This window comes from Stutzerimonas tianxiuensis (assembly GCF_053470365.1).
Genome location: NZ_JBPVWS010000001.1, coordinates 285,475 through 342,989, shown reverse-complemented (window position 1 = coordinate 342,989; position 57,515 = coordinate 285,475). Strand labels below are relative to the sequence as shown.

The window sequence follows — 57,515 nt, the reverse complement described above, 5'->3', positions numbered from 1 at the left end:
CCAGACCACCAGGCTCCAAGTTATCAGGCGAACATTCGCCTTCCAGTACGCAGCAGCATTTGTTTTGTCGCTGTCGGCCATGACGTTCTCCGTCTTATTTTTATTACGGGTGAAGGGAACCACATCGTGAATTTAGCAAGGATGTGTCGTGGAATGATAGCCCCGACTTTAGTCTGACGCGCTCTAGAACGAGCGATTAAACGAGGCATCGACCGTTGCCAGGCTTGCGATTATCGAGATTGCTGGCCGCAAGCCAGCGCACCGGCAGCGCGCAAAATGCACGCTGCCCTTAAGCCGCAGGAGGCGCGCTTCTGGCTGCACCCTCAAACGAATGACGATCAAACATTCAAGACACTTGCTGCTTTGAGGGCGAGCCTTCAAGCTGACTCATCAGTCACGACGCTAAACAGAATTGACCTACATGGGTTTTATCAATCGCCAACCGCCACTTATTAGGTTGATATAAGTAGCGCCCAAATATAATCGAACAACCGTAATTAACCTCTCTTCCGGCTAATAATTAAGATTATGGCAGCCAACCTAAATACCTTAGTTAATTAGCACCGCAAGATTATATTTGCGTTACACAACACGAGATTCAGTTTGCCTCGGAGTTTCAATACGCACCGACAGAGCGAATGCGCTCCCGCAAACCACAGAGGGAATCGATGTGTGTGCGTGCGCTGGGCGCGGACAGCGATTAGCGTTCGCGCCCGTTCGGATCGCACTAGGCGAACTAGCAGGTGGGACGGCCTGCCGTGTACTTCTGAGCAGGATCGATAGCAGCCTCAAGATCCCGGATTGCCGTAGCCCCAATCAACAGCGGATAGCGGAAGTGGCTACGGTCGGTGAGGTTGACCTCGGTTTCGCGCATCTGGTCGCCGATGCACAACTGCATCTCCACCACTGGCCGCTCGGCGACATCCGGCCCACGCTCCGCATCCGTATCGTCGTCCGGGTCGACGGCTTCTTCTTTGCGGGTCTTGATCTCGGCGATGCGCGCCAGGCGGTGCTCATAGAGCGTGTCGTCAGCGCCTTCGACAGCCAGGCGGAATCTCACCCAGTCTTCCCCGTCTCGCTCGAAACGCTCGATATCGCGCGCCGACAGCGAGGCAGTCATCGCGCCAGTATCCATCTTGGCTTTGAGGGTCTTGCCGAGGTCTTCGATCTTGATCTGCTCATAGCGGCCGAACAAGGTTGGCTCGGCGGCCACGGCGGGAAGGGTTAACGCGCTCAACAGCAACAACAAACGGGACAAAGCGGCCTCCTGAATCAGTATTGACCTGAGTGGGACCGACCGTCGCCGCGATCCGTTCCGCCCTATGCAGCGGGCCACGGGCGTCACGCGTGAAAGTCAGCCGCCTGCTAGACTGCGCCTCACTTTTTCCAGCAGATCACTACCGTGCCCAGTTCAGCCTTCGCCACCCTGCCCCTCAGCCCTGCAACGCTGGCCAACCTCGACGCGCTCGGCTATGTCGAGATGACGCCGATCCAGGCGCAAAGCCTGCCGGTCATGCTCAAGGGTATGGACCTCATCGCGCAGGCCAAGACCGGCAGCGGCAAGACTGCCGCCTTCGGTATCGCACTGCTGGAGCCGATCAACCCGCGCTATTTCGGCTGTCAGGCGCTGGTACTTTGCCCCACCCGTGAACTGGCCGATCAGGTGGCCAAGGAGCTGCGGCGGTTGGCCCGCTCTGCCGAGAACATCAAGATCCTGACGCTCTGCGGCGGCGTATCCATAGGCCCGCAGATCGGCTCGCTGGAACATGGCGCGCATGTGATCGTTGGCACGCCTGGGCGCGTTCAGGAGCATTTGAAAAAGGGCTCACTGAAACTCGACGGCCTGAACAAGCTGATTCTCGACGAAGCCGACCGCATGCTCGACATGGGCTTCTACGACGCGATTGCCGAAATCATCGGGCAGACCCCGAGCAAGCGGCAGACCCTGCTGTTCTCCGCGACCTACCCCAGCGGCATCAAGCAACTCGCGTCGACCTTCATGCGCGACCCGCAGCAGGTAAAGGTTGAAGCCCTGCATGACGACACCCAGATCGAGCAGCGCTTCTACGAAATCGACCCCGAAGAGCGCATGCAGGCCGTGATTCAGGTCCTGGCCAGCTTCCGTCCGGAGACCTGCGTTGCCTTCTGCTTTACCAAGCAGCAGTGCCAGCAACTGGTCGACGCTCTCACCGCGAAAGGCATCTCTGCCATGGCGCTGAACGGCGACCTGGAACAGCGCGACCGTGATCAGGTACTGGCCATGTTCAGCAACCGCAGCCTGTCCGTGCTGGTCGCCACCGATGTTGCGGCTCGCGGGCTGGATATCGACGCCCTGGACATGGTGATCAACGTCGAGCTGGCGCGCGATTCCGAAATCCACATTCATCGGGTTGGACGTACCGGTCGTGCTGGCAAGAAAGGCATTGCCATCAGCCTTGTCGCACCCGCCGAAGGCCACCGCGCCCAAGCCATCGAGGACCGGCAGAAGGCGCCGCTCAACTGGCAGCCGCTGAGCGAGCTAAAAGCGCAGCCGGGCGGCCCGCTGCAGCCGCCGATGGTGACGCTGTGCATCGGCGCCGGGCGCAAGGACAAGCTGCGACCAGGCGACATCCTTGGCGCGCTGACGGGCGATGCGGGTATTCCCGGCAAGCAGGTTGGCAAGATTGCGATCTTCGACTTCCAGGCGTTCGTTGCCGTGGAGCGCGACGTGGCCAAGCAGGCCTTGAATAGACTCAACTCCGGCAAGATCAAAGGCCGCTCGCTGAAAGTCCGCACGCTTTAGTTGCTGGAAGAAACGAGCCTGGCGCATCCTCGCGTACAGGCTCGTGCCGAAACGGATTGCCCGTCTCGAAGAAGCAGCGACAGCTCATTCGACCGATCAAACGAACGGCGCTGCTGGCGAGCCGAGAAGTCCTTTCGCTCGACTCGCCGATGGCGCGGGTTACAGCGAACCGCGAGCCCAAGGACCCCAGATGGCAAAGGTGATGCCGGGGGTCTGGATGTTGACGAACAGGAAGTGTCCGGTCGGATCGAAGCAGGCGCCGCAGAACTCACGGTTGCGGTAGTCGCCGCCCGAAACATTCTTCCCGGCCGCAGCGGCCTGGACGTCATCGAACACCACGTTGTTCTTGGCGAAGATGTACGCCTCCCCCGCGGTGGTCAGGCCCAGCAGGCGTTCGCCAAAGCCGAACGCGTCCTGCACACCACCACCGTCTTCGCACAGAAGCACACCGCCGCGCGGGCTGACCGTAATGTTGTCCGGGTTGTTGGCGATTTCGGCGTCGGTGGAAGCGAAGATGCAGGTCAAGCGGTCATTCGCCAGATCGTGCATCCACACCGCCCCACGGCCGTAGCCGGGGCGGCCCTGACTGTCGGTACCGGCACTGGTGTCGACAATGTAGAGCTTGCCCTCGCTGTACCAGATGCCTTCGCCGCGGCTCATGCTCAGGCCGCCGGCCTGACGCGCCTGAACATAAGGGCCGCTGCCTTCGGGCTGAGGCTCGAGGTCCGGATTCGATATTTCCACCCATTCCAGCTGATAGCTGTCGCCCTGCTTCGGCGCATGCAGGTCGATCAACGCTCGATTACGCACCCGAGCGGCTTGCAGTATTCCACCCGAGACAAGTGAACCTGGCTGCTGGCTCGCGTCCGTGGGGATATAGCGGTAATAGCCGGATTGGTTGCGGGCATCTTCCGTCAAATAGACATAGCTGTTACGCGGGTCCACTGCGACCGCTTCGTGCCGAAAGCGACCCATCTGCACGATAGGCTGGCCAGTGGTCAGCGCCGGGTCGGCCGTCACCTCAAACACATAGCCGTGGGCACGACCACCCACACTGCGGTAGTCAGACGTGTTCTCTTCACAGGTTAACCAGGTGCCCCACGGCGTGACACCGCCGGCACAGTTGGTACGGGTTCCACCGAGGCTCGGCAGGGTGCGTACCGGCTGCATGATGTCGCGGGAAACGTAGAGATTGGTAGTTCCGCCGGCCGGACGCTGGCCGTTGGAAAGCGTCACGTAATCATAGATGCCGGTAGCGTCGATCAGCGGACCGGTGCTGGCTTCATGGTTACGCACCAGCACGATTTCCGGACCATGTTGGCCGCGACGCACCTCGATGACGCCCATACCGTCATGCGACGTGGGTACAGGCTGGCCGTTTTCCATCAGGTCGCCGGTCCAGGAAAAGCTCTTGTACTGGAAGCCGTCGGGTAGCTGTAGCAATTCCAAGCCGGTGCTCAGGTCCCTGGTCGGACGCAACGGACCATAGCTGCTGCGAACCAGGCCGGCGCCGCGCCCCTGTGCATTTCGCGCTGCGAAGGCTTCCAGCGTGCCGAGAAACGGCGTGCTGGCGACAACGGCGGCGGTGATAGCGCCACCTTTGAGCAGGCTGCGGCGGCTGGCATCGTGTTCACGGTTCATGCGGTGTCCTCTTTATAGGAATGGGAGGGAGCGGCATGAATGAAGCCAGACGAATACGGCTAAACGATGACCGTGCGGTTTCGTTCCGGTGATGCGAGACGGATGGACGGTATAAGCTTTGCTTCGCTTGCCGTGACGTCCGCGTACGGCCGGCGTCCAACCTTCTTCTTATCGCCGACAGGTCCGACTCGTTCATATGCGCTCACCCTCGCTCAACCATTCCTTGCGCCAGCTCTGGGCGCTGGACAAGTTCGGCTACAGCCTTCGCGTGCTGATAGCGCTGGCCGGCAGCATGGGTTTGAGCTGGTACCTCGCACAGCCCGCGATGGCGATTCCACTGTTCCTCGGCGTCATTGCCAGCGCCCTGGCAGAGACCGACGACAGCTGGCTGGGGCGCCTATCAGCACTCCTGGTCACACTGCTGTGCTTCAGCATCGCCGCGGTATCGGTGCAGCTGCTGTTCCCCTTCCCTTTGCTCTTCGCGTTTGGCATGGCGGCCGCGGCGTTCAGCCTGGTCATGCTCGGAGCTTTGGGCGAGCGCTACGCGACCATCGCCCAGGCGACGTTGATTCTTTCGATCTACAGCATGATTGCGGCCGACCAGCGAGGTGGCGAAGCGCTGCACCCCTGGCGCGACCCGCTGCTGCTGTTGGCTGGCGCCACCTGGTACGGCTTGCTCTCGGTCCTCTGGAATGCGCTGTTCGCGCACCAACCTGTGCAGCAAAGTTTGGCCCGCCTGTACCGTGAGCTGGGGCGGTACTACAAACTCAAGGCCGCTCTCTTCGAGCCGGTGCGCCAGCTGGATGTGGAAGAGCGTCGCCTGCAACTGGCGCAGCAGAATGGCCGCGTGGTGAGCGCCCTGAACGCAACCAAGGAAACCCTTTTGCATCGCCTGGGCAATGGTCGCCCTGGGGTGAAGATCAGTCACTACCTCAAGCTCTATTTCCTCGCACAGGACTTGCACGAGCGCGTCAGTTCCTCGCACTACCCTTACCAGGAGCTGGCCGAGGCGTTCTTTCATAGCGACGTGCTGTTTCGTTGCGGCAGGCTGCTGCGCTTGCAAGGCGTTGCCTGCGTGGACCTCGCTAATGCCGTTCAGCTGCGCCAGCCGTTTCGTTACAGCGAAGCCAACGCACAGGCGCTGGCGGATCTGGAGTCATCGCTCGAACATCTGCGGATGCAGAGCAATCCGGCATGGCGCGGACTGTTACGCTCATTACGGGCCTTGTCCGGCAATCTGGCGACCATGCAGCGCCAGCTGTCCACGGCGAGCAACCCTGATGCACTGGAAGGTGAGCAGGACAGCAGCCTGCTGGATCGACAGCCGCAATCGCTGCGCGATGCGTTCAACCGTATCCGCCTGCAGCTGACGCCCACCTCATTGCTGTTCCGCCATGCCCTGCGCATGAGCCTGGCGCTGCTCTGCGGCTATGCCGTGCTTCACACCATCCATCCCGAACAGGGCTATTGGGTGCTGCTGACCACCGTGTTCGTCTGCCAGCCCAACTACGGCGCAACGCGCATCAAGCTGGTCCAGCGTGTGACGGGTACGGCGCTTGGCCTGGCGGTTGGCTGGGCGCTGTTCGACCTGTTTCCCAGTCAGCAGGTACAGGCGCTGTTCGCCGTGATCGCAGGCGTGGTGTTCTTCGCTACCCGCAGCAGTCGCTACACACTGGCAACTGCCGCAATCACACTGCTCGTGCTGTTCTGCTTCAATCAGGTCGGTGACGGTTACGGGCTGTTCTGGCCGCGCTTGGTCGATACCCTGCTGGGCAGCCTGATTGCGGCAGCCGCCGTATTCTTTGTGTTGCCGGACTGGCAGGGCCGGCGCCTCAACCAGGTCGTGGCCAATACCCTGGCGCGCAGTGCCGATTATCTGCGGCAGATCATGGCGCAGTATGAGAGTGGCAAGCGTGATGATCTGGCGTATCGACTGGCACGGCGCAACGCACACAACGCGGACGCGGCGCTCTCCACCACCTTGTCGAACATGCTTCTGGAGCCTGGGCATTTCCGCAAGGACGCCGAAACCGGCTTTCGCTTCCTGATCCTTTCGCACACGCTGCTCAATTACCTGTCGGGCTTGGGCGCACACCGCGAAAGCCTGCCGGCCGATGCCCGGGATGACATGCTGGAAAGTGCGGCCCAGCAACTGGCGCGCAGCCTCGACGAATTGGCCGACGGGCTGCAACACGATCATCCGGTTGCCGTTTACAGCGAAGCCGAGGAAGCGCTGGCGCAACAGTTGGAGCAAACCTCGGAAGACATCGACGATAGCCATCGTCTGCTGCAGACCCAGCTGGGGCTGATCTGCCGACAGCTGGCACCACTACGCAGCATGGCAGCGCACCTGCTGCGGCAACATCCGCAGCCTCAAGGCTGAGGCAGCGAATTCGGCGAAGGCAGACCATGACGCGCGAAGATTTCCGCGTAGGTGCCATCTTCGAACATCGCCTCGATCTCGCGGTTGAAGGCCGCAATGATTGCAGCCTGCTGCGGATGATCATTACGCACCACCAGCGACAGATCGCGAATGCTGAATTCGCCCGGTACGAAACTCAGCCCATCACTCACCTCTTTGAGCGAGCCGTTGAGGTGAAACAGCACTGTACGCTCGTCTTCGAGGGCCAGATCAGCGCGATCGGCCAGCAGCATTCGAGCCGCCTGCACGAAGTTATTGGCGTAGCCTTTGTTGAGTGTTGAGTCGTCTGCCAGCTCATCGCTATAGGCATAACCATTGGTCAGCACGATGTCATAAGTGCGCAGGCTGTCAGGTCCCTCATAGCGGATGCCGTCACCCTGCCGCTGCACCCAACGCACCCGATTGTTCAGAAAGGGACGGCTGTACGTTGCGTAGTCCGCATGCCTAACCGTGAACCAGTCGTTGATAATGTCGTACTTACCTTGTTGTAACCCCAGCACCGCCCGTTCCCAAGGCACCTCGGTGTAGGAAACGTCATAACCCGCCCGACCAAGCGCCGCGCGGATAAGCTCGACCGACAACCCGTCGCCGGGCAAGGTTTGGTCTGTGTATGGCGGCCAGGCATCACCTGCCAGTCTCAACACTTCGGCAGGAACCGACGCACTGGTCGAGAGCAGCATTCCAACCATAACTATTTTTATTCTTGTCAAAGCTCTCTCCCGCACACCCATGGCGAAGCGCCACCAGCACTAGCTAATCACAACCAGCTGCGTTTGGGATGTCCGGCTCGTCGGATGTGGGGAGACCGAGCTGCAGCCAGCGGGCCGCAGGAGTACCATCGCGCATTTTTCAGGCGAGGTAGCTGGCAGTGCAGACGGACGTGGTAGTAATCGGCGCAGGGGCTGCCGGGCTGATGTGTGCCTTCACAGCCGCCGCCCGAGGCAGACAGGTCCTGCTCATAGACCACGCTAACAAGGCCGGTAAAAAGATCCTCATGTCCGGCGGGGGTCGCTGCAACTTCACCAATCTCTATACCGAGCCGGCCAACTTCCTTTCCGGCAACCCGCATTTCTGCAAATCCGCGCTCGCCCGCTATACCCAGTGGGACTTCATCGAGATGGTCAGCCGTCACGGCGTGCCCTATCACGAAAAAAAACTGGGCCAGTTGTTCTGCGATAACAAGGCAAGCGACATCCTCGGCATGCTGCTCGATGAGTGTGAGCAGGCCGGCGTCGACCTGCGGCTCGATACGGCCGTACAACAGATCGACAAAGCAGAGGCTGGCTACCAACTGCAGACCGATGCCGGACCGGTCGCCTGTCAGTCGCTGGTGATCGCCACAGGCGGCTTGTCGATTCCGACTCTCGGCGCGAGCGGATTCGGCTATCAGGTGGCGCGGCAGTTCGGCCACACCCTGCTGCCGACCCGCGCAGGGCTGGTGCCCTTCACCATCACCGAGCCGCAATTGAAGGCGATGTGTGAGGCCTTGTCTGGGACTTCAGTCGAGGATTGTCTAGTCAGCTGCAACGGCCAGAGCTTCCGCGAAAACATCCTGTTCACCCATCGCGGGCTGTCCGGTCCGGCGATTCTGCAGGTCTCCTCGTACTGGGAGCCGGGCGATGCCATCGAGATCAACCTGTTGCCGCATCTGAACCTGAGCGAGTGGCTGGACGAGCAACGCCGCGAGCGCCCGAATATCGAACTGAAGACCCTGCTCGGCGAATTGTTCACGCGCAAGATGGCCGGGCTCTTGGCGGAACACTGGTTCACCTCTAAACCGCTGAAGCAGTGTTCAGCCAACGAACTGACCGAGATCGCCGAGCGACTGGGCTGCTGGCGGCTGGTGCCGGCGGGCACCGAAGGCTATCGCACCGCCGAGGTGACCCTCGGCGGCGTCGATACCCGGGAAGTCTCATCCAAGACGATGGAATCGCAGAAGTCGCCGGGGCTGTATTTCGTCGGCGAGGTACTGGACGTCACCGGCCACCTCGGCGGCTTCAACTTCCAGTGGGCCTGGGCCTCGGGGTACGCCGCGGCGCAGTACGTCTGACCCACTACTGGTTGGTCATGTTGGAAGGCGGTGAGATTTCACGCGGGCCGGCCGGGTCGGTCGCCGTGTTCTGGTACTCCTGCTGGTTCCGTTCGACATTGCGCAGCGCCGACGGCTCGTCGTCGGGGGAGCAGCCGGCCAGTGTCAATGCGAGCGGAAGTGCCGCAGTCATGGCAATCAGTCTGGATTTCATATCAGTTCTCCTGCCGTGCAGTGCGCCAACCTCATGTCGGGCGGCTTCAGCACATGCAATCAGATAATTCGGAATTTTACTGAGCAGCGCCTGACGCGCCGGGTGTGGTGTGAGGCGCGGTTCCAGCCCCGGACGCGGTGCCCAGACCGCTGCCGTTGTCCGCTGGCGCTGTGTCCATGCTGCCCTCAGCACCGGTCGCCAACGGCGCACCGGCTTCAGGACCGGCACCCGCTCCATCGTTGGACGGTGGCGCCCCGGTGAACGGCGGTTCAGGCTTTTCGATCGCAGGCTCGGGCGTCACCACCTCCCGTTCAGCATCATCCTGCCCGCAGCCTACAAGGACCAGGCCAAGCACAGGGGCAAACAGATAGGCCAATCGCATCAGTACCTCCAAGCGTCGAGCCCGCGAATAGCCTGCGGGCATGAGTCAATCCTTAAGAAAATTGACCCTGCAGACAGCCTGGAGTGCCCCGCCTGAGTGCCCAGGCCGCCCGACGGTTGCGAATGACTGTCCTCAGTCCTCGATAGGCAATCCGGCTAGGCCGACGCGGCCAGCTGCCAAAGGCCGTCGACACAGTGGTCATTACGGAAGCTCCGGCGCAGATCGATGGCTGACAAAGGTCGACTGAATAGATAGCCCTGAGCGTACTCGCAGTGTTCGGCCTCGAGAAATGCCAACTGTTTCGGCTCTTCGACGCCCTCGGCAACCACCGTCAGATCCAGGCTCTGGCCCAGACCGATGATGGCCCGGCTGATCACGGCGGAATCCGCATCTTCTCCCACCCCTGCAATGAAACTGCGGTCGACCTTGAGAATGTGCAGAGGAAACTGCTTCAGATAGCCGAGCGAGCAGTAGCCGGTGCCGAAGTCATCCAGCGCCAGCCGTACACCGAGGTTGGCGATCTCCTGCAGGGTCGCCAGCACCGCATCACTGTGCTGCATCAACAGGGTCTCGGTGATCTCCAGTACCAGGCTCGAAGCAGGCAGCTGCGTCTCGCCAAGTATCGCGATCAGACGATGGATGAAGTCCGCCTGCTGCAGCTGCCTGATCGACAGATTCACCGAGCAGTAGAGCTGCGCCTGACCGGCCTGCTGCCAGCGACGGACTTGCGCGCAGGCCTCGCGCAACACCCACTCGCCGACCCGGACGATCTCGCGGGACTCCTCGAGGATCGGGATGAACTCCTGGGGGCCGACCGAGCGACCGTCATGCTGCCAGCGCAGCAGTGCCTCGACCCCGGCCAGATGGGGCTGACCATCAACCAGGCGACATATCGGCTGGTAACAGAGCGTGAACTCGTTGCGCTCGAGCGCCTGCGCCAGATTGCTCTGCAGCTCCAGCTGACGCTGGGCCGTGCTTTGCAGCCCCTCGCAGTACAGGGCGAACTGGTTCTTGCCAGCGTCCTTGGCGCGGTACAGCGCCAGATCGGCGGCTTGCAATGCATCCAGCGGTTTGCCATCACGCTGCAGCGGAGCGATACCAATGCTGGCCGTGAGTGTCAGCGTCCGCTCAGCCAGTTGCAACGGCGCACGCAGTGCATTGAGCATGCGCTGCGCCACCCGCTCGGCGTCGCTGGCGCAGGCAAGGTCGCCGAGCAAGGCCACGAACTCGTCGCCGCCGAAACGGGCGAGATGATCACCAGGACGCAGGCAGCCGGAGAGACGCCGGGCAACTTCCACCAGGACCTGATCGCCGACACGGTGACCAAGGCTGTCGTTGATCAGTTTGAAGCGATCAACGTCGACGAACAGTAGCGCTGACTCACGCACCCCACTGCGCTGCTGCGCGGCGCTGAGAAGCTCATCCATGTGCAGACGATTCGCCAACCCGGTCAGCGGGTCGTGACGGGCCGCGTGATGAAGGCAGCTTTCAGCGATCTTGCGCGCACTGATATTGGTCTGCGAACCGGCCATGCGCCGCCCGCTGCGTTCGCAATGCTCGACTACGCCGCGCACCTGCACCCAGATGTACTCGCCGTAGTGAGTTTGAATGCGGTACTCGTGGTTCAGCGCTGCCGTACGGCCACCCAGGTGCGCGGAAATGGCTTCGCGCAGGCCCGCCAGGTCATCCGGATGGACCCGTTTGAACCAGCTGTCGCTGGTGTATCCGGGCTCGGCGGAAAGGCCGAGCATGGCCATCCAGCGCTCGGAGAGATACAGCTGATCGGCATCGATGTGCCAGTCCCAGATGCCATCCTCGGTGCCTCTCAAGGCACGGGCAAGGCGTGCTTCGCTGTCCTCCAGCGCCTGCCGCTGCGCCACCGTGTAGGTGTCGATGGCGAGGATCATGTCAAAGAACACTGCCTTGAGCAGGCTGTTGAACACCGCGTAACCCGGAGCATCTCCCAGTAGCTCGGCCAGCATGTCACCGAGATACAGCCGGTAGGCACCCAGATACCACTCCAGATCGACGCCCACGCGCTGATGCACCAGCCCGACCAACAGACGGTCCTTCACATAGTCGCGGTCGTACGGGCCGTTCCATAACCGTTCGTAGTAGCTTTGCTGACTGTGCTTGAGCCGCACCAGCCGCTGGGGATCGGCCAACATGGCGGTCGGTGTATCGAACGCAGCCATGTGGGTATAAAGGCGCTCGATGAACCGGGCTTGCGCATCGTCCAGGTCGGCAGCTGCACTGTTCAGCCTCGCGCCATCGCTGGGCTGCCACTCCAGAAAGCGCATGCGCGTACGGATCGCCTCAGGTCCAAGACCGATCCGCTGCAGCAATTCCTTCAGCTCGTCTTCCATCCGCCACCTACTCTGGCGCCGCAAAGCGCAGCTCCTTTCGCTTGAGCAACTACATGCAGGCAAACTCGCCAGCTAGTAGCAGTAAGCCATCAAGCCTGCCAGTAGCGTCGTGGGGGAATATTGATGCAGATCAGCGGGACAATAGGCGGGGCTTGCTGCTTTGAGCGACCAGGCAGACCGGGGCGTTGCGCCCCGGTGGCGATCAGTTAGGCGGCCTGTTTCGCAGCGAATTCTTTCTTCAGGCGGCTCTTTAGCTCTTCCATTTGCTGTCCCATCTCGCTCAGCTGGTCATCGCTGAACAACTCACGCGCCGTGGGAAACATTTCGGACTCTTCTTCCTCGATATGGTGCTCGAGCAGTTCCTTGCAGACTTTCACGCGCCCGGAGAACTCAAGCGTCGAGGGGTCAGTAGCCTTGAGGTCTGGAAGCACCAGCGAATCGACTGCACGATGCTCTTCCTTGGCCTCGTGGTACATGGTCTTCTCCTCTTTCCCACCCGCTTCCTTGAAGGCTGGATAGAGAATCTGTTCCTCCAGCTGGGTATGGATCGACACTTCCATTTCCAGCTTCTGTAACAGTTCGGTGCGGGTCTTGACGGCACGCTCGGAGGTATCGGTCAGGCGCGTCAGAATGTCTTTGACTTTCTCGTGGTCGTCGATCAACAGGTCGATGGCGTTCATTGGGTTTTCCTCTCATCAGGTTTGCACTGCATTCAGGCTCTTCGGTCTGATCGTCAGCGCTAGGCAGGCACGTCCGAGTACGGCAGGCCTGTGGCAATACAGGCCTGCCGCCCGACTCAGGCGTACTCGTAGGTGGGCAGCCCGGTACGACTCTGGCTTTGCAAACGGGCGATGGCGGGCGACATTCCCGCTTCCAGCGCCAGGTCACGGCGGACCGAACTGATGACCCACTCAAGCTGGATATTCGTCTGGGTCTGTCCTTTGGACAGGGCCCGCTTGATGACGTCCCGATCATCGTTACGAAGCGTTAGCAGGAGCCCGCCATCAGGACGAGGTGCGGTGACGACTTCAAACTCGGGAAACGCGGCAGAGAGAACTTTTTCAGCGGCAATCATTATTGTGTACTCCGGTTATGTTCCAGCGTACGTAGCTGGAGCATCGATCATGCCAACCGGGCGAACATAAAAAATCACATTATTTCAGCGACTTGCGTCACATAATGGCGCTTTGTACGCATGCAAAACGCATGACGGTTACGCTTACGGCATGCATTCTGCTGTGCGGAAGAACAAATATTGAAGTTCGCTGTCGAGCGCTCAGGCCTTGCGCCAGACGCTTGCAAGCCAGGGTTGTTGCTCGCGCGGCAGCCCTGGCGGGCGATAGTAGTGCTCCAATTCAATGAATCCGACGGAATGCAGCAAGCGCTGCCACGTAGGCCAGTCGTACCAGGTGCCGTAGCGGGCGCCACTCCAGCCTTCTTGGTTGTCGCCGCGTGGATTGGAACAGAACAACACCCCCGCGGGCCGAAGCGCCGCGTGGAGCCTCGATAAGACGTCAGCGATTTCGCGACTGGGCAGATGAAACAACACAGCATTGGCAAAAATGCCGTCGAACGACTCGGCCGGAAGATCCAGCTCGAGCAAGTTTTGATGCAGGACTTCACACCCCGTTTCGGCACGTGCCATTGTCACGAAGGGCTCGGCGCCATCGAGGCCGACCGCAATATGCCCGCGCGCTGTGAACGCTTTGAGATCCCGCCCTGGCCCACAGCCAAGGTCAAGAATACGCAGCGGCGCCTTGCCCTCGATGTGCCGGAGTAACGCATCAATGTTCTGGCTGACGTCGTGGTCTCGAGTCCCATCGCGAAAGGCCTCGGCGTTGGTGCGATAGTCGTCCAGCGTCAGTTCCGAAATAGCGCGATGATTTTCGTCAGGCATGAGGGAACTCCAGCGATGAAAAGGCGAGCCTAACTACTCGACTGCCGGTTGCCAATGCATGTGGCATCGCGAAAAGATCGCCAAATCGCAGCAAACGATTGACGAGCAGCTGCACATCGCTGAACTTGCGCAGCGGCACTCGCTCCAACGCTGATCCGCGTGGATTAATGCCCCTACCGCACTATGTTCATGAAACACATCGAGAATCGCTCCGATGAGCCAAGCACTCAAGAAAGTCGTTTTACTCGTCGAAGACGAACCTCACATCCTTTCCCTGCTGTCTGATTACCTCGCCGGCGAAGGCTATAAGGTGTTGGAGGCCGCCGATGCACCGCGCGCCTTCGAGATCCTGGCGACAAAGCCGCAACTCGATCTGCTGGTGACTGATTTTCGTCTACCTGGCGGCGTGTCCGGAGTGATGATTGCGGAGCCCGCATTGAAGCTGCGCCCCGACCTTAAGATCATCTTCATCAGCGGTTACCCCATCGAGATCCAGGAATCAGGCAGCGAGATTGCGCGCTCCGCGCCGATCCTGGCCAAGCCGTTCTCACTGGACTCTTTGCGAAGCCAGATTCAGCAGCTGCTAGCCTGACCCAAAGAACTACGCCCCAAACGCAACGAGCCCGCACTAGGCGGGCTCGTTGTTCAACGCATCGACTCAGTTGACCTTGGGGTCGAGCTCGCCGCGCGCATAACGCTCAAACATGCCTTCCAAGGAAATCGGCTTGATCTTCGAGCCATTGCCGGCGGTGCCGAACGCCTCGTAACGCGCAATGCAGATGTCGCGCATGGCGGTCACGGTCTTGGCCAGGTACTTGCGCGGGTCGAATTCGCTGGGGTTCTTCGCCATGAACTCGCGGATTGCACCGGTAGAGGCCAGACGCAGGTCCGTATCGATATTCACCTTGCGCACGCCGTACTTGATGCCTTCGACGATTTCCTCGACCGGCACACCGTAGGTTTCCTTAATGTCACCACCGTACTCGTTGATGATTTTCAACCATTCCTGCGGGACCGAAGAGGAGCCGTGCATCACCAGATGAGTATCCGGGATGCGCTGGTGAATTTCCTTGATGCGCTGGATCGACAGGGTGTCACCGGTTGGCGGCTTGGTGAACTTGTACGCGCCGTGGCTGGTGCCGATGGCGATGGCCAGGGCGTCGACCTTGGTCTTGGCGACGAAGTCAGCAGCCTCTTCCGGATCGGTCAGCAGCTGGCTGTGATCCAGCGTGCCTTCGGCGCCGACGCCGTCTTCTTCACCGGCCATGCCGGTTTCCAGAGAGCCCAGGCAACCCAGCTCGCCTTCCACCGACACACCGCAGGCGTGGGCGAAAGCAACGGTCTGCTGAGTGACGCGGACGTTGTATTCGTAGTCGGACGGCGTCTTGCCGTCTTCGCGCAGCGAGCCGTCCATCATGACCGAGCTGAAGCCCAGCTGGATCGAGCGCTGGCAGATGTCAGGGCTGGTGCCGTGATCCTGGTGCATGACCACCGGGATATGCGGGAATTCTTCCACCGCGGCGAGAATCAGGTGGCGCAGAAACGGCGCGCCGGCGTATTTGCGAGCACCGGCCGAAGCCTGGACGATCACCGGGGAGTCGGTCTTGTCGGCCGCTTCCATGATGGCTCGCATCTGCTCGAGGTTGTTTACGTTGAAGGCCGGCACGCCGTAGCCGAATTCGGCGGCGTGGTCGAGCATCTGGCGCATGCTGATGAGTGCCATGTTTTCCTTTCTCCCGGTTAGGGTCGATTAATCGTGTAAAGCCTGCCGCAAGGGCTGACGGTGTTCAAGCACCGCGCGGTATGGCGCGGCATTGTAGTGGTGGACGGCTCAAAAGCCATCAGACCCGGTAAAAACGCCTTAAAACAGGGAAGCCAGCCGCTTGTTAGATCAGATATTGATCAACGACGCACTGCAACCATGGGCGAGCAGCTTGTCATCAGCCAGACGATAGACCAGCGCACCAGTCCCCTTGTCGTGGAAGGCCACAACACCATCGCTATAGAAAGCACCACGGGTCACCGGTTCCTTGCGCAACCTGTGAACCTGCTGGCTGTCGCCAATTTTCAGCTCCACCATCTGGTGGCTGTCATCAGCATAGCGCCAGGCGATGTTTTGCTCGCTCTGACACTTCCAAACTACAAAGGGTGCATCCGGACCAGATTGCCAGTGCCCGCACCCGCCGAGCAGTGCTGCAGCAATCGGAATGAGCAGACCTTTCATTGGTCCTCCTTGCTGGCTCAGGGACAATCCTGCATATCCGCTGCGGTTCCTGCAGTCGGGTCGCCCGTGCTTTGCATCTCAATGCGTTGATCATTCTGCGCAGTCGGGCTCTGTGCCGGTGGCGGGTCGACTACTTCGCAGAGCGAGTCTGGCGAACCTCCGGCACAACCGGCCAGGCCAATACAGCAAACAGCTATTGCGGCGAAACGCATGGTGAGTCTCCATTCCTCATCTGGACAGAACAGAGACAGCAACCCGTCGCAGGGGTTGCCTTTCGCCGTTACGTTTGTAACGACAAAAGGCCATCAGCGGCTTCAGTTCGCGCGTTGCTCCAGCACTTCAACAGCGGGCAGAACCTTGCCTTCGACGAACTCGAGGAAGGCGCCACCGCCAGTGGAGATATAGGAGATCTGCTCCGCGACACCGTACTTGTCGATCGCAGCCAGGGTGTCACCGCCACCAGCGATGGAGAACGCCGGGCTTTGGGCAATCGCCTGGGCCAGAACCTTGGTGCCGTTACCAAACTGATCAAACTCGAACACGCCGACCGGGCCGTTCCAAAGGATAGTCTTGGAAGACTTCAGCAGTTCGGCAAAATTGGCCGCCGTTTGCGGACCGATGTCCAGAATCATGTCGTCTTCGGCCACGTCGGCGACTGCCTTGACGGTGGCTTCGGCGTCTTCGGCGAAGGCTTTGGCGACGACTACGTCAACCGGCAGCGGTACGCTGACCTTTGCAGCAATAGCCTTAGCAGTGTCGACCAGATCCGCTTCATACAGCGACTTGCCCACCGGGTAGCCGGCCGCCGCCAGGAAGGTATTGGCGATGCCGCCGCCGACGATCAGCTGATTGCAGACCTGGCTGAGGCTGTTGAGCACGTCCAGCTTGGTCGAGACCTTGGAGCCAGCGACGATGGCCGCCATCGGCTGTGCCGGGCTTTTCAATGCCTTGCCCAGTGCATCCAGCTCAGCCGCGAGCAGCGGACCGGCGCAGGCGACCTTGGCAAACTTGGCGACGCCGTGGGTCGACCCCTGGGCACGGTGGGCAGTGCCGAAGGCGTCCATGACGAACACATCGCACAGAGCGGCGTACTTCTGCGCCAGCTCGTCGGTGTTCTTCTTTTCACCCTTGTTAAAGCGCACGTTTTCCAGCAGCACCAACTCACCGGCCTGCACCTCGACGCCGTCGAGGTAGTCCTTGACCAGCGCCACTTCGCGACCGAGCGCCTTGCTCAGGTAATCGGCGACCGGCTTGAGGCTGTCTTCTTCGCTGTACACACCTTCTTCCGGACGGCCGAGGTGCGAGCAGACCAGCACCGCCGCGCCCTTCTCCAGCGCCAGCTTGATGGTCGGCAGCGAGGCCAGGATGCGCGCGTCGCTTTTCACTGCGCCATCCTTGACCGGCACGTTGAGGTCCTCGCGGATCAGCACGCGCTTACCCTGGAGGTCGAGGTCGGTCATCTTCAAAACGGTCATGTGATCTTCCTTAAGTTCAAGAACGGCGATGTTTTCAAGCCGCGGACGCCCGGTGCGGCGGCTAAGTGCGGTGGGCGGCGCGCAGATAATGATCGGCCACGTCGAGCATGCGATTGGCGAAACCCCATTCGTTGTCGAACCACGCCAACAGGTTCACCAGCCGCGGCCCAGAGGCGCGCGTCAGGCTGCCATCGACGATCGCCGAATGCGGGTCATGATTGAAATCGCAACTGGCATGGGGCAACTCGGTATACGCGAGCAGGCCTTTCAACGGCCCGGATTCAGCGGCCTCCCGCAAGATCTGGTTGATCGTCGACGCATCGGTATCACGCGTCATCTGCAGCGTGATATCCAGACAGGACACGTTCACCGTTGGCACCCGCACGGCTTTGGCCTGAATCCGCCCCGAGAGTTCCGGCAGCAGGCGTTCAATGCCTTTTGCCAGGCCAGTGGAGACCGGAATCACCGACTGGAAGGCCGAGCGCGTGCGCCGCAGGTCATCGTGGTGATAGGCGTCGATCACTGGCTGATCGTTCATCGCCGAGTGAATGGTGGTGATCGAAACGTAATCCAGACCAATCGCGTCGTTGAGCAGTTTGAGCAGCGGCACGCCGCAATTGGTCGTGCAGGACGCATTGGACACCAGTCGCTCGGCGCCCGTCAGCCGCTGGTGATTGATACCCATGACCACTGTTGCATCGACATCCGCGGCGCCGCTCATGGGCTGCGAAAACAGCACCCGCGGAACGCCTGCAGCGAGAAAGCGCTCCCCACCGGCCCGAGTGTTGTAGGCACCGGAACACTCCAACACCAGGTCCGCTCCCAGAGCGCGCCAATCGACCGCTTCAGGCGTCGACTCACGCAACACTTTCACGCAATGACCGTTCAGGTGCAGACAATCGCCGTCCACGCTCACCTCGCCGGGAAAACGGCCGTGAGTAGAGTCGAAGCGGGTGAGGTATTCCAGACTGGCCATATCGGCAAGGTCGTTGAGGGCAACGATCTCGAAATCAAACGCGGCATCGCGCTCGTAAAAAGCACGCAGCACGCAGCGACCGATGCGGCCGTAACCGTTGAGGGCGATGCGGTAAGGGGAAGTTTGGGGCATTCGCGGCTCGTCTTGTGCGAGCTGGAAGCGGGAAGCCAAGACCGGAAGTGGTTCGTACCGCCGCCACCGACAATCCTGAGCCGCCCCTTCTCAGCTGCTGTGATGTCGCAAAACCTGAGCTGGAAGGCTTAAAGCAAGCCTCCAGCGTTCAGCTTACCTATCAGTCTTCCAGCAGCTCTTCGGCAACCGCGAGGATGTTCTCGACGGTGAAGCCGAACTCCTCGAACAACTGCCCAGCCGGAGCCGATTCGCCGTAGGTGGTCATGCCAATGATGCGGCCGTCGAGCCCGACATACTTGTACCAGTAGTCCGCATGGGCCGCTTCGATGGCGATGCGCGCGCCGACTTCGACCGGCAGCACGTGCTGCTTCCAGGCGGCGTCCTGCGCGTCGAAGACGCTGGTGCACGGCATCGAGACCACACGCACCTTACGGCCCTGCTCAGTCAGCTTGTCGTAGGCCTGGACGGCCAGACCGACTTCCGAACCGGTGGAGATGAGGATCAGCTCCGGCTCGCCTTCGCAGTTTTTGAGGATGTAGCCACCCTTGGCAATGGACGACTCGGTTTCGTTGTCGCGAATGTGATACGGCAGGTTCTGACGCGAGAAGATCAACGCGCTCGGGCCGTCCTTGCGCTCGACGGCGTGCTTCCACGCCACGGCTGATTCGACCGTGTCGGCCGGGCGCCAGGTGTCCAGGTTCGGCGTGGTACGCAGGCTGGTCAGCTGCTCGATCGGTTGGTGAGTCGGGCCGTCTTCCCCGAGACCGATGGAATCGTGGGTGAAAACATAGAGCACACGCTGCTTCATCAGCGCCGACATGCGCACAGCGTTGCGTGCGTATTCCATGAACATCAGGAAGGTCGCGCCGTAGGGAATCAGGCCGCCGTGCAGGGCCACGCCATTCATGATCGCGGCCATGCCGAACTCGCGCACGCCGTAGTACATGTAGTTGCCCGACGCGTCCTCAGCGACTACCGGCTTGCAACCCTTCCACAGGGTCAGGTTGGAGCCGGCGAGGTCCGCCGAGCCGCCGAGCAGCTCCGGCAGCAGCGGGCCGAAGGCATTCAGGCAGTTCTGGCTAGCCTTGCGGCTGGCGATGGTTTCGCCCTTGGTAGCAACTTCGCGAATGAATTCTGAAGCCTTCTCGGCGAAGTCTTCCGGCAGCTCACCGGCCATGCGCCGCTTGAACTCGGATGCCAGGCCCGGGAATTCGGTTTCGTACGCGGCGAAGCGCTTGTTCCACTCGTTCTCCGCGTCAGCACCCTTCTGCTTGGCGTCCCACTCGGCGTAGATATCGGCCGGAATCTCGAACGGGCCATGCGTCCAGCCCAGCGCCTCACGGGTCAGGGCAATCTCGGCATCACCGAGCGCGGCACCGTGGCACTCTTCCTTGCCCTGCTTGTTCGGCGAACCAAAACCGATGATGGTTTTGCAGCAGATGAGCGTCGGCCGGTCGCTCTTGCGCGCCGTCTCGAGTGCCATCTGGATTTCGTCGGCGTCATGGCCGTCGACGTTGCGAATCACCTGCCAGCCGTAGGCCTCGAAGCGGCGCGGGGTGTCATCGGTAAACCAGCCATGGACTTCGCCGTCGATGGAGATGCCATTGTCATCGTAGAAAGCGACCAGCTTGTTCAGCGCCAGGGTGCCCGCGAGCGAGCACACTTCATGGCTGATGCCTTCCATCAGGCAGCCATCACCCATGAATACATAGGTGTGGTGGTCGACGATCTTGTGCCCGTCGCGGTTGAACTGCGCCGCCATGACTTTCTCGGCCAGGGCGAAGCCCACGGCATTCGCCAGTCCCTGACCCAGCGGCCCGGTGGTGGTCTCGACGCCCGCGGTGTAGCCGAACTCCGGGTGACCGGGGGTCTTGCTGTGCAGCTGGCGGAAGTTCTTGAGGTCGTCGATGGACAGGTCATAGCCGGTCAGATGCAGCAACGAGTAGATCAGCATCGAGCCGTGGCCGTTGGACAGCACGAAGCGGTCGCGGTCGGCCCAGAGCGGGTTGGTCGGGCTGTGCTTCAGATGATCACGCCAGAGCACCTCGGCGATGTCCGCCATGCCCATGGGGGCACCCGGGTGGCCGCTGTTGGCTTTCTGCACAGCATCCATGCTGAGGGCGCGGATGGCATTGGCTCGCTCACGACGGCTGGGCATCGCTGAATCTCCTGCGGGGGTGTACGAAGAAAAAGGCGGCCATTTTCCCCTACCGCGGGTGGCGGGGCAATGACTGAATAAGGGCCACGCCGCCGCCAACGCCCGCCTTTAGTCGAGCAGCCTGACGCCACAGCTGCCGATGTCCGGCAAATGCTGCAGAAGGTAGTCCTTCATTCGGCTCAGCGTCGGGGCCGTCTCACCGGCTGCCGGCCATACCAGGTAATAGCTATCGCCGGAGCGCACCGCCTGGTCGAACGGCAGCATCAGCGAGCCTTTGCGTAATTCGGCGCTGACCAACGCCAGGTCGCCGATCGAGATGCCATGCCCTTGCGCCGCCGCGGAAATCCCCAGCTCCAGCGTGTCGAACAGCTTGCCTTGCTGCCAGTTGACTGACTCGACCCAGCCGACGCGCTGCAACCAGCGTCGCCAATCCCGGCAGTCACGCGAGGGGTGAATCAGCGCTGCATCGGCGAGGCGCGCGGCTGTCCAGGGTGATCCACTCTGAAACGCCGGTGAGCAGACCGGCACCAGCCACTCATCGAACAACTTCACCCGGTTCCAGTCCGCCGGAAACCCGCCATGGCCGAGCAGGATGGCGCAATCAAAAGGCTCGTTGTGGAAGTCCACCGAATCGAGGTCCATCCAGGCACTGGTCAGTTGCACGCGGTCCTGCGGTTGGTCGAGCTGGAAACTCTCCAGCGCGCCAAGGAGCCAGCGCATCGTCAGCGTCGACGGCGCTTTCAGCCGGAGTGCATCCTGCTGACGGTTGATGGCGATGCAGGCGTTCTCGATGGTTCGGAAGCCGACCTTGAGTTCCTGCGCCAGCAGCCGTCCGGTGTCGGTCAGTGCCAGCCGTGAACCGCGCCGCTCGAAGAGCGGGCAGCCGAGGCTTTCTTCCAGCGTCTTCACGTGTCGACTGACCGCACTCTGGGTAATGCACAGACTTTCCGCGGCCTGTGTGAACGAGCCGAAGCGTGCCGCGACCTCAAAGGCGCGCAGCGCATAGAGCGGCGGCATGCGCAACGTCATGCCGGCAAACTCCAGCATGAGTAAAACTCATGCCAGATGGTCGTTTTTTCCATTTTGCAACCCTCCAGGCCCCACCAATACTCGCCAGCAATCGGGCCAGCCTCGCGCTGACACCGACTCAAAAAAGAGGCCTCTGCCTGTATAACGCTAGGGAAGGATGACATGCCCACTCGTGAGTTCGATCAACTTTTATCTGCCAGCATTCGTCACGGGGGGCTCAGTCAAACACAGATAGCGGATATCCTCGATTTCAAGCTGATGGGTAACGCCAAGGGTTTTGTCCTCGTGGAGGACACGGACATCGGCGAGATCCCGCCGACGCCCGCCTCACGCACCGAGCTGAACAAGCAAGACGACCGCAGCGAGCGCCTGCTGCTGCAAGCTACCGCCCTGCTGGGCGAACCCATCGGCTACGTGCAGGAGTCGGGCGGCTGCATCGTCAACAATTTTTTCCCGCAGCAGACGCAGTCACGCGCCGCGACTTCGGACAGCTTCGACACCGAACTCGACCTGCACACCGAGAACGCTTTCCACGCGATCCAGCCCGACTACTTGCTGCTGCTCTGCCTGCGCCAGGACCCGGCGGCTGAAGCCGTTACCTACATTGCTTCGGCCGAACGCATTCTCGACCGGCTTTCCTACGAAGATCAGGTGTTCTTTCTCAACGAGCCGTACAACTTTCTCTCCGACTACGGCCCCAGCGAAAAGAACCAGCGCATCGATATCAACAAGCATCAAACCGTGCTCTACGGCGACCCCGACGCGCCCTTTCTGCGCTTCGACCCGCAATTCATGGTCGCCTACAGCGATCGGGCTCAGCGTGCATTGGAGCGACTGCGCGCCATTGCCTGGGAGGTGGTCGAGCCGGTGCGGCTCACCCGTGGCGATCTGCTGATCATCGACAACCGCCGCACAGCACACGCACGCAGCCCCTTCACGGCCCGTTTCGATGGCAGCGACCGCTGGATGCAGCGCACCTTCGCCAGCTGCAACCTGCGTTTCTACACCGAAAAGCTGGGCAGGCAATCGCGCATCTTCGAACTGGTAACCGAGCTATGAACGCCACCTATCTCGCCTTTGCTGCCGCGGTCGCCCTGCTGATCGCCTCCCCTGGTCCGGTCGTCGCACTGGTCGTCGCCGATGCGCGGCGCAGCTGGCCGGCCTGGACCATTCTCGGCGGCGTGATTTCCGCGCAACTCCTGTTGATCGCCGCGCTGATGCTGATCTACCTGGCCCTTGACCTGAAACCAGTCATTCTCGAATGGGGCCAGGTGCTCGGCGGGCTCTATCTGATCTGGCTTGGCGCCGACGGCCTGTGTGGCGGCGGTGGCGAAGAAGCCAGGGAGGTGCCCCGCCCGCAGTCACACTACTTCTGGCGGGCCATGGCGGTCGGGCTGTCCAACCCCAAGGACATCCTGTTCTTTCTCGCGTTTCTGCCAGGCTTCATTCTGCCGGCGCAACCCTTCGCGCCGCAGGCGCTGGCGCTAATCGCCATCTGGGCGCTGGTCGATGTTTCGATTCTGATTACCTACAGCCTGGTGTCACGCCAACTGTCGAGCAATGACCGCCTGCAGGGGCTGCTCGATCTGCTGCCCAACTTTTTTCTATTGGCCCTGGGCCTGGTCTCCTGCGGCATGGGCGTCAACAGCCTGATCGGCTAAGGCGCCGCTTGTCCAATATCAAAACTTTTTGATATTGGCATTGCTGGACGAAAATCGACCGACTAGACTGCGCTGCCTATGAGCCTGCGCATTCCCCAGATGTCTTTCGACGACAGCGATCAGCTCGCCGCCCTGTGCAAGGCCGGCGGCGATTCGCTGCGGCTGAATGTGCTGCGTGCGCTGGCCAGCGACTCGTTCGGCGTGCTCGAGCTGGCGCAGATCTTTGCCACCGGACAATCCGGCATCAGCCATCACCTCAAGGTGCTGAACCAGGCCGGCCTGCTGGCGGCGCGCCGTGAAGGCAACGCGATCTTCTATCGCCGCGCCCTGCCCCAGAGCGACAACCTTGGCGGAAAGCTGCATGCCGCACTGCTGGAGGAAGTTGATCAGCTCAGCCTGCCGCTGGATGTGCAGGCGCGCATTGCCGCGGTGCATGCCCAGCGCAGCGCCGCCAGCGAAGACTTCTTCGCAAGAATGGCCGGCAGCTTTCAGGCGCGGCAGGACATGATCGCCGGCTTCCCGCAGTACCGCGACAGCGTGGTCGCGCTGCTCGATGCGCTGAATCTTCCAGCCCAGGCTACAGCGCTGGAGGTAGGCCCCGGCGACGGCGGCTTTCTGCCGGAACTGGCTCATCGGTTCGCCCGAGTGGTCGCGGTGGACAACAGCCCGGCGATGCTCGAGCTGGCTCGCTCACGTTGCGAGCAGGATGCGCTGGAAAATGTCGAGTTGAAACTTGCCGACGCATTGCAGGACGAATGTCCGTCAGCCGATTGCGTTGTGCTGAACATGGTTTTGCATCATCTGGCCGCGCCAGGTGAAGCACTCAAGCAACTGGCGCGGTTGGTGAACGTGGGCGGTAGCCTGCTGATCACCGAGCTGTGCAGCCACAACCAGAGTTGGGCCAAGGAGGCCTGCGGCGATCTCTGGTTGGGCTTCGAACAGGACGATCTGGCCCGTTGGGCCGATGCCGCGGGGCTCACGCCCGGCGAGAGCCTCTACATTGGCTTGAAAAACGGTTTTCAGATCCAGACCCGGTACTTTTCCCGGCTCGCCGCTGACAGCCGACTCACCCACCGGTAATTAGGAACCGATAGATGAGCGAATACTCGATTTTCACCTCCGAGTCCGTGTCCGAAGGGCACCCGGACAAGATTGCCGACCAGATTTCCGATGCGGTGCTGGACGCCATCATCGCCGAGGACAAGCACGCCCGCGTGGCCTGTGAAACGCTGGTCAAAACCGGTGTCGCCATCGTCGCCGGTGAGGTGACCACCAGCGCGTGGGTCGACCTCGAGCAGCTGGTGCGCGACGTTATCGTCGACATCGGCTACAACAGCTCGGAAGTCGGCTTCGACGGCGCGACCTGCGGCATCATCAACATCATCGGCAAGCAGTCAGTGGACATTGCCCAGGGCGTTGACCGCACCAAGCCGGAGGATCAGGGCGCTGGCGACCAAGGCCTGATGTTCGGCTACGCCAGCAACGAAACCGACGTGCTGATGCCCGCCCCGATCCGCTTCTCCCACGCACTGGTCGAACGCCAGGCCGAAGCGCGCAAGAACGGCCTGCTGCCGTGGTTGCGTCCGGATGCAAAGAGCCAGGTCACCTGCCGTTACGAAGGCGGCAAGGTGGTCGGCATCGACGCCATCGTGCTCTCCACTCAGCACAATCCTGAGGTCAAGCATTCCGACCTCAAGGAAGCGGTGATGGAGCTGATCGTCAAGCACGTGATCCCGGCTGAGCTGCTGCACAGGGACACCCAGTTCCACATCAACCCGACCGGCCAGTTCATCATCGGCGGCCCGGTGGGCGACTGCGGCCTGACCGGACGCAAGATCATTGTCGACACCTATGGCGGCATGGCCCGTCATGGCGGCGGCGCATTCTCCGGCAAGGACCCATCCAAGGTCGACCGTTCGGCCGCCTACGCTGGTCGTTACGTGGCGAAGAATATCGTCGCCGCCGGCCTGGCCGAGCGTTGCGAAATTCAGGTCTCCTACGCCATCGGCGTGGCCCAGCCGACGTCGATTTCGATCAACACCTTCGGCACCGGCAAGCTCAGCGACGAGAAGATCGTCGCTCTGGTCCGCGAGCATTTCGATCTGCGTCCGTACGCAATCACCACCATGCTCGACCTGCTGCACCCGATGTACAAAGCCACCGCAGCCTATGGCCACTTCGGGCGTACTCCAGTTGAGATGACGGTCGGTAGCGACACCTTCACCGCCTTCACCTGGGAAAAGACCGACAAAGCCGACGCCCTGCGCGCCGCTGCTGGCCTGTAAAACACAGCCCGCAGGCACAAAAAAAGCCCCGCCAGCAATAGCTGAGCGGGGCTTTTTCATTCAGGCTAGTTCTTCAACCGATAGCCCGTCTTGAAGATCCACCAGATCAACCCGAGGCACAGCGCCAGGAAGCCCAGCGTCATGGCCAGGCTGATGCCGACGTTAACGTCAGAAACGCCGTAGAAGCTCCAGCGAAAGCCGCTGATCAGGTACACCACCGGGTTGAACAGCGTGACCTTCTGCCAGAGCGGCGGAAGCATCTCGATTGAATAGAAGCTGCCGCCCAGAAAAGCCAGCGGCATGACGATCAGTGACGGAACAATCTGCAACTTCTCCCAGCCGTCCGCCCAGATGCCGATGATGAAACCGAACAGGCAGAAGGTCACCGCCGTCAGCACGAGAAACAGCGCCATCACAAAGGGATGAGCGATCTCGTAATCGACGAACAAGCGCGCCGTGAGAAGGATCACCAGGCCGAGAATGATCGACTTGGTTGCTGCAGCGCCCACGTAGCCGATCACGATCTCCAGATACGACACTGGCGCCGACAGCACTTCGTAGATCGTGCCGGAATAGCGCGGCATGTAGATGCCGAACGATGCGTTGGAAATGCTCTCGGTGAGCAGCGCCATCATGATCAGGCCAGGGATGATAAAGGCGCCGTAGGGAATGCCGTGCATCGCCTCCATGCGCGAACCGATGGCCGAACCGAAGACCACGAAATACAGCGATGTGGAAATAACCGGGGTGGCGATGCTTTGCAACAGCGTGCGCCAGGTGCGCGCCAGCTCGAACAGATAGATGGCGCGGATTGCATGGAAATTCATGTGCGGCTGCCTTTCACCAAACTGACGAAGATTTCTTCCAGAGAGCTCTGACTCGACTGCAGGTCCTTGAAGTCGATGCCGTGGGCGGCGAGGCGCCTGAGCAGGTCGGCAATGCCGGTGTCCTCGTGCTGGGCATCAAAGGTGAACACCAGCTGGTTGCCCGAGTCGACCAGTTCGAGCGGATAGTTGGACAGCTCCGCCGGAATCTCTGCCAGCGGCCGTTGCAGATGCAGGGTCAGCTGCTTGGTGCCAAGCTTCTGCATCAGCGCTTTCTTGTCCTCTACCAGGATGATCTCGCCCTTGCTGATCACACCGATGCGGTCGGCCATCTCCTCGGCCTCTTCGATGTAGTGCGTGGTGAGAATGATGGTCACACCGCGCTCGCGCAGGCGGCGGACCATTTCCCACATGTCGCGGCGCAGCTCAACGTCGACGCCAGCTGTAGGCTCGTCGAGAAACAGAATGCTCGGCTCGTGCGACAGCGCCTTGGCGATCATCACCCGGCGCTTCATGCCGCCGGACAATTCGATAATGCGCGCGCTCTTCTTGTCCCATAGCGACAGGTCGCGCAGCAGCTGCTCAAGGTAAGCGTCGTCCGGCGCCTTGCCGAAAAGACCGCGAGAAAACCGCACCGTCGCCCAGACGCTCTCGAATCCTTCGTTGAACAGCTCTTGCGGCACCAGCCCGATCTTCGAACGCGCGGCGCGGTAGTCATTGATGATGTCGAAGCCATCCACCAACACACGTCCGCTACCGGGATTGACGATGCCGCAGATGATACTGATCAGTGTGGTCTTGCCCGCGCCGTTGGGCCCAAGCAGGGCAAAGATCTCGCCTTTGTGGATCTCTAGATCGATCTGCTTGAGCGCCGGATGTCCTGAGGCGTAGGTCTTGGTGAGGTGCTCGATGGTGATCACGGGTTGCACAGATGAATCACTCCGCAAAACATTTGGCTGACGATTGTACGGCGCTGTTGATTAGCTCACTAATCAATGCCGTTGATAACGATCATGCCCACAGCCGTATCGCAAGCGCATGCTGCTCATGCCGTCGGCACAACAGGAGGGGCCTTGTATGCAGCGGATCAGACTGGCCTTCGTCACGCTGTTCACAACCGTAACCGTTCTTTGGCTCACCACAGCTGGCGTCGTCCCAGTCGACTACTCCCGTTTCTGGCCGCTGCGCGCAGACATGGTTCATTACAGTGGCGCTCTTGCCATCACCGCCATGAGCGCGGCGATCTACCTCGCCATCCGCCCACAGTGGCTGGAGCGCCTGCTGGGCGGACTGGACAAGAACTACCGGTTGCATAAATGGCTTGGCCTCGCCGCCTTGGTGGTATCGGCAGTGCATTGGGGGTGGGCGCAAATTCCTAAATGGCTGGTGGATTTAGGCTGGCTCCAACCTCCAGCGCGACGCGGCGCGGGTCAGATCCAGGAAGGGCTGATCGGTTGGCTCCACCAGCAGCGCGGCTTTGCCGAGGATATCGGTGAGTGGGCGTTCTACCTGGCCGCGCTGCTAATCATCCTCGCGCTGCTCAAGCAGTTCCCCTATCGCTGGTTCTTCAAGACGCATCGCTGGCTGGGCCTGGTCTATCTGGTGCTGGTCGCGCACAGCGTGATGCTGATGCCGCCGGTCTACTGGTCTTCAGTGTTGGGCGTCACCATAGCTTTGCTACTTGCCGCCGGCTCGTTCGCGGCGGGCGTCTCGTTGTTGCGTCGGGTAGGTCGCAGACATCAGGTGGTCGGCCACATTGAAGAACTCACCTACCACGCCGACAACCGCGTTTTGCAGGTGCACATAATGTTCGACGGCGCCTGGCCGGGGCACACGCCGGGGCAGTTCGCCTTTGTCACGTTTGACGAGACTGAAGGCCCGCACCCGTTCAGCCTCTCCAGTGCCTGGCAGAACGACGGCCAGCTGTCGTTCTCGATAAAAGGCATCGGTGACTATACTCGCACCCTGCCGCAAACATTGCACAGCGGCGATGCCGTCACGATAGAAGGCCCTTACGGCTGTTTTGATTTTCGCGGACGCGCACCAGCACAGATCTGGATTGCCGGCGGCATTGGCATTGCGCCTTTCCTCGGCCAACTGCAGGCGCTGGCGGCGGATAAAGAGCAACGCCACCAAGTCGATCTTTTCTACTGCACCGGTGCACCGGACCAGGGCTTCATCGCGGGCCTGAGAGCGCTGGCGGAAGCAGCCCGCATACGCCTGCACGTCCTGACGACAGCCGAACAGGGCCGGCTTACGCCTGCACGGGTTCGCCAGCTGGTCCCCGACTGGCAAAACCGCGACGTTTGGTTCTGCGGGCCGGCCCGCTTCGGCAGCGAACTGCGCCATGACCTGACCGAGCACGGCCTGCCGGCCAGCGATTTCCATCAGGAACTGTTCAACATGCGCTAGCGCACGGCCGCAGCTGATCCTGGGGAGCAGAATGGGCCGACCTCAATGAGCAAGGATGCTCTTTTATGCAGCGCTTGATTGCAGCAGCCCTCTGTACCTTCTCCTGCCTGGCAATGGCCGAGTGCCCTGACTGGCCGAACCGCCGAGCCGAAACAGAACTCACAGCCTTGGCCGCCCAGATGGCAGAGTGGGACGACGCCTATCATCGGCGCGGCCTGTCGCTGGTCGATGATGAAATCTATGACCAGGCCCGGCAGCGCCTGGAGCAATGGCAAGAATGCTTTGCTGCAATCAACGCAACCCCTGCGGCGGACCCGCTTGACGGCGCCGAAGGGCCCGTAGCCCATCCGGTCGCCCACACCGGGTTGGCCAAGCTCGCAGATGCCGAGGCGGTCAAGGAGTGGCTCGCGACTCGCTCGGATGTCTGGGTGCAACCGAAAGTGGATGGTGTCGCGGTGACGCTGCACTACCGGAACGGTTCTCTGGTCCGCCTGGTAAGCCGCGGCAACGGCAGTCACGGGCAGGACTGGACCGACCGGGCCCAACTGCTACAGGCCATACCGCTAACGCTGCCTGTTAGCGGAGAGCTGATCCTGCAGGGTGAGCTGTACTGGCGCTTGCAGGACCATGTCCAGGCCGAAGCCGGCAGTGTCGGGGCACGCAGCCGTGTCGCCGGGGCGATGGCGAGGCAGGCGCTGGATCGGGAAACCGCCGCGCAGATCGGCCTGTTCGTCTGGGATTGGCCCAGCGGCCCTAGGGACATGCAGGCACGCCTTGCAGGACTGATTGCGATGGGCTTCGGCGATAGCGCCGCGATGACCCTGCCGCTGAATACCGCTGAACAAGCCGGAGATTGGCGTGAGTACTGGTTTCACCACCGCCTGCCGTTCGCCACCGACGGCATCGTGCTACGTCAAGGCCAACGTCCGGAGGCTGCCCGCTGGCAGGCCCAGCCACCGCGCTGGGCAGTCGCCTGGAAATACCCACTGCGGACAGCCGTCACCCGTGTGCGCGACGTAACGTTCAGCATTGGCCGCAGCGGCCGAATCACGCCGGTGCTGCAGCTGGAGCCGGTACAGCTGGATGACCGCCTTGTCAGCCGCGTCAGCCTCGGCTCCGTGAAGCGTTGGGAACAAGACGACGTGCAGCCCGACGATCAGGTCGCGATCGCCCTGGCCGGCCTGACTGTCCCGCGCTTCGAGCGTGTCGTCTGGCGCATGCAGCAGCGGCAACGGGTCGAGGCGCCCAGACCCGCTGACTACCATTTTCTGAGTTGCTGGAAAGCCAGCCCTGGCTGCGAGCAGCAGTTCGTCGCACGCCTCGTCTGGCTCAGCGGCAAGCACGGTCTCGACCTGCCAGGGTTGGGGCCTGGGACCTGGCAAACCCTGGTGGAATCCGGGCTGGTCGAAGACCTGCTTGACTGGCTGCAGCTCGATCAGCGTCGTCTGCAACAGATTCCGGGCATCGGTGAAGCCAGCGCCGGCAGCCTGTTTAGCAGTTTTCAGCTAGCCCGCGAGCGCCCCCTTGCCAGCTGGTTACGGGCGCTCGGCGCGCCCCCTGGCGCCGATGCAATCCCCGCCGAGAACTGGGAAGCCCTGGCCGATGTCAGCCTGGTGCAATGGCAAGCGGAGCCCGGCATTGGCGCAACACGCGCTCAGCACCTGCGCGCCTTTTTCACGTCGCCGGACGTTCTTCGGCTGCGACAGCGGCTGCATGAGGCCGGAATCGTCGGTTTCTAGTGGCACTTCACCGCTCGCCTCCAGTCATATGACATCACAACAAAAAAAGGACCTGTGCATGACCGGCCGGCACAATCTCCTCGCTTCTATGCTGTTCTGCTTTTGCGTGAATCAGCCAGCGATGGCCGCCGCAGAGACGGATGCCACGTGCAGCGCTCAGCGCGAGCACATCAGCCAGCAGATAAAGGACGCCCGCCTGAAGGGCGACAGCGGTCAACGCGTTTTACTGGAAGCTCAGCTGCAAAACCTGACCGAGCGCTGCAGTGGTGTAGTCCCACTGCAGCCCAACCACGCTGAAATCGAAAGCGCGATGCGCCTGGCGACGACGCGCGAAGCGCAGCTGCGTGAGGCGTTGGGAACGGGTGATCCGCAGGTGATCGAGGTGAGCAAGCGGCGCCTAGATCAGGCGCGCAAGCAACTGGAAGCGGCCAAGCACTGACAGCGTTCGACGCCCACATGATCAATAGGCGCGAAATTCCTTGTGGCAGGCTTCGCAGGCATCTTCAACCTGCTGAAATGCCGGCGCGACACTTTCTGCAGTCACCGCCGTCTGTGTGGTCGCTGCCACGAGCGCGGCAGTGCGGGCCTCAAGTTCACGTGCCATCTGCTTGAACCGCGCCTGCTGTTGCCAGACGTCGTCACGGGCATCGCTCTGCGCTTCCTTCACTTCGGGGTAGTACTGCCAAGGCTGGCGGGACAACTGATCAAGCTTCGCCGCTCCGCTGGTGAAGCCTTCCGGATCGAAAGGCAGGCGACCGCGCAACATGCCGCCCAGGTCTTCCTTGACGTCGAGCATCTGCTGATAGATGGCCTTGCGCTTGCCGAGAGGAGAATTGGGATCGATGCGGTCACAGCCAGCCAACAGCGCCAACACGGTGACCAGCGACACACTCAACGGCAACAACTTCATGGTTCGACTACTCGCAAATACAACGGCCGGCGATTATCGCCCCTGCCAGCCGTATCACCAAACCTCATCCGCCTACTGCGACCATTCACCACCCGCGCTTTCACAGTCGATCTTGGCCTGAGCGTGGTCGGTTGCCTTGTAGTAGTAGGTGATGATGCGCGCTTGCTCGGGCACCGTGGTGGGCGCGGGCGTGCTGGTCGCCTGGCTGCCGGTGGCACGTTCGTTGGCCAAGGTTGCGGGCGTCAACGCAGCCGTACAAACGCCAAAATGACCGGATGGGCAACTGTCGAGGATCTCTCGGCGAGAGTTCTTTACCGCTTCGTTGTTTTGACAGACCCAGTCGATGTTGTTGTCGCCCATGCCCTCGTAGCGAAAGCACTTCTCGGTCACCACCGGCGGCGGCACTGCGCCGGACGTTTCAGCACTGACATAGCAGGAATTGGCGGTAGCCGGCAGGCTCAACCCGGCTGTAATGACTAGCAGAACAGAACGAAACAAGAGGTTCATGTTGGCAGCTCCTGAGGTCACTCGCCCGGCGAGGTTCACCGAACCTTAGCGTTCGACCGCTCAGTCGATGACCGAGTTCGCGATTCACCAAGCGCATAATCCTCCCGGCACCATTTGCGCCCTCATCTAGTCCACTCTTTGCAGCCTATGGACGCTGACCTGAGGACCCCATGCTAGAACTTTCGGCCATTTTCATCAGCCTCACGGCACTGCTCGCCTACCTCAACTACCGTTTCATCGGTTTGCCACCCACCATCGGCGTAATGGCCACAGCGCTGGTGTTCTCGCTGCTGCTGCATGGGTTGACGGTGTTGGGTCTGCCAGAACTGGAAGCGCAGATCGAGGCGTTGGTCGGGCGAATCGACTTCAATCACCTGTTGATGGACGGGATGTTGTCGTTTCTGCTGTTTGCCGGTGCGCTGCACATCAACCTGGCCGATCTGCGCGCCCGCCGCTGGGCGATCGGTCTACTGGCTACGGTTGGGGTACTGTTTTCCACGGCCGTGATCGGCCTGGGCAGCTGGTGGATCCTCGATCTTTTCGGACTCCAGCCGCCGCTGCTCTACTGCCTGCTGTTCGGCGCGCTTATTTCGCCAACCGACCCCATCGCCGTGCTCGGCATCATGCGTTCGGCCGGCGCGCCGAAGGCACTGGAGACCACTATCGTCGGCGAGTCGCTGTTCAACGACGGGGTCGCAGTCGTGGTGTTCACCGTGCTGTTGGGCGTGCTCGCGCGCGGCGAAGCGCCCGGCGCGGGGGAAGCCATATGGTTGTTCGTCGAGGAAGCCGGAGGGGGCATCTTGCTCGGCGCTCTGCTTGGCGCATTGACCTTTGCCCTGCTCAAGAGCATCGACCAATACCAGGTAGAGGTCTTGCTGACCCTCGCGCTGGTGCTGGGCGGCTATACCCTGGCCACGCACCTGCACGTCTCCGGTCCCATCGCCATGGTGGTGGCCGGACTGATCATCGGTAACCAGGGGCGCCGGCATGCCATGTCGGATCATACCCGGGACAACCTCGATAACTTCTGGGAGCTACTCGACGAGATTCTCAACGCAGTGCTCTTCGTGCTGATCGGCATGGAGCTGGTGCTACTGCCATTCAGCGCGCAGTACCTGCTGATTGCGCTGTGCGTCACCCTCCTCATCCTTGGCACCCGCCTGGTGGCAGTCGGCCCGGCAGCCTTTCTGTTGCGCAAAATGGGTCGGGCACTGCCCAACGGCACCGTGCGCATCCTCACCTGGGGCGGGCTGCGAGGCGGCATTTCTGTAGCGTTGGTGCTGGCGCTGCCAGCCAGCGACGAGCGCAATCTGCTGCTGAACATCACCTATCTGGTGGTGCTGTTCTCGATCCTGGTCCAGGGACTGAGCATTGGCAGGCTGGTTCGGCGGATCTGCACGCGCGATACGGACCGCGCTCACTGACCCCTGCACCAGCGCCAGCGCCAGCGCCAGCGCCAGGGTAGGCCCTACCACGATCACGGCTGTAGCCAGCGGGGGGCGTCTTGGCGCCAGCGGCTGCTCATCTGGAGAAAGCCAACCGCGTAGTGTCTTCACGAAGTGCTCGAAGTCCTGAGAGGATCCAGAGCCACACGAGCCTTGCCTCCACTAGCTGCCCGCGGGCTCCAACCCTCCTAATCGTTGACGTAAATCAATCTCCGTCACTGCCGCATCGTTTTCCGGTGCCAACGCGTCGCTTCCAGAACACTCGCCAAGGATGGCATTCGTACCATCGGTTCCGTACTTGACCGCAAACCTTGCGCCCTGTCGCTACGGCTGAACCGTGGAGCCTGACAGACCCCGTGCATCAGGAATAGGCCTTGATGCACCGCGCAATGCGGTCCTGTTTCAAAGCGCTGACAGGCCCCGAAGCTTGATGGTCGGGGCGGAAGGCATGTCGGAGTGGGTCCTGCTGGTTGCGCAGAACCTATTAGACATCGCACAGGCCTGTCGCCTATCTGCGCACTTTTCGATAACCGTTAGGGAGCTAGGGTGAAAAAAATGAGAACAATCCAAGCCACGCTGAAGACGTTGCTCGCTGGTGCGGCAGCATCCGTCTTGATAATGAGCACGCATGCCCAGGCACTGACGTTGAAACTCGCTACAGACTCTGGCACCAAGGGTTCACCGGCGGGCGACGCCTTGAAAAAGTGGGGTGAGCTGATCGAGCAGAAGTCGGACGGCGAGATCAAAGCCAAGGTTTTCTACCAGAACGAGCTTGGCGGCCAGCAGGAAGTGTTTGACCTGCATGTCGCCGGTGACGTCGATCTGATGCTGAACTGGCCGATGACGTCTTACGACAAGCGCATCGGCGTTATCTACACACCCTACATGACCCTGTCCTGGGATGAAGCGCTTAAGGCCTACAGCCCTGGCGGCTGGGTCAATAACATGCTGGGCGGGATTTACAGCGATATCGGCCTGAAGTTTTTCGGCCCCTGGCCGGAAGGGTTCAACGGTGTTGCCTCCAAAGGCAAATATGCACTGAATATTGCCGATGCGAATGGCCTCAAAGTGCGCACGATGACCGTGTTCCCGGCACCACAGACCATGCAGGCGCTGGGTTACCAGACCGCCGCAATCGATTGGGGCGAGGTCTACACCGCGCTGCAGACCGGCGTGGTCGATGGTGAAGCCGGCAACGTCATCTACTGGGACTACGAGTACTTCCGCGATTCCCTGGATTACTACGTGCAGACCAAGCACTTCTTCATGACCGGCATTCTGTCCGCCAACCAGGACACCTGGGAAAACATGAGCGAAGAGGAGCAGAAAATCGTCAGCGACGCGGCTATCGAGATCATGAACGAGCAGTTCAAGGCTGCCAAACAGCAGGACGATTACTACATCGCCAAAGCTCAGGAAGCGGGCATGAAGTACTTCGAGCCTAACGAGGAGCAGATCCGCGAATTCGCCAAAGCCGCGCGCGAGAAGGTCTGGCCACAGATGGACAAGGAAGTGGGCCCAGAGATCATGGACACCATCCGCAAGAACGCCTCTCCGCTGTAATCAGCGAATTTCAGGCTTTAATCCACAACCGGCCCGCTTTGCGGGCCGGCTTGTTCATACGCTGGAAGAAAAATGATCCGAGAATTCTTTTCCGGACTGGATAAAGGCGTGGGCTGGTTGTTAGAGGCCGCAGCCTTCGTTGCCAGTCTGCTGGTGGTTGGTCTGATGTTGTTTCTAGTGTTGGCCCGCTATGTGTTCGGCTGGTCCATGGTGGGATTGCTGGAGCTGATCATGCTGTTCGGCATGTGGCTTTATATGCTCGGGGGCACCATCGCCTGCCGGCGCAACGAGCATCTCAAGGTCGACTTCATCGAGTTGAAGATCACCGACCAGCGATTTCAGCTGATGCACAAGGCTCTGATCTCGCTGATTTCGTTCCTGATCTGCCTGTTCTTCGTGGTACTCGCCTACCGCATGCTGAGCTGGGGGCTTCGCCGTCCGCAATCGACCCCGGGAATGGGCATCCCGCTGTGGTTGCCCCAGGCATCCATCATGCTCGCGGCCATTGGTTGCAGCTGCTATTCGCTGAGGGACGTCATCGGCTCACTGGCCGGCATTAAACAGCTGGGCCAAAAGGAGCTTTGATATGGAAGGTTTTATTGCAATTGGCCTGTTGATCCTGCTGATGATCATCGGTGTACCTGTCGCCTGGTCGTTCGCCGGCGTCTTGGCGTATCTGGTGTACGCCTACGATGCCAATCTGAACACCATGATGCTGCAGGGCTACCGCTCTCTCGACTCGGTAATTCTGATTGCGCTGCCGCTGTTCGTATTAACCGGCTACCTGATGCAGAGCGGAGGAATCGCCCGTCGGCTGGTCGATTTCATCGAAGTCATGATCGGCAAGCGCCGTGGCGGCATGGGCGCCTCGATGGTGATGGCATCCGGCATCTTTGGGGCCATCGCCGGTACGGCTACCGCTGCTGTCGCCTCGATCGGCACGATCATGATCGGCCCACTCGAGCAACGCGGTTACCCACGCAGTTACTCGGCCGCGCTGCTGGGCATTTCATCGCTGCTGGGCATTCTGATTCCACCCTCGATCACGATGATTTTGTTTGCAGTGGTAACCCGTCAGTCAGTGGCAGCCTGTTTTGCCGCCTCGGTTGGACCGGCGGTTCTACTGATCATTGGCTTGATCGCGGCCAACCGTTTCAGTGTCGGTCGCTTCTTCAATGAAGTCACGAGTGCCGCAGGCGACGGTATCGGGCAGCTTCCGGGTAAAGGCAAAGCAACCCTGCGCGCCATTCCGGCGCTGTCACTGCCCGTGATCATTCTCGGCGGGATCTACGGGGGCATATTCACCCCCACCGAAGCCGCAGCGGTGGCTGCGTTCGCGGCCATGTTCATCGGCTTTTTCGTCTACCGCGATCTCAACCTGGGCAGCTTTGCCCGCAGCGTGGTCTCCGCGGCCGAGACTACCGGCACGGTGATTCTCATCCTCCTGTTCAGCTTTATGATCGGGCGAATCCTGGCATCCGAGCGGATTCCGCAGGACCTGACCGAGCTGGTGACCCACCTGATTCAGAATCCATTGTTGATCCTGATCGCAGTGAACATCTTCCTGATCATCGCCGGCATGATCATGGACGATGTATCGGTCACGGTGGTGATTGCGCCTTTGTTCCTGCCTTTGATGGTCGAAAGCGGCGTGCATCCGGTTCATTTCGCCTCGATCGTCGCCTGCTCCGTCGTGATCGGCGCCAACAGCCCACCGGTCGCCCCGATCCTCTATATGGCGTGTCGAATCGGCAAAGTCTCTATCCACAAAACCGTAGCGCCAGCGCTGGCGCTGATGGCCTTCGTGGCGTTGCCCGTGATGATAGTCACGACCTTCGTACCGGAGCTCTCGCTTTTCCTGCCTCGTATACTGGGTTTCATCTGAGACCTTTCGAAGGCCAGTTGAAAAGCAGTCCGACCGCCGGCCAACTGGCCGGCATGTAGGCCGGCGTATTGATCGGTGGAGCTGCGCCCGAGATACCAATCACGCTCGCTGATCAGCATTGCGCGCCGGGCTTGGGATCTTCTGCGGGCGCGGCTATAATCGCCGGGCTTCACACCGCCGGCACCGTTCGGCCGTGCCCGCCACCTGTCCGAGGGGCGCTGCAGCAGGCTTACCATTCAGGGGTCTGTCAGGCTCGGATAGGGCGTTAACCATACGCATCAACGGCGCCCATTCGCACAAAACGAATGGAGAACTCTTCCATGAGCGCTGTCATGACGCCTGCAGGTTTCAACGATTTCAAGGTCGCCGACATTTCCCTGGCCGATTGGGGTCGTCGCGAAATCATCATCGCCGAATCAGAAATGCCTGCCCTGATGGGACTGCGCCACAAGTACGCCGGCGAGCAGCCGCTGAAAGGCGCAAAGATCCTCGGCTGCATCCACATGACTATCCAGACCGCCGTGCTGATCGAGACGCTGACCGCCCTTGGCGCCGAAGTACGCTGGTCCAGCTGTAACATCTTCTCCACTCAGGATCAGGCCGCTGCAGCCATCGCGGCGGCGGGCATCCCGGTGTTCGCCTGGAAAGGCGAAACTGAAGAAGAGTACGAGTGGTGCATCGAGCAGACCATCCTCAAGGACGGCCAGCCGTGGGACGCCAACATGATCCTCGACGACGGCGGCGACCTGACCCAGATCCTGCACGACAAGTACCCGCAGGTGCTGGAGCGCGTCCACGGCGTTACCGAAGAAACCACCACCGGCGTGCATCGCCTGCAGGACATGCTGAAGAAAGGCACCCTGAAGATCCCGGCGATCAACGTCAACGACTCGGTCACCAAGAGCAAGAACGACAACAAGTACGGCTGCCGCCACAGCCTCAACGACGCCATCAAGCGCGCCACTGACCACCTGCTGTCCGGCAAGCAGGCGCTGGTGATCGGCTACGGCGACGTGGGCAAGGGCTCGGCTCAGTCGCTGCGTCAGGAAGGCATGATCGTCAAGGTTTCGGAAGTCGACCCGATTTGCGCCATGCAGGCCTGCATGGACGGCTTCGAACTGGTCTCCCCGTACAAGGACGGCCTGAACGACGGTACCGATGCGTGCATCGACACTGCATTGTTGGGCAAGATCGACCTGATCGTCACCACCACCGGCAACGCCAACGTGTGTGACGCCGGCATGCTCAAAGCGCTGAAGAAGCGCGCCGTAGTCTGCAACATCGGCCATTTCGATAACGAAATCGACACAGCCTTCACCCGCAAGAACTGGGCTTGGGAAGAGGTCAAGCCGCAGGTGCACAAGATTCACCGCACCGGTCCGGGCAGCTTCGATGCGCAGAACGACGATTACCTGATCCTGTTGGCCGAAGGCCGCCTGGTGAACCTGGGTAACGCCACCGGTCACCCGAGCCGGATCATGGATGGCTCGTTCGCCAATCAGGTGCTCGCGCAGATCCACCTGTTCAACGAGAAGTTTGCCGACCTGCCGGTCACTGAAAAGACCGCGAACGTCACCGTCATGGTGCTGCCGAAGAAGCTCGACGAGGAAGTCGCAGCGGAAATGGTCAAGGGCTTCGGCGGTGTCATTACTCGCCTGACGCCGAGCCAGGCCGAGTACATCGGCGTTGAAGTCGAAGGCCCGTTCAAGCCGGATAGCTACCGCTACTAATCGAGGCCATGCCGCATCGGCACTCTGGCGACCAGTTCGTCCGAGTGCGATGCGGCTGATTGCCGAAAGGAATTGTCATGTCACACACACGTAGCCATAGCTTCAGCTTCGAGTTCTTTCCGACCAAGACCGACGCCGGGCACGAAAAACTCCTGGCCACTGCCAGGTGCCTGGCCGAATACAAACCGGACTTCTTCTCCTGCACTTACGGTGCTGGCGGCTCGACACGCGATCGCACCTTGAACACCGTGCTGCAGCTGGACGGCGAAGTTAAAGTGTCCACGGCGCCGCACCTATCCTGCGTTGGCGGTAGCAAGCAGGAGCTGCGCGAGCTGCTCAACCTGTACAAGGACGCCGGCATCAAACGCATTGTCGCCCTGCGCGGTGATCTGCCGTCGGGCATGGGCATGGCCAGCGGTGAGCTGCGCTATGCCAATGAGCTGGTGGAATTCATTCGCGCCGAAACCGGCGACCACTTCCACATCGAAATCGCTGCCTATCCGGAAATGCATCCGCAAGCACGCAATTTCGAGGATGACCTGGCCAATTTCGTGCGCAAGGCCAAGGCCGGCGCCGACAGCGCCATCACCCAGTATTTCTTCAACGCCGATTGCTACTTCTACTTCGTCGAGCGCGTGCGCAAGATGGGCGTCGAAACGCCGATCGTGCCGGGCATCATGCCGATCACCAACTACAGCAAGCTGGCGCGCTTCTCAGATGCCTGCGGTGCGGAGATTCCACGCTGGGTGCGCAAGCAGCTGGAAGCCTACGGTGACGACATGGAGAGCATCCAGACTTTCGGCGCGCAGGTCATCACCGAGATGTGCGAGAAGCTGCTCGCCGGCGGTGCGCCGGGGTTGCACTTCTACACCCTGAACCAAGCCGAGCCGAGCCTGGCAATCTGGGACAATCTCAAGCTCGGCCGCTGACGCAACGACCAGCTCTCTGAAAAACAGGGAGCTGGTCAATGAACCTGCGAACTGCCACACTGTCCTACCAATGCGGTGATAACAGGCTCTGTTATACTCCGCGCTTCCGCCAGGCTTACGCCCGGATGTCGTCATCGTTGAGATGCGGCAGGACCGGACGGGATCGCACGCCAGTCGCGATTCGAGCCAGGCATGACCATCCAGGGCTTCGCCCTATACGAGACAGGATTACTCATGTCCTTTGCTTCCCTCGGTCTCTCCGAGGCTTTGGCCGGTGCCGTCGAGGCTGCCGGTTATACCCAGCCTACACCAGTGCAACAGCGGGCCATTCCCGCCGTGTTGCAAGGACGCGACCTGATGGTCGCTGCACAGACGGGAACCGGCAAAACCGGTGGTTTTGCCCTCCCCGTGCTGGAAATTCTTTTCCCGGGTGGCCATCCCGATCGCGAGCACCGCCACGGTCCGCGTCAGCCACGCGTATTGGTGCTGACACCGACGCGCGAACTCGCCGCCCAGGTTCACGACAGCTTCAAGCTGTACGCCCGCGATCTGCCGCTGAAAAGCGCGGTCATCTTCGGCGGCGTCGGCATGAACCCGCAGGTGCAGGCGATTGCCAAGGGTCTAGACGTGCTCGTCGCCTGCCCTGGCCGCTTGCTGGACCTGGCCAACCAGAAGGCCGTCGACCTTTCCCACGTGGAGATTCTGGTCCTCGACGAAGCCGACCGCATGCTCGACATGGGCTTCATCCATGACGTCAAGAAGGTCCTCGCCAAGCTGCCGACCAAGCGGCAGAACCTGCTGTTCTCGGCGACCTTTTCCAAGGACATCACCGACCTCGCCAGCAAGCTGCTGCACGAGCCGGAGAAAATCCAGGTCACGCCTCCGAACACGACGGTCGAGCGTATCGAGCAACGGGTCTTCCGTCTGCCGGCCACACACAAGCGCGCCCTGCTGGCTCACCTGATCACTCAGGGTGCCTGGGAACAGGTGCTGGTGTTCACCCGCACCAAGCATGGCGCCAACCGCCTCGCCGAGTACCTCGACAAGCACGGCCTGCCGGCTGTCGCGATTCACGGCAACAAGAGCCAGAACGCTCGCACCAAAGCACTGGCTGACTTCAAGGCAAATGCCGTGCGCATTCTGGTCGCGACAGACATCGCGGCCCGCGGCCTGGACATCGACCAGTTACCCCATGTGGTCAACTTCGAGCTGCCCAATGTCGAGGAAGATTACGTTCACCGCATCGGTCGTACTGGCCGCGCCGGTCGCAGCGGCGAAGCGATCTCGCTGGTTGCACCCGATGAGGAGAAGCTCCTCAAAGGCATCGAGCGGATGACCAAGCAGAAGATTCCCGACGGTGACTTGATGGGTTTCGACGCCGCCTCCATCGAAGCGGAGAAGCCGGAAGTCCGCGAACCGCGCCAGCCGCGCCCTGCCCGCAATAGCGAACGCAAACCGCGCGGCGAGCGCGCCGCCAAAACCACCGAAGCGGCCGCTGGCGAGCCGAAAGCGGGCGACCGCAACCGTCGCGGCCGCAACAAGCCGCGCAATGCGCGTCCAGCGCAGGGCTCAGCAGAGCAGACAGCTGCCGCGCCGGCAAGCCGTCCGCCTCGCCTACCGAATGATCGCGCTCCGGACGTATTTCTTGATGACGAAGTCGATAACTTCGGCAACAGCGTCGACTATGTCAGTCCCTACCAGAACAAGCAGGGACGTGGCCGTCGCCCCGGCGCCCCGGCTCAACCCGGCGGCCAACCACGTGCCGCGGCGGGCCCTCGCGCGGCTACTGCCGGTGCAGGCGCTCAGGGCAAAGGCAAGCGTCAAGGCCAATCAGCCCGTGGCAGCCAGCCACGCCGCAAGAATGAAGGACGCCGCATCGAGGGTGACAACGGTGGCGCCCGTCGGGACGTTGCGGAGAAGCCGAAGGAAAAGCAGCCGGTCATCATCCACAAGGAGTCGAAGCTGGACCGCCTGCCCAGCATCGAGCAGCTGGAACAACTGCCAACCAAGCCTCGCGGCGAGAAGCCGGCATTGCTGACCCGCAATCGCTGACAGGTAGCACAAACAAAAACGCCGCCCTTGAGGGCGGCGTTTTTGTTGGAGCCTTTTACTTTTCGCCGAGCCATAACATCAGCGAGCGACCGGCAAGCGCCGCCAGACGAGGTCAACCAGGACCCGGGATAGCCTCGTCCTGAGCATCCCAACCGCCGCCCAACGCTTTGAACAGCTCGACCTCGCTGACCATCTGCGCCAGACGGTCGCTGATGAATTGCTGCTGTACTTCGAACAGCTGTCGCTGTGCATCGAGGAGCGTCAGATAGCTGTCTATACCGGTGCGGTAACGGCGCTCGGCCAGACGGTAATAATCCTGACTGGTTTCCAACAGATCGCGCTGAGCCTGCACTTGGCGAACGTAGGTCGATTGAGCAGCCAGCCCATCCGCCACTTCCCGGAAAGCTGTCTGGATGGCCTGCTCATACTGCGCCACCTGGATATTGCGGCTGATCTCGGCATAGTCGAGGTTGGCCCGCAGCTGCCCGGCATTGAAGATCGGCACACTGATGCTCGGGGCGAAGTTCCAGTAGCTGGAGCCGCCATCGAACAGCCCGGACAGTTCACTGCTCGCGGTACCCACCGCCCCGGTGAGGCTGATGCGCGGAAAGAACGCTGCCCTCGCCGCCCCGATATTCGCATTGGCGGCGCGTAGCTGGTATTCGGCTTGAATGATGTCCGGTCGTTTATAGAGCAGGTCCGACGGCAGCCCCACCGGAACCGTGGCCAGCAGGTCGCGCTCCAGCCGACCATCGGCCGGCAGCTCCACCGGAATGTTCCGACCAAGCAGCAAGGCAAGGGCGTTGCGGTCCTGGGCAACCTGGCGGGTGTAACGCTCGATCCCTACCCGTGCCGTATCGACCGCGCTGCGTGCCTGGCTCAACTCAAGCGCCGAGGCTACGCCAACGTCGAAACTGCGCTGGGTGAGCGAGAGGCTTTCTTCGAAGGCCTTGAGTGTGTCGCGGCTCACCAGCAACAGGGCCTGATCGGCCTGCAAGGTCAGCCAGGCGTTGGCAACGCTGGCGATCAGGCTGATCCGCGTGCTCCGCTGGGCCGCCTCGGTGGCGAGGAACTCCTGCAATGCCTGCTCGCGCAGGCTACCCAGACGCCCGAACAGATCGAGCTCCCAGGACACCCCAAGCGTCGCACTGTACTGACTGCTGATGGCGCCCTGGCCGGTCTGGTTGAGATCGCCCGGGGTCCGAGTACGGCTACCGGCTGCATCGCCACTTACGAGCGGCAACACATCGGCCCGCTGCACGCGATAAAGGGCGCGATAAGCATCGACGTTCAGCGCAGCGATACGCAGGTCGCGGTTGTTTTCCAGGGCCACCTTTATCAGTTCACGCAGCGCAGGGTCCCTGAAGAAGGACTGCCAGTCCATCTCCATCTGCTGCCCTTTCGCTGCACTGGCTGAGCCGACATACGCTTCACCCTCGGGCCAGCTGGCAGCCGTAGGTGCGTCAGGTCGCTGGTAATCCGGTATTAACGAGCAACCGCTCAGCGCTGCCATCAGCGCCAGGCTCAATAGTGACTTGTTCATTGCGCCTCTCCGTTTTGCTCGTCGCTGCCGGTTATTCTGCGCTTACCCAGCGAAGACACCAGGACATAGAACAGCGGGACCCAGAAAATCGCCAAGACCATGGCGCTGAGCATGCCGCCGATCACCCCGGTACCGATCGCATGCTTGCTGCCTGCACCCGCCCCGCTGGAAATCGCCAGAGGAAGCACGCCGAGCATGAACGCCAGAGAGGTCATGACGATAGGGCGCAAACGAATACGGCTCGCTTCGATCGCAGCGGCGGTCAGCGTCATGCCTTGCTCATGCAGGGTCTTGGCAAACTCGACGATCAGGATCGCATTCCGTGCCGACAAGCCTACCGTGGTCAGCAGTCCGACCTGGAAGAACACGTCGTTCGACAACCCGCGACCCATGGTGAATGCCAGTGCACCGACAATGCCCAACGGCACGACCAGCATGACCGAGAGCGGAACCGACCAGCTCTCATACAGCGCGGCAAGCGCCAGGAATACCACCAGTAGCGACAATGCATAGAGCGCGGGTGCCTGCGATCCGGACAGGCGTTCCTCATAGGACTGACCAGTCCATGAGTAACCGATGCCCGCTGGCAACTGCGCGGCGATCCGCTCAACCGCTGCCATGGCCTCGCCGGAGCTGTAACCCGGTGCGGCCGCGCCCAGAATCTCCATCGCCGGCACGCCATTGAAACGCGTCAGCTTCGGTGCGCCATAGGTCCACTCACCGGTGGCGAAGGCGGTGAAGGGCACCATCTCGCCCTCAGTGTTGCGCACGTACCACTTGCCCAGGTCCTCCGGATTCATCCGCGAGGTAGGCTCGCCCTGCATGTAGACGCGCTTGACCCGACCCCGATCAATGAAGTCATTGACGTAACTTGAGCCCCAGGCAATGGACAGCGAATCGTTGATCGCCGCCAGGGAAACCTGATGGGCACGCGCTTTTTCATCGTCGATGATCAACCGATACTGCGGCTCGTCACGCATCCCGTTGAAGCGGACACCGGTGAGCGTCGGGTCCTCGGAAGCGAGCTGCATAAACTGTTCGCGAGCCTTGGTCAGGGCTTCGTGGCCAAGCCCGGCCTGATCCTGCAGATAGACATCGAAACCGGTGGCATTGCCCAACTCCATTACCGCGGGTGGTGCGAAGGCAAACACCATGGCGTCCCGAAGGCTGAAGAAGTAGCCCTGCGCACGCTGTGCCAGCTCGAACACGCCTTGCCCGGGCTCGGTGCGTTCTTCCCACGGTTTGAGCATGATGAAAGCCATGCCTGAACTTTGACCGCGACCGGCGAAGTTGAAACCGGTAATGGTGAACACCGAATTGACCGTCTCGCTTTCCTCGGTCAGCAGGTATTCGCGCATCTGCTCGACGACCTCCTGAGTCCGGCTTGCAGTTGAACCTGCCGGGGTCTGCACCTGGGCGAACAGCACGCCCTGGTCTTCTTCCGGAAGGAAGGCCGTTGGAATGCGGGTGAACATCCAAATCATGATGCCGACGATGAGCAGGTACATCAGCAGGTAGGGCGCTTTGCGCCGCAGCACAGCAGCCACACCCCGCTCGTAGCGCAGCGTGCCGCGCTCGAAGGTGCGGTTGAACCAGCCGAAGAACCCGCGCTTGCCCTCGTGATCGCCGCTATGCGGTTTGAGGATGGTCGCGCACAACGCCGGGGTGAAGATCAGTGCGACCAGCACCGAAAGCACCATGGCCGAGACGATGGTGATCGAGAACTGTCGGTAAATGACCCCCGTGGAGCCTCCAAAGAAGGCCATCGGCAACAGCACGGCCGAAAGCACCACGCCAATACCCACCAGCGCGCTCTGAATCTGGCCCATCGACTTGCGAGTGGCCTCCCGTGCGGAAAGCCCCTCCTCGCGCATCACCCGTTCGACGTTCTCCACCACCACGATCGCATCGTCCACGAGCAGACCAATGGCCAGAATCATCGCGAACATCGTGAGCGTATTGATGCTGTATCCGAATGTCAGCAGGACCGCGAAGGTGCCGAGGATCACCACTGGCACCGCCAGCGTCGGGATCAGCGTAGCCCGCAGGTTCTGCAGGAACAGGAACATCACCAGAAAGACCAGTACGAAGGCTTCCAGCAGCGTATGCACAACGCCTTCGATGGACGCGGAGATCACCGGCGTGGTGTCGTAGGGGTAAACCACCTCGACGCCCGGCGGGAAGAAGGGCTCCAACTCGGAAATCGTTGCGCGCACCGCTTTGGCGGTATCGAGTGCATTGCCGCCTGCGGCAAGGCGTATCCCCAGGCCGGCTGCCGGCTGGCCGTTATACTCGGCGCGGATCGCATAGCTCTCGGCGCCAAGTTCGACCCTGGCGACGTCACGCAGGCGCACCTGTGATCCGTCGGCGTTGACCTTCAACAAGATCTTCTCGAACTGCTCCGGCGTTTCCAGCCGGGTCTTACCAATGATCGTGGCGTTTAGCTGCTGAGTCTCCACCGCTGGCAGGCCGCCGAGCTGGCCGGATGAAACCTGGACGTTCTGCTCCTGAATAGCGGATCGAACGTCCACCGCCGTCAGCTGGAACTGCTGCAACTTGGACGGGTCGAGCCAGATGCGCATGGCGTACTGGGCGCCGAACACCTGGAAGTCACCCACACCCGGTGTACGCGAGATTGGATCCTGTACGTTGGCCACGATGTAGTTGGCCAGGTCGAAGTTTGTCTGCTGCCCATCCTTCGACACCAATGCCACCACCATCAGGAAGTTGCGCGCCGATTTCGACACCCGTATGCCCTGTTGCTGAACGGCCTGAGGTAGCAGAGGCGTCGCAAGCTGCAGTTTGTTCTGGACCTGGACCTGAGCAATGTCAGGGTCGGTGCCCTGCTCGAACGTCACGTTGATGGTCATGCTGCCATCGGAGTTGCTCTCCGAGGAGATATAGCGCAGCCCATCGAGGCCATTGAGCTGCTGCTCGATGACCTGAACAACGGTGTCCTGGACGGTACGCGCCGACGCGCCCGGATAGTTGACCGATATCGATACGTTCGGCGGTGCGATGCTCGGATACTGGTTGACCGGCAGATTGAGCACCGCCAGCGTTCCGGCAAGCATCAGCACCAGGGCAATTACCCAGGCGAAGATGGGCCGATCGATGAAGAACTTGGACATGTCTAGTTATTCCTCTTCGCCAGCGCCGGCAGTGCCAGCCTGAGCATCGCTCTGCCCGGCCTGCTTGACGTTGCCGGCTGGCTGCGGATTGACCTCGACACCCGGGCGAATGAACTGCAGGCCTTCGGTGATCACGCGATCACCGGGCTGCAAACCTTCGCTGACCAGCCAGCGATTACCCACTGCACGTTCGGTCTTGATCTGGCGCAGCTCGACCTTGTTGTCGGCGCCCACCACCATCGCCGTCGGCTCGCCACGAGCGTTACGGGTAACGCCTTGCTGCGGCACCAGCAAGGCCTGCTCACGCACACCCGCCAGCAGTCGCGCGTGGACGAACATTCCGGGCAGCAAGTCTTTTTCAGGGTTTGGGAACTTGGCGCGGATGGTGACCGAGCCCGTGCCTTCGTCCACGGCCACCTCGGCTACTTCCAGCGTGCCGTCATGCGGATACTCAGATCCGTCAGGCAGGATCAACCGAGCCTTCGCCGCGCTCTCACCTGCCTGCTGCAGTCGACCGCTTTCCAGGTCACGCCGCAGGGCGATCAGGTCCTGCACCGGCTGGGTCACATCGACATAGATCGGATCGAGCTGCTGAATAGTCGCCAGTTCCTGCGCCTGGCCATTACTGACCAGTGCGCCCTCGGTCACAGCAGAGCGGCCAATGCGGCCGGAGATGGGCGCCAGCACCTTGGTATAACGCAGATCGATCTTCGCCCGCTCAAGCTCGGCCTGGGCCTGCAACGACGCAGCCCGGGCCTCGTCATGGGCCTGCTGGCTCACCGCCTGCTCCTCGACCAGCAGCGCATAGCGATCCGACAGCGACTTGGCCGAGACCTCCTTCGCCTGAGCACTTTTCAAAGTGGCCTCGTAGACGGCAGGATCAATCTGATAGAGCTGCTGCCCCTTCTTCACTTCGCTGCCCTCGGTAAACAGGCGCTTCTGAATGATCCCGCTGACCTGCGGACGGACTTCGGCGACACGGAAGGCTGTGGTTCGGCCTGGCAGTTCCGTAGTCAATTCGAACGGCTCGGCCCCGAGCGTCACGATGCCCACCTGTGGAGCCGGCTGCTTCGCTGGCGCCGCCGCTGGTTCTTCCTGACAGCCGCTCAGCAATGCTACGGCGACGAAGAGTGGAATCAGAACAGCACTGGCTGGCTTGATTGGCATCGAAAGTGACCTCGTTGAACAGCTAGCCCAAGGGGAGAAAGGCCTGGGCAGACTCGAATGGCAGAATGAGGGGGAATATACTTACATTCATCAGTGTCTGTAAACAGCCAATAGCGTCTCAGGCGCTCTATTGCGCTGATTGAGCAAACTACTAGCGTAGGTCGCTGCGTTTCGAAAAGAGCGGTATCGGGTGGCTAGAAACCAGAACGCCGGCTTGCGCCGGCGTTCGGTGAGCCACGTTTAGTTACTGGCGTACGCCTTCCACGGAGATGATCAGGTCAACGGTTTGCGAAGCCGGACCCAGGTCCATCTTGATGTCGAAGTCTTTCAGCGTGAGTGTCGTTGTGCCTTCGAAGCCAGCGCGGTAGCCGCCCCATGGGTCTTTGCCTTCACCAAGGAACTTGGCGGCGATCACGACCGGCTTGGTCACACCGTTCAGGGTCAGATTGCCAGTGATGTCAGCAGTACCGTCACCAGTCGGCTTGACCGAGGTGGACTCGAAGGTCGCGGTTGGATGCTCGGAGACATTCAGGAAATCTTCGCTGCGCAGATGCTTGTCGCGCTCGGCGTGGTTGGAAAACACACTGTCCGTCTGCAACGTGACGTTCACGCTGCTTGCGTCGGGCTTCGCGGCATCGAAGCTGAAGTTACCGTCGAACTCTTTGAACGAACCCCACAGCCAGCTGTAACCAAGGTGGCTGATCTTGAAGTTGACGAAGGCATGCTGGCCTTTGATATCAATCGCGTAGTCAGCAGCAAGCGCTTGGCCTGCAAACAGCATTGAGCCCAGGGCCAATGCAGCGAAGCTTTTCTTTAACATGGAGTACTCCTTTTGAGGTTCGTCAGGCATCGGCGCGCCCGATCATGCGCTTGAGCGTCGGATCGCGATCGATGAAATGGTGCTTGAGAGCCGCCAGGGCATGCAGACCGGAGAAAATCACCAGCCCCCAGGCGAGGTATTCGTGGATCAGGCCGGCTATGTCTTCCTGATCGGGAATCGAGGTAATCAACGCGGGCACCTCGAACCATCCAAAGACGCTGATGCTGCGGCCATCCGCGGTGGAGATGAGATAGCCAGAAATCATGACTGCAAACAGGCCAAGATAAAGAACGCCATGACCCGCCTTGGTCGCCAGCCGCGTCATTTGCCCGTGGTTTGCGAGTGGCGCCGGACCGCGATTGAGAAAGCGCCAGATGACGCGCAAGACCATCAGGCCCAGCAGCAGCAGACCGATGCTCTTATGTATGTCCGGAGCGGTCCGATACCAGCTGCTGTAATAGGTCAGCCCGACCATCCAATAACCCAGCGCAAACAAGACTACAACAGCGACCGCCACCAGCCAGTGCATCGTGATACTGACCAGACCGTAGTTACTGGAAGAATTCCGCCATTGCATTGCTAAAGTCCCAAATGATGAACGCGCTTAGCCTAACGGCTAACAGATCGAAATGAATCGCATTTTTTCGTTTCAAAATATCGGCCTGATAGATAGATCCGTTTCCGTTGAACGGACCGCCGTGCTGTTTCTGCTAGGCTGCGCCGACGCCTATGCCAAGGAGCAATGATGAGCCTCAACGACAGCTGGATGCAGCGTGACCTATCCGTACTCTGGCACCCCTGCACCCAGATGAAAGATCACGAGCAACTTCCTCTGATTCCGATCCGCCGTGGCGAGGGCGTGTGGCTTGAGGACTTCGACGGGAAGCGTTATCTGGACGCCGTGAGCTCATGGTGGGTCAATGTGTTTGGGCATTCCAACCCACGCATCAATCAACGCATCAAAGACCAGCTCGATCAGCTCGAACACGTCATGCTCGCCGGCTTCAGTCATCAGCCAGTCGTCGAACTATCGGAACGACTGGTAAGCATCACGCCTCCCGGCCTTGATCGAGTGTTCTACACCGACAATGGATCGACCGGCATCGAAGTTGCGCTGAAGATGAGCTTCCACTACTGGCGCAACATCGGACGCTCGGACAAGCAGCGATTCGTCACTCTGACCAACAGCTACCACGGCGAAACGGTTGCTGCCATGTCAGTGGGCGATGTCGCACTGTTCACCGACACCTATAAGCCGCTCCTTCTGGATACCTTCAAGGTCCCGAGCCCGGATTGCTACCTGCGCCCGGACGGCGTCAGCTGGGAAGAACATTCACGCACCATGTTCGCCCATATGGAACAGACGCTGGCCGAGCATCATGGTGAGATCGCAGCGGTGATTGTCGAACCGCTGATTCAAGGCGCTGGCGGTATGCGCATGTACCATCCGATCTACCTCAAGCTGCTGCGCGAGGCCTGCGACCGGTACGACGTGCACCTCATCCATGATGAGATCGCTGTCGGCTTTGGCCGTACCGGCACCATGTTCGCTTGCGAGCAAGCGGGCATAACGCCGGACTTCCTTTGCCTGTCCAAAGCCCTGACGGGGGGCTACCTGCCTATGGCTGCGGTGCTGACCACAGACAAGCTGTATCAGGCGTTCTACGACGACTACTCCACATTGCGTGCCTTCCTTCACTCGCACACCTACACCGGCAACCCGCTGGCCTGTGCAGCAGCCCTAGCCACGCTGGATATCTTCGAGCAAGACAATGTCATCGAAGCCAACAAGCGACTGGCCGTACGCATGAAAACCGCTACGGCCCACCTGCGCGACCACCCGAAGGTCGCCGAGGTGCGTCAGACCGGAATGGCTCTGGCCATCGAAATGGTTCAGGACCGAGCCAGCAAAACGCCCTATCCATGGCAAGAACGTCGCGGCCTGAAGGTCTATCAGCACGCACTGCAGCGGGGGGCGCTGCTACGACCGCTGGGTAGCGTTGTGTACTTTCTGCCGCCGTACACCATCACCGAGGAACAGATCGATTTTCTTGCCGAGGTGGCGACCGAAGGCATCGACATTGCCACGCGAGCAGACATCAGCGTTGCGGTTTCAGCTGGCGCGCCGGATGAGTTCCGCGATCCCGGCTAGCAGGCTACAGGTGTACCCGGTAAACCATTAAACTGCGTCTCCCTTTCTAACCCGTACCCAGCCATGCGCCTTTCCCGCTTTTTCATCGACATGCCACTCTCGCTTGGCCTCCAACAGCTACCGGAGGCCTCTGCTCATTACATCAGCCGAGTGTTGCGGCTCAATGTTGGCGCAGCGGTGCAGCTCTTCGATGGTAGTGGAACGGAGTATCGCGGCGAATTGGCCGAGGTAGGCAAGAAACAAGTCGCGGTAATGTTGCGCGATCAGTTGGCCGGGCTGCCTGAATCAAAGCTGCACATTCATCTGGGTCAAGGCCTTTCGCGAGGCGAACGGATGGACTGGGCGATTCAGAAAGCCACCGAGCTAGGGGTCGCGGAGATCACACCGATCGTCAGCGAGCGCTGCGAAGTCCGCTTGAAAGATGAGCGGGCCGACAAGCGCCTGGCTCATTGGCGCCAGATCGCCATAAGCGCGTGCGAGCAGTGCGGTCGCTCGGTCATTCCAATCATCCATCCCCCGATGTCGCTCCCGGACTGGGTGACGCTGGAAGCGGAATTGAAGTTGGTCCTGCATCCTGTGGCTGAACCTTTATCAGCACATACCCGGCCGGCCACGTTAGCGTTTCTGATCGGCCCTGAAGGCGGCTTGAACGACGCCGAGATCGACCTGGCGCACAGCACCGGATTCCAACCGGCCCGGCTGGGCCCGCGCGTGCTACGCACGGAGACAGCACCGGTGGTTGCGCTTAGTCTCGCGCAGCAGCTCTGGGGCGATTTCCAGCCTGATGCCTGAGTGATCGATCAACAGTCGTCGGCCGGTCTGGGCGGGATCAGATCAGGCCTGCATCCGCCAGTTTCTGTTCCAGCGCGATAAGGTCCGGTATGCGCGCCTGGACGTCGCCGAGATTGACCGCATCCAATTCCAGAGGCGCCAAGGCGACATCCGAACGCGCCAAGCTTGAGTCAACCTTGACCGAACGCGGGATGCCCTGAACGAGCAAGGCGATGAATTTGACATGATCGCGGCCACCCAGGGCGTTGAGCACGGCCACGCGTGCCCTCGAACCTGTCTCAGGCTGGCCACCAGAAGCAGCCTCGAACGACAGAAGAGGTAATGTCAGGTCTCGCCAGGCCACCTGTCCGAGAAACCAGGCCGGACTGCCCTGCGCCGAGTTCGGAGCGCGATATGGAATCAGCTCGGCTACTGCAACGTTGGGCAAAAGCAGCGTGCGGTCGGCCAAAGGGACCAGAAGCCCGGTCAGGCTGGCAGAGGCGTCTTGAGTGATAGCGGATTGACTCATGGGTTATCCAGTTGCAATGCCGCAACGGGCCGGCTGGCCTGCTGCGCAAAGTGATTGACCAAAGCCTGGGCCAGTTCCCGCGGATCACCGCTGAGCGAGCTGTAGCCGCCCTCGCGCAGGCTGTCCGGCATGCTTGAGCAGACGCAGGAATCGGCACGCTGGGTCCAGACCCTGCCGCCCTGGCGCAGAACATAAGCGGCAGCAGCACTGCCATCACTGCCCATGCCGCTGAACGCGATGACACCACAACGGTTACCGAACTGTTGAGCCAGATTGAGCATCATTTGGTCGACGGACGGGCTGTATGGCTCCGGCCAGCAGCGCCCGGAGAGCGACATGGCGCCATCCTTGTCAAAGCCCATTTCTTCGCTGATAGGTGCCACCACGACTTCGCCGCAGCGAATCAAGTCGTTAGCCCTGCTCTGATTGACGCTCCACTCACTGTGTCGCCCAACCGCTTGCGACAGGGCAGACTCGAAACTTGCCTCGATATGCTGGGCGTAGACGAAACCAACCGGCAGCCCTACCGGCAGCGCATCGAGAAACGCTTTTACCGCCTCGGGGCCGCCCAGCGACGCCGCCAGTAGCCAGACCTCTCGAGCGGGCTCGCCGGAGATCGACTCAGCCGCCGCCAGTAGCGGGCCGGGCAACGACAGACGGGTAGCACGCTCTGCATCTCCATGCAGCACTTCAAGACGCGGCCCGACGACCCGGGAAGGGTCACCGACCAAGCGCTTCAGCTTGCCAAACATGCGCCTTTCCCAGCGCGGATAATGTTCGGAGTGCCGCTCCGGCGCATGGCCCTCGCCGAACAGTACCGGACAGCTGTCCCGCTCGAGCAAGGCGTTGACCAGAGGGGAGTCTTCCGTCTGCGCCAGATCTACAAGCCACAGGTCGGCTTGCGCCGCCGTCAGGTCTGCTTCCTCGATTCGTGCCGGATCACAGTTAAGCACGACGTTGTAACCGTTCGCGCTCAACGCTTGCTGCAGCACATGACGCTGCAGAGAGGTGTCTGCGATAACGCCAATGCGGGCGGGGCTGATTTCATTCATGACGCGTGACCAACTGCTGGATCGTCTCGAGTAGCAGCGACTCCTGATAGGGCTTCCCTAGGTACTCGTTAACGCCAATGGCCATGGCTCTGTCTCTGTGTTTCTCGCCGGTACGCGAGGTAATCATGATGATGGGCAGATCTTTCAAATGCTCATCGTGGCGCACCAGCGTTGCCACTTCGAAGCCATCCATTCTCGGCATCTCGATGTCCAGCAGAATGATGTCCGGCTTGCGTTCCTGCAGCTGCGTGATCGCATCGACGCCGTCTTTAGCTGTCAGCACATTCATACCGTTACGCTCGAGCAGACGACTGGTGACCTTACGCACGGTCACCGAGTCATCCACGACCATCACCAACGTAGGCCGATCGACTTCGACATCGACCGGCTCGTCTTCGCCCAACAGACGCAATGGCTGCTGCTGGGTAAGTAAGTGAGCATGCAGGACACGAATGGTCGCGAGTAGATCGAGGATCACCACGACCCGGCCATCGCCGAGGATGGTCGCACCGGAGATCCCTGGGACAGTGGCAAATTGCGGCCCCAGACCCTTCACCACAATTTCACGGGAACCGGCGAGGCTATCGACCTGCACCGCGACACTGTGCTCGTTCGAGCGCACCAGGATGACCGGTAAAGGCAGGCTCTGTCCGACCAGCTTGGGGCGCTGTCCGTTATTCAGCAGCTCGCCTAGATAACGCAACTCATAGGTTTGGCCAGCGTATTCAAAGCGCGATGCTCCAGGCTGGTAATAGGCTTCGAGTTCGTACGGCGACACACGTACGATACCTTCGATCGTGTTGAGCGGGATCGCATAAAGATCCTCGCCTGAGTACACCATCAGCGCCCGGTTGACCGACACGGTAAAGGGCAGGCGGATCAGGAAACGTGTTCCCTTGCCGAGAGTCGACTCGATGCTCATGGAGCCGCCGAGCTGCTTGACTTCCGAGTGCACCACATCCATACCGACGCCGCGTCCGGATATCTGCGTCACTTGCTCGGCAGTGGAGAACCCCGCCTCCAGAATGAATTGCAGCACCTCATGGTCGGATAGTTCGCTACCCGGTTGCATCAAGCCGCGCTCAATCGCTTTCCGGCGGACGGCTTCGAGGTTGATACCGGCACCGTCATCGCTCAACGCCAGCACAATGTCACCGCCTTCACGGCTCAGATCGAGACGGATATTGCCTTGCTCGGGCTTACCCGCCGCGACACGCTTAGTGCCTACTTCGATCCCATGATCAACGGCATTGCGCAGCATATGCTCCAACGGTGCAACGATGCGCTCCAGCACGCTACGGTCCATTTCTCCGGTCGCATTACCGACCAGAAACTCGACCTGTTTACCTAACTCGCCCGCTACCTGGCGAACGATCCGGCGCAAACGCGGCACCAGACGATCGAAGGGAACCATGCGGGTGCGCATGAGGCCTTCTTGGAGCTCCGTATTGACGCGCGCCTGCTGCAGCAACAGGGTTTCCGCGTCACGATTACGTGCGGCCAGGGTTTCTTTCAGATCCAGCAGGTCAGATGCCGATTCGAACAACGCGCGTGACAGCTGCTGCAGCTGGGAGTGCCGGTCCATTTCCAGCGGATCGAAATCGTCATACCCCGCACGCTCCGCCTCAGCCTGATAGCGGCTGAGAATTTGCGCCTGAGTTTCGGTATCCAGCCGCCGCAACTGATCGCGCACCCGCTCGATGGTGGCTTCCATCTCACCCAGGGTGAAGCTGACATCGCTGACCTGCTGCTCAACCCGGCCGCGGAAGATCGATGTCTCCCCCGCCAGATTAACCAAACCTTCCAGGAGTTCAGCAGGTACCTTGACCAGTTCCTGCGGCGCGCGACGTGATGCAGCATCCAGTGCGGCCTGTTCGGCGCGTCGGATGAACGGCAGAACCTTGGCCGGCGCACTGTTGACCGAAGCCTGGGCACTGGCAGCTACGATAGGCGTTTCGAGCACGATTACCGATGAGTCGGGGTGGTCGCCGTGAAGACTTTCCTCAACCTGATGGTCTGTAGGCACGTCGGGCTCAGGTATAAGCCGCGCGCGCATCGACTCAACCTCTTTGAGCAACGCGTCGTAGCCGCCCTGCACGTCCATAAACAAGCTGTCAGTCCACGGATCACCCTGGAGTTGCGCCTCACTGAGACGTTGCTCCAGATCGTGCGCCATGTCGCCCAGGCGACCTTGGGCCGCCAGCCGCGCGCCACCCTTCAGCGTATGCAGCACGCGCATCATGTCGCCCAGAGGGGCCGTACTATCTTGCGTGGCTTCCCAGCGTCCAAGAGCGCTTTCCATTTCCTCCAGCAGTTCGTCGGCTTCCTCGACGAAAATATCCAGAATCTCGGCTTCGGCGGCGTCTTGAGCAGCATCCTCCGCTGCCTTCAAAGCAACGCTGCTCGGCATGCTCAATTGCTCTTCAGGGTTCGCGCGAAACCGCTGGATGGTCCCAATCAGGTCTTTCCCGTTAGGCAGATCTCGGAAAGCGCGTACGGCGTCAAGCATCTCGGCGAGCCGGTCATGGCAGGTCTGAAGCAGAGTGAACAAGGTCTCACTTGCGCGGTAATTACCGGCACACAGTCCTTCGTACAAGTACTCCAGCTCATGAGCAAGATCGCCGATCTCGCGGATATCCGCCATCCGCGCACCGCCTTTCAAGGTATGCAGGTCTCGCTGCAACGCCTCGATTTCAAAACTGTTGCCTACATCTTCCATCCAACGCTGAAGCGATGCTCCGGCGCGTTCGATGATGTCAAAGCCTTCCTCCAAGAATATTTCCACCAGCTCCGGATCACGACTTTCCCAGCTGCCTTCTCCGGCCTTGGCATGCTCGTCCGCCGACATCGACTCCGGCCGCGCGACCGCCTCCGACTCTTCGGGCAACGCTGCGACAAACTGTTCCTCAGGCTGGCCTGACGCTGCAAACGGGAGGTCGTTAGCTGAAGGACTTTCCAGCTCAAGGTCATCGCTGTCCATTTCAAGCGCGAACACGGAATCATCAAGTCGCTCTACAGCTTCCAGCGGCTCAGCCTCTTCAAAAGCAGCATCCGTGTTCTGCGCGCCCTCTTCGGCCATTAGTACTTCATCGTCGGTCGAAGCAACCGGACCAAAGTTCGGCGAGACACCTTGCCGATACGCGCGAATATGCTCGATGAGCCCTGTAGCGGCATCCATCGGCTGGTGTGCCTGAAGCTGCTCAAGTTGCACCGCTAGCTGATCGTGACTGCGTAATAACAGTGTGGCGAGGTCATCGGTATGCACGTAGCGACCATCGGAAAGGCCTTCATAGAGCGTTTCAAGCTCATGTGCCAAATCGCCGATCGGCCGAATTTCAGCCATGCGTGCGCCGCCCTTGAGCGTGTGCAGATCGCGTAACAATGCCGATAGCGCCAACTGATTAGACGGATCTCCGAGCCAGCGCTCCAGGGCGCCGCCGGCGCTATCCAGCAAATCGACGGCTTCGTCGAGAAAGATCTCGACCATTTCTCCATCCAGCTCGTCCTCGCCCAAGCCAGGCTCGACAGGCCAGGCTTCGGCTTCGGCTTCGGCTTCGGCTTCGGCTTCGGCTTCGGCCAGAGGCTCGGGGGCACTATCTGCCGAAGCAAACGTGGCAGAGGCCTCTCCGGAAACTTCGTTGACCGGCTGTTCCAACGTAAGCGGATCAATCGCCTCGGCGAGCAAACTCTCAAGTCTGGCCACTAGCTCGGGCTGCCCGGTCACCTGCAGACCTGCCGCGACCTGATCCATCATGCCGACCAAGGCTTCATGTGCCTGTTCGACGTCATCGAAGAACCGGGCGCTGACCGCTAGACGCCCTTCCTGCACAACGGCATAGAGATCAAGCAACACCTGACACAGCGTGTCGATCTGTGGCAACTCGGCCATCTGGGCGCCAAGACCCAGCGTCGTCAGTTCTTCCAACAGCGCGGTCAATTCTTGCCGCTCGGCTGGATGCTCGCGCCAACTCTGCAGTAGCGCTTCGGCGTCAAGCAGGATGTTCATGCCTTCCGACAGAAACAGCGCAATCATGCCAGGGTCGCGTGGCTCACCGTGCTCTCTGTCGCCTCGCTCACCGGCATCCGCCAGTCGGGCCTGATGCAACTCATGCACGCGAGCAATGAACGCCTCCGCTCCCTCGATGGCCGCCAGCGGCTCACGCTCGAGATTTTCCAGTCCACGCCTGAGCAACTGCTCAGCGGTGTGTAGAAGCTCGGCCTCGGCCAGATCCATCTGTATCAGGTTGGCCTTGAACTCCTTGACCATTCTTTCCAATGGTGTGGCAACTTCAGCCATGGGCAGAATGCCCGCCATATGGGCGCTACCCTTGAGGGTGTGCAGCGCACGCTGTAAAGGGTCGGTTACTGGTTGCGGCAAGCGTTGCGCGCAATCGGCGAGAAAGTCGACGAGTGTGGCCAGATGCGCTTCAGCCTCATTACGGAATATCTCCAGCAACTGCGGATCTAGCACATCTTCATCTGCTTCTTCTTGGGCCGGATGGTCTTGTGCGACGCCGCCTTGCGGGTCAGGCTCTGGCACCTGACCTCGGGCCAAGGCGTGAGCGTTTGCGGCCAGCAGGTCGACGTCGTCGCGTTGGCGTTGGGCCTTGGCTGCAAACTCTTCGACTAGCGCCGGCATCAACGCCACCACATCTCTCACCAGCTTTTTGACTGGCTCGCC

The 57,515-nt window shown here is 60.9% G+C and carries 49 protein-coding genes and 1 riboswitch (2 of these 50 only partly in view); of the genes, 20 read left to right on the top strand and 29 right to left on the bottom strand.

Annotated features, from left to right (window positions below; translation table 11 throughout):
- Together ACSSNI_RS01445 and rloA2 are read right to left on the bottom strand one after the other, a co-directional pair.
- Window positions 1-81: the start of a DUF4212 domain-containing protein gene (locus ACSSNI_RS01445; protein ID WP_102836722.1), read on the bottom strand. The gene continues 183 nt to the left of window position 1, outside the view; only the first 81 of its 264 coding nucleotides appear in the window; it begins with the start codon at window positions 79-81; its stop codon lies off the left edge, out of view.
- A 655-nt stretch (window positions 82-736) separates the two neighbouring features.
- Entirely contained in the window at window positions 737-1,258 is a 522-nt protein-coding gene (gene rloA2 / locus ACSSNI_RS01440; RefSeq protein ID WP_102836721.1) for a retropepsin-like aspartic peptidase RloA2, read from the bottom strand.
- Window positions 1,259-1,402: 144 nt separating this feature from the next.
- Here rloA2 and dbpA point away from each other — a divergent pair, with 144 nt between their 5' ends.
- Window positions 1,403-2,782, top strand: coding sequence for an ATP-dependent RNA helicase DbpA (gene dbpA, locus ACSSNI_RS01435; protein ID WP_448258852.1), 1,380 nt, complete (start codon window positions 1,403-1,405; stop codon window positions 2,780-2,782).
- 159 nt (window positions 2,783-2,941) lie between these two features.
- On the opposite strand, the gene ACSSNI_RS01430 is transcribed toward dbpA, so the two are convergent.
- The gene (locus ACSSNI_RS01430) at window positions 2,942-4,423 is read right to left on the bottom strand and encodes a PhoX family protein (protein WP_448258850.1); all 1,482 of its coding nucleotides are present in this window, start codon (window positions 4,421-4,423) and stop codon (window positions 2,942-2,944) included.
- A 196-nt stretch (window positions 4,424-4,619) separates the two neighbouring features.
- On the opposite strand from ACSSNI_RS01430, the gene yccS reads away from it, so the two are divergent.
- The gene (gene yccS, locus ACSSNI_RS01425; RefSeq protein WP_448258849.1) at window positions 4,620-6,806 is read left to right on the top strand and encodes a YccS family putative transporter; all 2,187 of its coding nucleotides are present in this window, start codon (window positions 4,620-4,622) and stop codon (window positions 6,804-6,806) included.
- Here yccS and ACSSNI_RS01420 read toward each other — a convergent pair.
- On the bottom strand, window positions 6,797-7,576 hold the full coding sequence (locus ACSSNI_RS01420; protein WP_448258848.1) for a substrate-binding periplasmic protein: 780 nt from the start codon (window positions 7,574-7,576) through the stop codon (window positions 6,797-6,799). The two genes, yccS and ACSSNI_RS01420, sit on opposite strands and share 10 nt — an antisense overlap.
- A 137-nt stretch (window positions 7,577-7,713) precedes the next feature.
- Here ACSSNI_RS01420 and ACSSNI_RS01415 point away from each other — a divergent pair, with 137 nt between their 5' ends.
- A complete protein-coding gene (locus ACSSNI_RS01415; protein WP_448258846.1) occupies window positions 7,714-8,895 on the top strand; it encodes a BaiN/RdsA family NAD(P)/FAD-dependent oxidoreductase in 1,182 nt (393 codons plus the stop codon).
- 4 nt (window positions 8,896-8,899) lie between these two features.
- Here ACSSNI_RS01415 and ACSSNI_RS01410 read toward each other — a convergent pair whose 3' ends face one another.
- From ACSSNI_RS01410 to ACSSNI_RS01385, 6 genes are all read right to left on the bottom strand, one after another.
- Window positions 8,900-9,088, bottom strand: coding sequence for a hypothetical protein (locus ACSSNI_RS01410; RefSeq protein ID WP_148925425.1), 189 nt, complete (start codon window positions 9,086-9,088; stop codon window positions 8,900-8,902).
- Between the two features lie 76 nt (window positions 9,089-9,164).
- Window positions 9,165-9,470, bottom strand: a complete 306-nt coding sequence (locus ACSSNI_RS01405; RefSeq protein ID WP_148925426.1) for a hypothetical protein — start codon at window positions 9,468-9,470, stop codon at window positions 9,165-9,167.
- A gap of 155 nt (window positions 9,471-9,625) precedes the next feature.
- On the bottom strand, window positions 9,626-11,836 hold the full coding sequence (locus ACSSNI_RS01400; RefSeq protein WP_448258843.1) for a putative bifunctional diguanylate cyclase/phosphodiesterase: 2,211 nt from the start codon (window positions 11,834-11,836) through the stop codon (window positions 9,626-9,628).
- Between the two features lie 206 nt (window positions 11,837-12,042).
- A complete protein-coding gene (locus ACSSNI_RS01395; RefSeq protein WP_448258841.1) occupies window positions 12,043-12,516 on the bottom strand; it encodes a hemerythrin domain-containing protein in 474 nt (157 codons plus the stop codon).
- Window positions 12,517-12,632: 116 nt separating this feature from the next.
- Complete coding sequence (locus tag ACSSNI_RS01390) at window positions 12,633-12,911, bottom strand: DUF3509 domain-containing protein (RefSeq protein ID WP_102836714.1); 279 nt, start codon at window positions 12,909-12,911, stop codon at window positions 12,633-12,635.
- A 201-nt stretch (window positions 12,912-13,112) separates the two neighbouring features.
- Window positions 13,113-13,733 (bottom strand): class I SAM-dependent methyltransferase, encoded by a 621-nt coding sequence (locus tag ACSSNI_RS01385; RefSeq protein WP_448258839.1) that lies wholly within the window; start codon window positions 13,731-13,733, stop codon window positions 13,113-13,115.
- A gap of 214 nt (window positions 13,734-13,947) precedes the next feature.
- Here ACSSNI_RS01385 and ACSSNI_RS01380 point away from each other — a divergent pair, with 214 nt between their 5' ends.
- Entirely contained in the window at window positions 13,948-14,325 is a 378-nt protein-coding gene (locus ACSSNI_RS01380; protein WP_448258837.1) for a response regulator, read from the top strand.
- Between the two features lie 66 nt (window positions 14,326-14,391).
- Here the strand turns inward: ACSSNI_RS01380 and fba are convergent, their stop codons facing one another.
- From fba to ACSSNI_RS01345, 7 genes are all read right to left on the bottom strand, one after another.
- A complete protein-coding gene (gene fba / locus ACSSNI_RS01375) occupies window positions 14,392-15,456 on the bottom strand; it encodes a class II fructose-bisphosphate aldolase (RefSeq protein WP_102836711.1) in 1,065 nt (354 codons plus the stop codon).
- Window positions 15,457-15,624: 168 nt separating this feature from the next.
- Window positions 15,625-15,957, bottom strand: a complete 333-nt coding sequence (locus ACSSNI_RS01370) for an MliC family protein (RefSeq protein ID WP_148925430.1) — start codon at window positions 15,955-15,957, stop codon at window positions 15,625-15,627.
- A gap of 17 nt (window positions 15,958-15,974) precedes the next feature.
- Window positions 15,975-16,169 carry a hypothetical protein gene (locus ACSSNI_RS01365; RefSeq protein ID WP_448258833.1) on the bottom strand — a complete coding sequence of 65 codons (195 nt, stop codon included), beginning with the start codon at window positions 16,167-16,169 and terminating at the stop codon, window positions 15,975-15,977.
- 102 nt (window positions 16,170-16,271) lie between these two features.
- Entirely contained in the window at window positions 16,272-17,432 is a 1,161-nt protein-coding gene (locus tag ACSSNI_RS01360) for a phosphoglycerate kinase (RefSeq protein WP_148925432.1), read from the bottom strand.
- A 61-nt stretch (window positions 17,433-17,493) separates the two neighbouring features.
- Window positions 17,494-18,540, bottom strand: coding sequence for an erythrose-4-phosphate dehydrogenase (gene epd, locus ACSSNI_RS01355; protein WP_448258831.1), 1,047 nt, complete (start codon window positions 18,538-18,540; stop codon window positions 17,494-17,496).
- A 160-nt stretch (window positions 18,541-18,700) separates the two neighbouring features.
- Window positions 18,701-20,698: a transketolase gene (gene tkt / locus ACSSNI_RS01350; protein ID WP_448258828.1), complete on the bottom strand. Its 1,998-nt coding sequence runs from the start codon at window positions 20,696-20,698 to the stop codon at window positions 18,701-18,703.
- 108 nt (window positions 20,699-20,806) lie between these two features.
- A complete protein-coding gene (locus ACSSNI_RS01345; protein WP_448258962.1) occupies window positions 20,807-21,727 on the bottom strand; it encodes a LysR substrate-binding domain-containing protein in 921 nt (306 codons plus the stop codon).
- 162 nt (window positions 21,728-21,889) lie between these two features.
- Between ACSSNI_RS01345 and ACSSNI_RS01340 the strand changes: the two genes are divergently transcribed.
- From ACSSNI_RS01340 to metK, 4 genes are all read left to right on the top strand, one after another.
- A complete protein-coding gene (locus tag ACSSNI_RS01340) occupies window positions 21,890-22,786 on the top strand; it encodes a TauD/TfdA family dioxygenase (protein ID WP_448258826.1) in 897 nt (298 codons plus the stop codon).
- Window positions 22,783-23,388, top strand: a complete 606-nt coding sequence (locus ACSSNI_RS01335; protein WP_102836704.1) for a LysE family translocator — start codon at window positions 22,783-22,785, stop codon at window positions 23,386-23,388. The genes ACSSNI_RS01340 and ACSSNI_RS01335 overlap by 4 nt, the downstream gene beginning before the upstream one ends.
- A gap of 78 nt (window positions 23,389-23,466) precedes the next feature.
- Complete coding sequence (locus ACSSNI_RS01330; RefSeq protein WP_448258823.1) at window positions 23,467-24,468, top strand: ArsR/SmtB family transcription factor; 1,002 nt, start codon at window positions 23,467-23,469, stop codon at window positions 24,466-24,468.
- A 14-nt stretch (window positions 24,469-24,482) separates the two neighbouring features.
- The gene (gene metK / locus ACSSNI_RS01325) at window positions 24,483-25,673 is read left to right on the top strand and encodes a methionine adenosyltransferase (protein ID WP_319297147.1); all 1,191 of its coding nucleotides are present in this window, start codon (window positions 24,483-24,485) and stop codon (window positions 25,671-25,673) included.
- Window positions 25,674-25,738: 65 nt separating this feature from the next.
- Here the strand turns inward: metK and ACSSNI_RS01320 are convergent, their stop codons facing one another.
- Together ACSSNI_RS01320 and ACSSNI_RS01315 are read right to left on the bottom strand one after the other, a co-directional pair.
- Window positions 25,739-26,500: an ABC transporter permease gene (locus tag ACSSNI_RS01320; protein ID WP_102836701.1), complete on the bottom strand. Its 762-nt coding sequence runs from the start codon at window positions 26,498-26,500 to the stop codon at window positions 25,739-25,741.
- Complete coding sequence (locus tag ACSSNI_RS01315; protein WP_448258820.1) at window positions 26,497-27,426, bottom strand: ABC transporter ATP-binding protein; 930 nt, start codon at window positions 27,424-27,426, stop codon at window positions 26,497-26,499. The genes ACSSNI_RS01320 and ACSSNI_RS01315 overlap by 4 nt, the downstream gene beginning before the upstream one ends.
- Window positions 27,427-27,574: 148 nt before the next feature.
- Between ACSSNI_RS01315 and ACSSNI_RS01310 the strand changes: the two genes are divergently transcribed.
- The 3 genes from ACSSNI_RS01310 to ACSSNI_RS01300 all read left to right on the top strand — a co-directional run bounded on the left by ACSSNI_RS01310 (window position 27,575) and on the right by ACSSNI_RS01300 (window position 31,087).
- The gene (locus tag ACSSNI_RS01310; protein ID WP_448258818.1) at window positions 27,575-28,909 is read left to right on the top strand and encodes a ferredoxin reductase family protein; all 1,335 of its coding nucleotides are present in this window, start codon (window positions 27,575-27,577) and stop codon (window positions 28,907-28,909) included.
- A gap of 65 nt (window positions 28,910-28,974) precedes the next feature.
- Window positions 28,975-30,648: an NAD-dependent DNA ligase LigB gene (gene ligB / locus ACSSNI_RS01305; RefSeq protein ID WP_448258816.1), complete on the top strand. Its 1,674-nt coding sequence runs from the start codon at window positions 28,975-28,977 to the stop codon at window positions 30,646-30,648.
- A gap of 58 nt (window positions 30,649-30,706) precedes the next feature.
- The gene (locus ACSSNI_RS01300; RefSeq protein ID WP_448258814.1) at window positions 30,707-31,087 is read left to right on the top strand and encodes a DUF1090 domain-containing protein; all 381 of its coding nucleotides are present in this window, start codon (window positions 30,707-30,709) and stop codon (window positions 31,085-31,087) included.
- Window positions 31,088-31,108: 21 nt separating this feature from the next.
- Here the strand turns inward: ACSSNI_RS01300 and ACSSNI_RS01295 are convergent, their stop codons facing one another.
- Together ACSSNI_RS01295 and ACSSNI_RS01290 are read right to left on the bottom strand one after the other, a co-directional pair.
- The gene (locus ACSSNI_RS01295) at window positions 31,109-31,558 is read right to left on the bottom strand and encodes a c-type cytochrome (RefSeq protein ID WP_448258812.1); all 450 of its coding nucleotides are present in this window, start codon (window positions 31,556-31,558) and stop codon (window positions 31,109-31,111) included.
- 72 nt (window positions 31,559-31,630) lie between these two features.
- On the bottom strand, window positions 31,631-32,065 hold the full coding sequence (locus tag ACSSNI_RS01290) for a hypothetical protein (RefSeq protein WP_448258811.1): 435 nt from the start codon (window positions 32,063-32,065) through the stop codon (window positions 31,631-31,633).
- A gap of 170 nt (window positions 32,066-32,235) precedes the next feature.
- On the opposite strand from ACSSNI_RS01290, the gene ACSSNI_RS01285 reads away from it, so the two are divergent.
- The 7 genes from ACSSNI_RS01285 to ACSSNI_RS01255 all read left to right on the top strand — a co-directional run bounded on the left by ACSSNI_RS01285 (window position 32,236) and on the right by ACSSNI_RS01255 (window position 41,669).
- Entirely contained in the window at window positions 32,236-33,489 is a 1,254-nt protein-coding gene (locus tag ACSSNI_RS01285; RefSeq protein ID WP_159966921.1) for a cation:proton antiporter, read from the top strand.
- A 576-nt stretch (window positions 33,490-34,065) separates the two neighbouring features.
- Window positions 34,066-35,073 (top strand): TRAP transporter substrate-binding protein DctP, encoded by a 1,008-nt coding sequence (dctP, locus tag ACSSNI_RS01280; protein WP_148925446.1) that lies wholly within the window; start codon window positions 34,066-34,068, stop codon window positions 35,071-35,073.
- A 72-nt stretch (window positions 35,074-35,145) separates the two neighbouring features.
- A complete protein-coding gene (locus ACSSNI_RS01275) occupies window positions 35,146-35,658 on the top strand; it encodes a TRAP transporter small permease (protein WP_200639958.1) in 513 nt (170 codons plus the stop codon).
- A gap of 1 nt (window position 35,659) precedes the next feature.
- Window positions 35,660-36,958: a TRAP transporter large permease gene (locus ACSSNI_RS01270; protein WP_200639959.1), complete on the top strand. Its 1,299-nt coding sequence runs from the start codon at window positions 35,660-35,662 to the stop codon at window positions 36,956-36,958.
- 204 nt (window positions 36,959-37,162) lie between these two features.
- Window positions 37,163-37,255, top strand: a riboswitch (S-adenosyl-L-homocysteine riboswitch).
- A gap of 23 nt (window positions 37,256-37,278) precedes the next feature.
- Window positions 37,279-38,688, top strand: a complete 1,410-nt coding sequence (gene ahcY / locus ACSSNI_RS01265) for an adenosylhomocysteinase (protein ID WP_200639960.1) — start codon at window positions 37,279-37,281, stop codon at window positions 38,686-38,688.
- A 77-nt stretch (window positions 38,689-38,765) separates the two neighbouring features.
- Window positions 38,766-39,617, top strand: a complete 852-nt coding sequence (metF, locus tag ACSSNI_RS01260; RefSeq protein ID WP_148925450.1) for a methylenetetrahydrofolate reductase [NAD(P)H] — start codon at window positions 38,766-38,768, stop codon at window positions 39,615-39,617.
- 234 nt (window positions 39,618-39,851) lie between these two features.
- Complete coding sequence (locus ACSSNI_RS01255) at window positions 39,852-41,669, top strand: DEAD/DEAH box helicase (RefSeq protein ID WP_148925451.1); 1,818 nt, start codon at window positions 39,852-39,854, stop codon at window positions 41,667-41,669.
- 112 nt (window positions 41,670-41,781) lie between these two features.
- On the opposite strand, the gene adeC is transcribed toward ACSSNI_RS01255, so the two are convergent.
- The 5 genes from adeC to ACSSNI_RS01230 form a co-directional block, all read right to left on the bottom strand.
- Window positions 41,782-43,212, bottom strand: coding sequence for an AdeC/AdeK/OprM family multidrug efflux complex outer membrane factor (adeC, locus tag ACSSNI_RS01250; protein ID WP_200639961.1), 1,431 nt, complete (start codon window positions 43,210-43,212; stop codon window positions 41,782-41,784).
- Window positions 43,209-46,343, bottom strand: coding sequence for an efflux RND transporter permease subunit (locus ACSSNI_RS01245; protein WP_200639962.1), 3,135 nt, complete (start codon window positions 46,341-46,343; stop codon window positions 43,209-43,211). Before ACSSNI_RS01245 ends, adeC begins: the two co-directional genes overlap by 4 nt.
- 6 nt (window positions 46,344-46,349) lie before the next feature.
- Window positions 46,350-47,510, bottom strand: a complete 1,161-nt coding sequence (locus tag ACSSNI_RS01240) for an efflux RND transporter periplasmic adaptor subunit (protein WP_200639963.1) — start codon at window positions 47,508-47,510, stop codon at window positions 46,350-46,352.
- Between the two features lie 244 nt (window positions 47,511-47,754).
- A complete protein-coding gene (locus tag ACSSNI_RS01235; protein ID WP_200639964.1) occupies window positions 47,755-48,330 on the bottom strand; it encodes a YceI family protein in 576 nt (191 codons plus the stop codon).
- 22 nt (window positions 48,331-48,352) lie between these two features.
- Complete coding sequence (locus ACSSNI_RS01230; RefSeq protein ID WP_200639965.1) at window positions 48,353-48,907, bottom strand: cytochrome b; 555 nt, start codon at window positions 48,905-48,907, stop codon at window positions 48,353-48,355.
- A 168-nt stretch (window positions 48,908-49,075) separates the two neighbouring features.
- Between ACSSNI_RS01230 and ACSSNI_RS01225 the strand changes: the two genes are divergently transcribed.
- Window positions 49,076-50,482, top strand: coding sequence for an adenosylmethionine--8-amino-7-oxononanoate transaminase (locus ACSSNI_RS01225; RefSeq protein WP_200639966.1), 1,407 nt, complete (start codon window positions 49,076-49,078; stop codon window positions 50,480-50,482).
- Between the two features lie 63 nt (window positions 50,483-50,545).
- Complete coding sequence (locus ACSSNI_RS01220; RefSeq protein WP_200639967.1) at window positions 50,546-51,274, top strand: 16S rRNA (uracil(1498)-N(3))-methyltransferase; 729 nt, start codon at window positions 50,546-50,548, stop codon at window positions 51,272-51,274.
- 37 nt (window positions 51,275-51,311) lie between these two features.
- Here the strand turns inward: ACSSNI_RS01220 and ACSSNI_RS01215 are convergent, their stop codons facing one another.
- The 3 genes in view from ACSSNI_RS01215 to ACSSNI_RS01205 are tightly spaced (each overlapping or abutting the next) and all read right to left on the bottom strand, a layout consistent with a single transcriptional unit that may run on beyond the window.
- On the bottom strand, window positions 51,312-51,782 hold the full coding sequence (locus tag ACSSNI_RS01215) for a chemotaxis protein CheW (protein WP_102836680.1): 471 nt from the start codon (window positions 51,780-51,782) through the stop codon (window positions 51,312-51,314).
- Window positions 51,779-52,834 carry a chemotaxis protein CheB gene (locus ACSSNI_RS01210; protein WP_159966911.1) on the bottom strand — a complete coding sequence of 352 codons (1,056 nt, stop codon included), beginning with the start codon at window positions 52,832-52,834 and terminating at the stop codon, window positions 51,779-51,781. The genes ACSSNI_RS01215 and ACSSNI_RS01210 overlap by 4 nt, the downstream gene beginning before the upstream one ends.
- Window positions 52,827-57,515 carry the 3' portion of a hybrid sensor histidine kinase/response regulator gene (locus tag ACSSNI_RS01205; protein WP_448258961.1) on the bottom strand. The gene runs 2,490 nt beyond the window's last position, so only the last 4,689 of its 7,179 coding nucleotides appear in the window; the start codon falls outside the window, past its right edge; its stop codon occupies window positions 52,827-52,829. Before ACSSNI_RS01205 ends, ACSSNI_RS01210 begins: the two co-directional genes overlap by 8 nt.

Excerpts from the sequence above, each read along its gene's own strand:
- ahcY (WP_200639960.1), top strand. The coding sequence starts at position 37,279 with ATGAGCGCTGTCATGACGCCTGCAGGTTTCAACGATTTCAAGGTCGCC.
- ACSSNI_RS01285 (WP_159966921.1), top strand. The coding sequence starts at position 32,236 with ATGCTAGAACTTTCGGCCATTTTCATCAGCCTCACGGCACTGCTCGCC.
- ACSSNI_RS01320 (WP_102836701.1), bottom strand. The coding sequence starts at position 26,500 with ATGAATTTCCATGCAATCCGCGCCATCTATCTGTTCGAGCTGGCGCGC.
- ACSSNI_RS01370 (WP_148925430.1), bottom strand. The coding sequence starts at position 15,957 with ATGAAAGGTCTGCTCATTCCGATTGCTGCAGCACTGCTCGGCGGGTGC.
- ACSSNI_RS01275 (WP_200639958.1), top strand. The coding sequence starts at position 35,146 with ATGATCCGAGAATTCTTTTCCGGACTGGATAAAGGCGTGGGCTGGTTG.
- ACSSNI_RS01230 (WP_200639965.1), bottom strand. The coding sequence starts at position 48,907 with ATGCAATGGCGGAATTCTTCCAGTAACTACGGTCTGGTCAGTATCACG.
- ACSSNI_RS01380 (WP_448258837.1), top strand. The coding sequence starts at position 13,948 with ATGAGCCAAGCACTCAAGAAAGTCGTTTTACTCGTCGAAGACGAACCT.
- ACSSNI_RS01410 (WP_148925425.1), bottom strand. The coding sequence starts at position 9,088 with ATGAAATCCAGACTGATTGCCATGACTGCGGCACTTCCGCTCGCATTG.
- ACSSNI_RS01225 (WP_200639966.1), top strand. The coding sequence starts at position 49,076 with ATGAGCCTCAACGACAGCTGGATGCAGCGTGACCTATCCGTACTCTGG.
- ACSSNI_RS01335 (WP_102836704.1), top strand. The coding sequence starts at position 22,783 with ATGAACGCCACCTATCTCGCCTTTGCTGCCGCGGTCGCCCTGCTGATC.
- ligB (WP_448258816.1), top strand. The coding sequence starts at position 28,975 with ATGCAGCGCTTGATTGCAGCAGCCCTCTGTACCTTCTCCTGCCTGGCA.
- ACSSNI_RS01220 (WP_200639967.1), top strand. The coding sequence starts at position 50,546 with ATGCGCCTTTCCCGCTTTTTCATCGACATGCCACTCTCGCTTGGCCTC.
- ACSSNI_RS01420 (WP_448258848.1), bottom strand. The coding sequence starts at position 7,576 with ATGGGTGTGCGGGAGAGAGCTTTGACAAGAATAAAAATAGTTATGGTT.
- ACSSNI_RS01235 (WP_200639964.1), bottom strand. The coding sequence starts at position 48,330 with ATGTTAAAGAAAAGCTTCGCTGCATTGGCCCTGGGCTCAATGCTGTTT.
- ACSSNI_RS01330 (WP_448258823.1), top strand. The coding sequence starts at position 23,467 with ATGAGCCTGCGCATTCCCCAGATGTCTTTCGACGACAGCGATCAGCTC.
- ACSSNI_RS01245 (WP_200639962.1), bottom strand. The coding sequence starts at position 46,343 with ATGTCCAAGTTCTTCATCGATCGGCCCATCTTCGCCTGGGTAATTGCC.
- dctP (WP_148925446.1), top strand. The coding sequence starts at position 34,066 with ATGAGAACAATCCAAGCCACGCTGAAGACGTTGCTCGCTGGTGCGGCA.
- ACSSNI_RS01390 (WP_102836714.1), bottom strand. The coding sequence starts at position 12,911 with ATGATTGCCGCTGAAAAAGTTCTCTCTGCCGCGTTTCCCGAGTTTGAA.
- ACSSNI_RS01210 (WP_159966911.1), bottom strand. The coding sequence starts at position 52,834 with ATGAATGAAATCAGCCCCGCCCGCATTGGCGTTATCGCAGACACCTCT.
- epd (WP_448258831.1), bottom strand. The coding sequence starts at position 18,540 with ATGCCCCAAACTTCCCCTTACCGCATCGCCCTCAACGGTTACGGCCGC.
- metK (WP_319297147.1), top strand. The coding sequence starts at position 24,483 with ATGAGCGAATACTCGATTTTCACCTCCGAGTCCGTGTCCGAAGGGCAC.
- ACSSNI_RS01240 (WP_200639963.1), bottom strand. The coding sequence starts at position 47,510 with ATGCCAATCAAGCCAGCCAGTGCTGTTCTGATTCCACTCTTCGTCGCC.
- ACSSNI_RS01345 (WP_448258962.1), bottom strand. The coding sequence starts at position 21,727 with ATGACGTTGCGCATGCCGCCGCTCTATGCGCTGCGCGCCTTTGAGGTC.
- ACSSNI_RS01255 (WP_148925451.1), top strand. The coding sequence starts at position 39,852 with ATGTCCTTTGCTTCCCTCGGTCTCTCCGAGGCTTTGGCCGGTGCCGTC.
- yccS (WP_448258849.1), top strand. The coding sequence starts at position 4,620 with ATGCGCTCACCCTCGCTCAACCATTCCTTGCGCCAGCTCTGGGCGCTG.
- ACSSNI_RS01400 (WP_448258843.1), bottom strand. The coding sequence starts at position 11,836 with ATGGAAGACGAGCTGAAGGAATTGCTGCAGCGGATCGGTCTTGGACCT.
- fba (WP_102836711.1), bottom strand. The coding sequence starts at position 15,456 with ATGGCACTCATCAGCATGCGCCAGATGCTCGACCACGCCGCCGAATTC.
- ACSSNI_RS01360 (WP_148925432.1), bottom strand. The coding sequence starts at position 17,432 with ATGACCGTTTTGAAGATGACCGACCTCGACCTCCAGGGTAAGCGCGTG.
- ACSSNI_RS01270 (WP_200639959.1), top strand. The coding sequence starts at position 35,660 with ATGGAAGGTTTTATTGCAATTGGCCTGTTGATCCTGCTGATGATCATC.
- ACSSNI_RS01340 (WP_448258826.1), top strand. The coding sequence starts at position 21,890 with ATGCCCACTCGTGAGTTCGATCAACTTTTATCTGCCAGCATTCGTCAC.
- ACSSNI_RS01295 (WP_448258812.1), bottom strand. The coding sequence starts at position 31,558 with ATGAAGTTGTTGCCGTTGAGTGTGTCGCTGGTCACCGTGTTGGCGCTG.
- ACSSNI_RS01405 (WP_148925426.1), bottom strand. The coding sequence starts at position 9,470 with ATGCGATTGGCCTATCTGTTTGCCCCTGTGCTTGGCCTGGTCCTTGTA.
- ACSSNI_RS01385 (WP_448258839.1), bottom strand. The coding sequence starts at position 13,733 with ATGCCTGACGAAAATCATCGCGCTATTTCGGAACTGACGCTGGACGAC.
- ACSSNI_RS01310 (WP_448258818.1), top strand. The coding sequence starts at position 27,575 with ATGCAGCGGATCAGACTGGCCTTCGTCACGCTGTTCACAACCGTAACC.
- metF (WP_148925450.1), top strand. The coding sequence starts at position 38,766 with ATGTCACACACACGTAGCCATAGCTTCAGCTTCGAGTTCTTTCCGACC.
- ACSSNI_RS01430 (WP_448258850.1), bottom strand. The coding sequence starts at position 4,423 with ATGAACCGTGAACACGATGCCAGCCGCCGCAGCCTGCTCAAAGGTGGC.
- ACSSNI_RS01290 (WP_448258811.1), bottom strand. The coding sequence starts at position 32,065 with ATGAACCTCTTGTTTCGTTCTGTTCTGCTAGTCATTACAGCCGGGTTG.
- ACSSNI_RS01215 (WP_102836680.1), bottom strand. The coding sequence starts at position 51,782 with ATGAGTCAATCCGCTATCACTCAAGACGCCTCTGCCAGCCTGACCGGG.
- ACSSNI_RS01365 (WP_448258833.1), bottom strand. The coding sequence starts at position 16,169 with ATGCGTTTCGCCGCAATAGCTGTTTGCTGTATTGGCCTGGCCGGTTGT.
- adeC (WP_200639961.1), bottom strand. The coding sequence starts at position 43,212 with ATGAACAAGTCACTATTGAGCCTGGCGCTGATGGCAGCGCTGAGCGGT.
- ACSSNI_RS01395 (WP_448258841.1), bottom strand. The coding sequence starts at position 12,516 with ATGAACGCCATCGACCTGTTGATCGACGACCACGAGAAAGTCAAAGAC.
- tkt (WP_448258828.1), bottom strand. The coding sequence starts at position 20,698 with ATGCCCAGCCGTCGTGAGCGAGCCAATGCCATCCGCGCCCTCAGCATG.
- ACSSNI_RS01300 (WP_448258814.1), top strand. The coding sequence starts at position 30,707 with ATGACCGGCCGGCACAATCTCCTCGCTTCTATGCTGTTCTGCTTTTGC.